Raw genomic sequence first — 55,441 nt, forward strand, 5'->3', positions numbered from 1 at the left:
ACCGGAACCGAGGAGGTGACCGACACCATCCTCGAACTCAGCGCCTAACCTCTCACACCGAAGGACCGCGCTACACCACTACCCGGGACTTGACCACAGGTCGCGTTAGAGTCGCCGCACGAACGACGATGTTTCACGTGAAACATCACTCCCCAAACGCGCCTCCCTGCTGAGGGGTGAATGTCGCACACTCGAACAGGCAAGGGCGTCAGAGATGCCGAGCGAACGAGCATCGTGGTGCCCGCGAAGCGGGCGGCTCCTTGTTCTGCGAGAGAGTCAGCGTACCGGGAGTCGGCAACGCAGACAGTGGACGGGCTAGCCCCGAACAGTAGCCCTGACGACCCGAGTCGTCTCATCGAGCACACCTTCACCCAGCACCTCGACGCGCACGTCGCTGAGTCGGTACTTCTTGATCTGCTTGGCTGCAGCTTCGATCTCCGCCGGAGCGTTCACACCCTTGAGCAGAGCAATCTCTCCCCCATCTCGCAGCAAAGGCGCGGTGAACGGGATGAGAGTGCGCAGCGCGCTGACAGCACGAGCTGTGACGAAGTCGAACTTCCCGGTGGCACGCACGTCCTCCGCGCGTGAGCGCAGTACTTCGACATTGCCCAAACCGAGTTCCGTCACCTGTTCGCTGAGCCAGTTGACGCGGCGCTCCATCGGCTCGATCAGCGTCCAAATCACGTCGGGGCGTGCAATGGCGAGCACCAGACCCGGGAGCCCAGCGCCGGATCCGATGTCGGCCGCCGTGCCCTGAAAGATGGGAGCGGCGATCGCACTGTTGAGCACGTGGCGTGTCCACAGACGAGGGAGCTCGAGAGGACCGATCAGGCCACGCTCTTCACCTTGGTCCGCGAGTGCGGCCGTGAACCGACGAGCGAGATCGATGCGATCACCGAAAATCGATGCCGCAACCGCCGGCTCGATCTCGACCGAAGTCATACCCGATCCCTTCGATGTTTCACGTGAAACATCAACGCCGGCGAATCACCGTGTGGCGATCAGCCCCGTCGCCGTAGGACTCGGAAACGAGATCCCGATCGGCGACGATGTCATGTACAAGCTTGCGCTCATAGCTCGACATCGAAGGCAGCGACGCCTGCGAGGCGCCTTCGTCGAGTTTCACGACAGCCGCATCCACGAGCGTCTCGAGCTGACGACGACGCGCATCACGTGATCCACCGACATCCAGAATGAGCCGCGAGAAAGAACCAGTCTTGCTCTGCACAGCGAGACGAGTGATCTCCTGCAACGCCTGCACGGTGTCAGGATCGGCGAGAACGGAGATGTCCTCTCCCTCCGCGTCGACCGAGACATAGGCACGGCCCTGACGCACGTCGAGGTTCAGGTCACCGTCGATGTCGGCGATGTCGAGGAGCTCTTCGAGGAAGTCTGCGGCGACATCTCCCTCATGCTCGAGCTGCTCAACAGTGGGCTCAGAACGATCCGCAGTGCGCTCGACGACGTTTTCACCGGTCATGAGCTGGGGCCCTTCTTCTTGGCTCGCTTCTTACCCACAGGCTGCTGGCGCTTCGGGGCGTTCTGCTTGGCCTTCTCAGCCTCCTCGAGAAGACGCTGCTGCTGTGCCTCGTACACCGACATCGGCACGACCTTGCCCGAAGAGTCGATCGCCTTGCCCTTGCGTGCCAGACGCTCCTCACGAGCCTTCGCTGCTTCCGAACCAGGAGTCGGCATCTCGCGGATGACCAGGAACTGCTGCGCCATGGTCCAGAGGTTCGAGATGAACCAGTAGACGACCACACCGAGCGGGAAGAAGACACCCGAGAAGATGAAGCCCAGCGGAAGCACGTAGAGCATGATCTTCTGCATCTGGTACGCCTGGCCGGTCTTGGCCTCAGGTGACAGGTTCTTCGAGATGATCTGCAGCTGCGTGAAGAACTGCGAAACGATCATCAGCACCACGAGGATGACCAACAGGACGATAGCGACCGTGTTCTGCGTCTCGATTGCGTTGCCGAGCGTACCGTGCAGAGACACATTGCCGAAGATGGTCGCGTCGTAGAACTGCTGCGTGAGGTCGTTGCTGAGCAGGCCGACACCGCTGAAGTCGGGGTTGTCCCGCACCTTCTGCACGTCGTTGAGCACACTGAACAAGGCGAAGAAGATCGGCATCTGCACGATCAACGGCAGACAGCTCGACATCGGCGAGGTGCCGTGCTTCTTGTACAGCCCCATCGTCTCGCGGCTCATCGCCTCACGAGAGAGCTGGTCCTTCTTGCCCTTGTACTTCTCCTGGATCTTCTTCATCTCAGGAGCGATTTCCATCATCTTGCGCTGGCTCTTGATTTGCCGCACGAACAGGGGAAATACCGATGCGCGAACGACGATGACAAGGCCGACGATCGACAGGATCCAAGTGATTCCGGATGCTTCCGGGAGCCCGACGCTGGTGAACAGCCAGTGCCACGCGACGAGGATGAGCTCGACGGCCCACTTGAGCGGCCAGAGGATCGTGCCAAGCAGATCGAAACCGCCGCCGCCGGAGTCCGGGGTGGGTGTCGCAGAGGCGAGCAGAAGGTCAAGACCCACTGTTCAGTCCTTTCGAGAAGGTACGACGAAACCTTGAGCGGTCAGGTCGTATCGGAAATGGTCGTGAGGGCGGACGTCGTCGACGCCGCCTTTGCTCCAGGGGTTGCAGCGCAGGATGCGCCATGCAGAGAGCACGGCGCCTTTGACTGCACCGTGCTGCTGCACTGCACCTACAGCGTAAGCCGAGCACGATGGGTAATACGCGCACACGTCGCCGTAGAGAGGCGAGATCACGGCACGGTACCCGGTGAGGAAACCTAGGACGAGATTTCGGGGAACCAGCGGGATGCTGCGCACGAGGTCGCTCCCATGAAGATGCCCTTTGCCCATGGCATAGGACGGCAACGCGCTCATGCCGTCACCCGGCCATGGCTCAGACGCGCGAGACACCTGGTCACATCCGCATCGAGATCAGCGAAGGTGGCGGACGCAGATGCAGGAAGGGCACGGATGACGACATCCGTGCCCTCGGGAACATCTGCGATCGCCCCCGCACAGACGGCTTTGAGCCGCCGGCGCACGGTGTTGCGGATCACAGCGTTGCCCACCTGCTTGCTGATGATGAACCCGAATCTCGGCTCACGTGCCTCACCCGTCGTCAGCATGGAAGTGACGACACGGACGCCCCCGCACCGGACACCGCGACGGACTACCGACCTGTAGTCGGTGCCTCGCGTCAGTCGGAACGGACGGGCGAGCACGAGGCTTACGCCGAGAGCTCGGTGCGGCCCTTCGCGCGACGAGCCGAGAGGATTCCACGGCCGGCGCGGGTGCGCATGCGGGCGCGGAAACCGTGCTTCTTGGCGCGGCGGCGGTTGTTGGGCTGGAACGTACGCTTGGTCATGGGATCACTCCGGGAACGCTGTCACCGGATGTGTACGACCGGAGACATAGGGATCTGCCCGATTTCGGACATAAGTCAACCGATTAAGGGTACGTCTTACCGGCGCAGAGGGCAAATCTCCGCGCCACGATCGATTCGAGCATCAACACTCCGCACAGCAATTATCCACAACCTCGACACTCGCGGGCTGCGCAACACACCCGCGGTTTTCCACAGGCAGGTTGCCGTTCACAGCGCGGGTGACTACCGTGGCATCCGAAGTTATCCACAGGGGGGAAGGCCGTTCCGGTCCGCCCTCCGCGAGCCCTTGCCCGGAGCACCATGTCCTCTCCTGCCCAGCCCGACGTTCCGATCTGGGCGCAGGTGGCGGATCTCCTCGATCACGACGACCGTGTGACCCCTCAGCTGCAGGGGTTCCTGAGTCTCGTGGTTCCCGCGGGAGTCATGGGCGCGACGCTCTATCTCGACGTGCCGAACGACCTCACCGCTGCGCAGATCAACAAGCGTCTGAGGATGCCGATCATGGAGGCGCTGACGCAGCTCGGTGACGAGGTGACCACGTTCCGCGTCGTCGTGAATCACGAACTCGCCGAGCAGCCGACCGCACCGATCGTCGTTGCCGACTTCACGCGCAACGAGGTGCCTCGCAGCGAGTCGCCGATGGAGCAGCCGACACCGCTGCGGCACGAATCGCGCCTCAACCCCAAGTACACGTTCGACAACTTCGTCATCGGCCAGTCCAACCGCTTCTCCCACGCGGCCGCGGTCGCGGTCGCCGAGGCGCCAGCGAAGGCATACAACCCGCTGTTCATCTACGGCGATTCCGGACTCGGTAAGACACACCTGCTCCACGCCATCGGCGACTACGCACAGTCTCTGTACACAGGAGTGAAGGTTCGCTACGTCTCCAGCGAGGAGTTCACGAACGACTTCATCAACTCCATCGCGAACAACCGCGGCTCTGCCTTCCAGGCTCGCTACCGCGACGTCGACATCCTCCTCATCGACGACATCCAGTTCCTGCAGGGTCGCGCGGAGACGCAGGAGGCCTTCTTCCACACGTTCAACACGCTGCACGACCACAACAAGCAGGTCGTCATCACGAGCGATGTGGCACCGAAACACCTCACCGGCTTCGAGGACCGGATGCGAAGCCGCTTCGAGTGGGGTCTCATCACCGACGTGCAGGCGCCCGACCTGGAGACGCGCATCGCGATCCTGCGCAAGAAGGCGCAGAGCGAAGCACTGCACATTCCCGACGAAGTCCTCGAGTACATCGCCACGGTCGTCTCGTCCAACATCCGCGAACTCGAAGGCGCCCTGATCCGCGTCTCGGCCTTCGCGAGCCTCAATCGCTCGTCCCTCGACATCTCCCTCGCCCAGACCGTGCTGCGAGACATCATCGATACGGCAGAAGACAACATCATCTCGCCGACCGACATCATCACGGCGACCGCGCAGTACTTCAAGCTCACGGTCGACGACCTGTATGGATCGAGCCGTTCGCAGCAGATCGCGACCTCGCGCCAGATCGCGATGTATTTGTGCCGCGAGCGCACCAACCTGTCTCTCCCCAAGATCGGGCAGTTGTTCGGCAACCGCGACCATACGACGGTGATGTACGCGTACAAGAAGATCAGCGAGCTCATGAAAGAGCGTCGCTCCATCTACAACCAGGTGACGGAGATCACCACGCAGCTCGGCCGACGCTGACAAACGCCCTTTCGACGGCTTGACAGCTCCCGGGAGCGTCAGATAAATGCCGCTTTGCACATGTGGATAACTTGTGGATGGATTCATGCAGAGTTCGGGACGAATGTGTGCCGATGACGGCATCCTGTGGATAACTCCGAATCACACCTTTGTTGTTCCGACCCCGTATTGATGCGGATTCCTCAGGGATTCCACATCTCACACGTGTGTAGTTCCCTACTCGCGATTGATATCCACCGACTTATCCACAGTTTCCACAGCGGTTAACACTGTTAAGGAGTTAACCCTTTGAGAGTGCGATCCGATCACCTCAAGGGTGGAGAAGCCGTCGTATGGCGCATCCTTGCTGTGGGGATACGATGGGAACCCCTGACGTGGGTCCACCCCCGACAGGTCTTGTAATTACGACGAGGGAGCGCCCGTGAGGTTCCAGGTCAACCGCGATGTATTCAGCGAAGCTGTGTCTTTCGTCGTCAAGCTGCTGCCCCAGCGAAACCCGCAGCCGATCCTCGCCGGAGTCCTGATCGAAGCAGGCGAGCAGGGGCTCACGCTCTCGGCGTTCGACTACGAGGCATCTGCACGTACGACGATCGAGGCCACGGTCGAAACTCCTGGCACGATCCTCGTGCACGGCCGGCTGCTCTCCGACATCGCCAGCCGCCTCCCGAACGCACCGATCGAGATCGCTGTCGAGGAAGACGGCGGAATCGCGGTCACCTGCGGCTCTGCTCGATTCACCCTCGCAGCCATGCCCGTCGAGGAATATCCATCGATCCCTGAGGTCTCCGGCTCTTCCGGTGTCGTACCGGCTGACGATTTCGGAACCGCGATCGCCCAGGTCGGGTTCGCCGCCTCTCGCGACGACGTGACTCCGGTGCTCACCGGTGTGCAGCTCGAAGTCTCAGGTCACAATCTGAGCCTGGTCGCCACTGACCGTTACCGCGTATCGCTGCGCGATGTGCCGTGGGACGGCGACGCCCCTGAGCAGACGGCACTCGTTCCGGCTCGCACGCTGACCGAGGTCGGCAAGACGTTCGGTCACGCAGGTACCATTCAGATCGCCTTCTCCGGTGAGGGCGACCGCGAGATCATCGCCTTCACGGCGGGCAACAAGACCGTCACGTCGCTTCTGATCAAGGGCAACTTCCCGCCGGTTCGCCGACTGTTCCCCGAGCAGACCGAGCACTACGCGGTCGTCAGCACCGCAGATTTGATCGAGGCCGTCCGCCGTGTGGCACTCGTGCTCGATCGTGCTGCTCCACTGCGATTCACGTTCACATCCGACAGCGTGACGATGGATGCGTCCGGCAGTGAGCACGCCAGAGCATCCGAGTCGGTGGATGCGCACCTCTCGGGCGGCGACGACGTGACACTCGGGCTCAACCCGCAGTACCTGACGGAAGCACTCAGCGCGGTCAAGAGCGAGTTCGTGCGCGTGACCTTCACCTCAAGTGACAACGCGAACAAGCTCAGCCCGGTTCTGATCACCAGCCAGACCTCCGTCGAGCAGGCCGGCAACGACTCGTTCAAGTACCTCCTCCAGCCCAACCTTCTCCTCCGCTGATCTCTCTCCGCGGCCCGGAATCATGTCCGTGGCAAAAGGTAGGGTGAACCCGTGATTGTGGAGCATCTGAGCCTGGTGGACTTTCGCAATTACGCGACCGCCGAACTCGCGCTGCTCCCAGGGCCGAACGTGCTGGTCGGCCGAAACGGTCAGGGCAAGACGAATCTCGCGGAAGCAGTGGTCTTCCTTGCGACTCTGGGCTCGCATCGGGTGTCTTCGGATGCGCCGATGGTCAAAGACGGGCAGGAATACGCCGTGATCCGTGCGCGACTCTCTGTCGGAGAGCGCAAAGTGCTCGCCGAGGTGCAGATCAACAGGCAGGGTTCGAACAAGGCGCGCATCAACGGATCGCCGTCGAAGACGAATGAGCTCCCCAGGTATGCGCACGTCGTGCTGTTCGCACCGGAAGACCTGCAGATCGTCCGCGGCGATCCGTCGTCGCGGCGGCGTTTCGCGGATCAACTGCTGATCCAGCGAACTCCGCGCATGGCTGCCGTCCTCGGTGACTACGACCGCGTCCTCAAGCAGCGCACTGCGCTGCTGAAATCTGCTCGTGCCCGCGGCATCCGCGGCGAAGCGCTCGCCACTCTCGATGTCTGGAACGACAAGCTCGTCGCGCTCGGATCCGAGATCATCGACGCGCGACTGCGCCTCGCGACCGACCTGCAGCAGCCCTTGGCCGCCGCATACACTGCGATCGCCGGCGCAGATCACACTCCCGAGATCGAATGGGCGCTCTCGGTGCGGGGCGGCGACCCGGAAGAAGGCGAAGAGGGATCGTCCGAGTCTCGCGGCGAGATCGCCGAGATGTTCCGCGCAGCACTCGACGCGAAGCGCACGCAAGAACTCGATCGAGGTCTCACCCTCGTCGGCCCGCACCGCGACGACCTGCTGCTGCGCGTGCGCGGACTGCCGGTGAAGGGGTACGCGTCGCACGGCGAATCCTGGTCGGTCGCGCTGGCGCTGCGACTGGCATCCGCCGAACTGCTCCGGGCGGAATCTCCCGCTGGCGATCCCGTGCTGATCCTCGACGACGTGTTCGCCGAGCTCGATGCCGATCGACGGCAGCGACTGGCCGGCCTCACCGTCGGTTACGAGCAGGTGGTGGTGACGGCTGCGGTAGAGGAGGATATTCCCGAGGAGCTGCACCGTCATGTCGTTCGCATCGACGCAGGCACGATCACGGACGACCGAGCCGTCTCCGCCGCCGCCGACGCCGACGACAGCACCGAATCCGAGGCGAGTACTACCGGCAGCGGCCCTGAGACCGACCCCGACAGCACAGCGGAGGAAGACGATGAGTGACGCGGCATCCGACATCCCCGAGACCGTTGCGACCTATCTGCGTCTTCGGGGTCTGAAGCCGAGTTCGAAATCATGGAAGCGCAAGCGGCGCATCCGCGACGATGACGACAACGCGCCGTTCACGCCCGGCCGCGATCCCGGCGCTCTCGGGGCCGTGCTCGACACGCTCAGCCGGGAGTCCGGATGGGAGATCACCCTGGCGCGGGAGGATCTGGTTCGACAGTGGGCCGACCTCGCCGGGTCCGACACGGCGAAGCACTCCGAACCGGTCTCTCTGGAGAACGGGATGCTGACGGTCAAATGCGACTCGACGGCCTGGGCGAAGAACCTTCAGTTCATGCGCGCGACCATCCTCACCGAGATCGGCAGACGCTACCCGCAGGCGGGTGTGAACAACCTTCGTTTCATCGGGCCGGACGTTCCCTCTTGGAAATGGGGGCCGAGAGCCGTCCCAGGGCGCGGTCCACGCGATACCTACGGGTAGGGCACCAACGAAGCCATCTCGATCGATCTCAGGGCCACACAAGGCCGTATAGCCACATCTTCGCGGTCCGGACACGCTAGACTGGGCATTCGAGATATCGATGTGGAGAATCACCTCTGATGACGACTGAAACCCCCGCTGACGAGCCTGAATCGACAACCGGGGGCATCCCCGACACCGAGTCCTCCGTAACCCCCAAGCAGAAGCAGCAGGGCGAGTACGGAGCCAATGAGATCCAGGTCCTCGAGGGTCTCGAGGCTGTGCGCAAGCGGCCCGGCATGTACATCGGTTCGACCGGACCGCGCGGTCTGCACCACCTTGTGCAGGAGATCGTCGATAACTCCGTCGATGAGGCGATGGCCGGCCACGCCGACACGATCCTTGTGACGTTGCTGGCCGACGGAGGCGTGCGGGTCGTCGACAACGGCCGTGGCATCCCTGTCGATCCGCACTCGTCGGACCCGACCAAATCGACTGTCGAGGTCGTGCTGACGATCCTGCACGCCGGCGGAAAGTTCGGCGGCGGCGGCTATGCGGTCTCGGGTGGTCTGCACGGTGTCGGCTCTTCCGTCGTGAATGCCCTCTCCACACGTTTCGACGTCGAGATCAAACGGCAGGGCCGTGTGTGGAACCACAGTTTCTCGAACGGCGGCGTGCCCCAGGAACAAGGGCTCATAGAAGGTGCCGAGACAGACGAGACCGGCACCAACATCACCTTCTGGCCCGATGCCGCGATCTTCACCGAAGGCGTCGAGTTCGATTACGAGACCCTGCGCACGCGGTTCCAGCAGATGGCGTTCCTGAACAAGGGGCTGCGCATCGAACTGCAGGACGAGCGTGAGGGCTCGGCATACGAGGTCGAAGAAGACGGCGCCACCGTCACGAAGCAGCGCGGTGATGTGTTCCTCTACGAGCGCGGCCTCGTCGACTACGTCGAGTACCTGAACCGGGTGCGTCATGCCGAGGTCGTCAACGACGAGATCATCGATTTCGAGTCGGAGGACGCCGAGCGCAAGATCTCGCTCGAGGTCGCGATGCAGTGGACGACCGGATACACCGAGAACGTCTTCACGTACGCCAACACCATCAACACCCATGAGGGCGGCACGCACGAAGAGGGCTTCCGTGCCGCGCTGACGACGCTGGTCAACAAGTACGCCCGCGCGAACAACCTGCTGAAGGAGAAGGACGACAACCTCTCCGGCGATGATGTGCGCGAAGGTCTGACGGCCGTCATCTCGATCAAGCTCGGCGAGCCGCAGTTCGAGGGACAGACCAAGACGAAGCTCGGCAACACCGAGGCGAAGGCGTTCGTCCAGAAGGTCGTCGGCGATCAGCTCGGTGACTGGCTGGAGCGAAACCCGACTCAGGCGAAGAACGTGATCCGCAAGTCGATCGATGCGGCGACCGCACGCATGGCCGCCCGCAAGGCGCGCGAGACCGCTCGTCGCAAGAGCGTCTTCGAGTCGGCCGCGATGCCGGACAAGCTCAAGGACTGCACGAGCAAGGACCCGTCGATCAGCGAGATCTTCCTCGTCGAGGGTGATTCGGCAGGCGGTTCCGCCGTGCAGGGTCGCGATCCGCACACCCAGGCGATCCTGGCTCTTCGCGGCAAGATCCTCAACGTCGAACGAGCGCGTCTCGACAAGGCACTGGGCAACAAAGAGGTTCAGGCGATGATCCAGGCCTTCGGCACTGGCATCGGCGAGGACTTCGACATCGAGAAGGCCCGATACCACAAGATCGTGCTGATGGCGGATGCTGATGTGGACGGGCAGCACATCACGACACTGTTGCTGACGCTGCTGTTCCGTTACATGCGCGGACTCATCGAGGCCGGCTTCGTCTACCTCGCGATGCCGCCGCTGTATCGCCTGAAGTGGACGAACCAGCCGCATGAGTACGTGTACTCGGATGCTGAGCGCGATGCGCTGATGGAGCACGGTCTCGCAAACGGCAAGCGTCTTCCGAAGGATTCCGGTGTGCAGCGCTACAAGGGCCTCGGCGAGATGAACGCCAAGGAACTGTGGGAGACCACCATGGATCACAACACACGAACCCTCCGTCAGGTGACCATCGAAGACGCCGCTTCGGCGGATGAGATCTTCAGTGTGTTGATGGGTGAGGACGTCGAGTCCCGCCGCGGATTCATCCAGCGCAATGCCAAGGACGTCCGCTTCCTCGATATCTGACGCTCAGGCATTCACGGCGACCGGAACTGAAAGAAACACATGACTGACGAAGAACGCCCCGACGCGACTCCCCTGCACGAGCACGGAAAGATCGACCAGGTCGATCTGAAGTTCGAGATGGAGCGCAGCTACCTCGACTACGCCATGGCGGTCATCGTCGGCCGTGCGCTGCCTGATGTACGCGATGGCCTGAAGCCGGTGCACCGTCGCGTGATCTACGGCATGTACGACGGCGGGTTCCGTCCGGACAAGTCGTTCTCGAAGTGCGCCCGCGTCGTCGGCGAGGTCATGGGTCAGTACCACCCGCACGGTGACTCGGCGATCTACGACGCGCTCGTCCGCCTCGTGCAGCCGTGGTCGATGCGGTACCCCCTCGCGCAGGGTCAGGGAAACTTCGGTTCTCCGGGAAACATGGGAGCTGCTGCCCCGCGTTACACCGAGACGAAGATGGCCCAGCTCGCGCTCGAGATGGTGCGCGACATCGAAGAGGAGACCGTCGACTTCACGGACAACTACGACGGTCAGACCCAGGAGCCGACGGTTCTGCCGGCGCGATTCCCGAACCTGCTCGTCAACGGTTCCGTCGGCATCGCGGTCGGCATGGCCACCAACATCCCGCCGCACAACCTGCGCGAGATCTCGAATGCGGCGCTCTGGGCGCTCGACAACCCTGACCTTCCGCGTGAAGAGCTCCTTGAAGGGCTGATCAAGCGCGTCCCCGGTCCGGATTTCCCCACCGGTGCGCAGATTCTCGGATCCAAGGGCATCCACGAGGCATATCGCACGGGTCGCGGCTCCATCACGATGCGGGCCGTCGTCAACGTGGAAGAGATCCAGGGTCGTACCTGCCTCGTGATCACAGAGTTGCCGTACCAGGTCAACCCCGACAATGTCGCGGTGAAGATCGGCGACCTCGCCCGTGACGGCAAGATCACCGGCATCGCCGACATCCGCGACGAGACCAGCGACCGCACCGGTCAGCGTCTCGTCGTCGTCCTCAAGAGGGATGCCGTCGCCAAGGTCGTCCTCAACAACCTCTACAAGCACACGCAGCTGCAGGACAACTTCGGCGCGAACATGCTGGCGATCGTCGACGGCGTGCCGCGCACGCTTGCGCTCGACGGTTTCATCACGCACTGGATCTCCCATCAGATCGCCGTCATCGTTCGTCGCACGATCTTCCGTCTGCGCAAGGCCGAAGAGCGCATGCACATTCTGCGCGCCTACCTCAAGGCGCTCGACGCGCTCGACGAGGTCATCGCGCTGATCCGTCGCTCTCCCACCCCGCAGGAGGCGAACGAGGGGCTGCAGAAGCTGCTCGACATCGACGAGATTCAGGCAGACGCCATTCTGCAGATGCAGCTGCGCCGCCTCGCCGCTCTCGAACGACAGAAGATCGTCGATGAGGCGACGGAACTCGAAGCGAAGATCGCAGATTTCAAGGCGATCCTCGCTGACGAGATGCGCCAGCGCGCCATCATCCGCGAAGAGCTGGAAGGCATCGTCGAGCGCTTCGGCGACGAGCGTCGCACGCACATCCTCCAGGGCTTCGACGGTGATGTGTCGATGGAAGACCTCATCGCCGAGGAGGAGATGGTCGTCACCGTCACCCGCGACGGATACCTCAAGCGCACGCGCAGCGACAACTATCGTTCGCAGCATCGCGGCGGTAAGGGTGTCAAGGGCGCGCAGCTTCGTGCGGATGATGTCGTCGAGCACTTCTTCGTGACGACGACTCATCACTGGCTGCTGTTCTTCACCGACAAGGGTCGTGTCTATCGGGCGAAGACCTACGAAGCGCCGGAGGCCGGTCGGGATGCGAAGGGCACGCACGTCGCGAATCTGCTGGCACTGCAGCCGGACGAGAGCATCGCGCAGATCCTCGCGATGCGCGACTACAACGTCGCCGACTATCTGGTGCTCGCCACTCGGGGCGGCGTCGTCAAGAAGACGCGCCTCAGCGATTACGACACGAACCGCCAGGGTGGTGTCATCGCGATCCGTCTTCGTGAAGAGGACGAACTCGTCAGCGCACTGCTCGTCGATGCCTCTGACGACATCCTGCTGATCAGCCGTCATGGCATGTCGCTGCGGTTCAACGCCACCGACCAGGCGCTGCGTCCGATGGGGCGCGCGACCGAGGGCGTCAAGGGCATGAGCTTCCGCGGAGACGATGATCTTCTGTCGGCATCCGTCGCCGGTGACGACGGTTTCGTCTTCGTCGTCACCGACGGTGGCTATGCGAAGCGTACGTCGATCTCGGAGTACCGCGTTCAGGGACGCGGCGGAATCGGCATCAAGGTCGCCAAACTCAACGACGATCGGGGCACTCTCGCGGGTGGTCTGATCGTGTCGGAGGACGACGAGGTCTTGGTGGTTCTGTCCAGCGGCAAGGTGGTACGCTCTGCCGTGGCCGAGGTGCCCGCCAAGGGCCGCGACACCATGGGAGTGGTGTTCGCCCGGACGTCCGAGAAGGACCGGATCCTCGCCATCGCACGTAACGGAGAACGCCGAATCGTCGAAGAACTGGACGAGGCGGACTCCGACACCGAGACCCCCGAGGAAAGCACAGACGTATGAGCACAGTAGCCGACAAGTTGGCGAAGAAATCGACGCGTAAGACCGGCGGCAAGCAGGTCCGCCTGCGCTTGGTCTACGTCGATTTCTGGTCGGCCGTGAAGCTCTCGTTCCTGGCGGCGGTCGCGCTCGCGATCGTGACCATGGTCTCGTTCTTCCTGATCTTCCTCGTGCTGCAGGCGACGGGGATCATGTCGCAGACAGATGAGTTCGTCGGCAACATCACTGACGGATCGGTGTCACTCGCGTCGCTCATGGGTCTGCCTCAGGTCATGGCGTTCGCCGCTGTCGTGTCGATCCTGAATCTGATCGTCGTCACCGTGCTGGGTGCCGTCGGCGCCGGGATCTACAACCTGGCCGTCAAAGTCACCGGCGGGCTGCTCGTCGGCTTCACGTCGAACTGATCCTGTTTCCAGAAGAGGGCGGATGCTGCGGCATCCGCCCTCTCTGCGTTTCCGGGGGCCCGCCGTCGCCGACAGCTCAGATTCCCAGTTCCATACCGGTGAGCTCCTCGAGCTGCGACCACACCCGCCGTGCCACGTCGTGACCCGGCTGCGCGGTGCGCGGACTCGGCGGTATGGCGACAGGTGCGCGCCCTTGACCCCGCCCGCGGGCGCGAAGTAGTCGCCGCCCGGCGCTTCCGGATCGATCGCGGCGCGCACCGCGGACCATGCCGCGGTGTCCTTTCCCTGCGCCCACGGGGTGTTCGGGTTGCGCTGGTACGGCGTGGTCACATCGCGGATGCCGGCGCGGTGCGGCGTCTTGGCATCGACGCCCACACCGGCCGGGTCACGATCGATGCGACCGGCAGACGTGCGGCACGGAGCCGTCGATCCAATTCGAACGCGAAGATCTCCGTCACGGTCTTCGCCTTGGTGTAGGCGGCGATCCCGATGCGCGGAACGCGGCGGATGTCGCCGACGGGGCGGCCGAATCTCTCGACGTACCCCGTCGACGTGTGCACGATCCGCGGGGTGGTGCCATGCCGTTCCGCGCTCGCGACGAGTGTGGGAAGCAGCTGTGCGATGAGCACGACGTTGGCGATCACATGGGTTCCGAGCAGCATGGGCAGTCCGTCTGCAGTGGTGGCGGACGACGAGAATGCCATCGCTCCGCCGTTGAGGACGATGCCGTCGATGCGCGGCAGCGTCGAGAGCTCCTCGGCCGCGCGCGCGACAGAAGCCAGCGAACTCAGATCCATGAGCGTCGATGCGAGCGATGCCGCAGGATGCTGCTCGCGGATGGATGCCTGCGCGGACTGGGGCTTCGCGGCGGATCGGGCGGCGATGACCACGTGCGCGCCGGTACCGGCCAGCTGTTCGGAGGCGAAGTAGCCGATTCCGGCCGTCGTACCTGTGACGACGAAGGTGCGCTCCTGCGCACGAGGGAGGCTCTCAGGGTTCCAGGGCATGTCGTACTCCTTCTATTCGGATGATGTGTCCACTTAAGCCAACACGAGTGGATGACCTATCCGGTTGTGTACCATGGACGACATGAATGCCCTCCGTGCAGACGCCGCACGATCGCGAGAGTCGATACTCGAGATCGCGCGCACACGCGATCCGCGTGATCTGCGCCTGAACGAGATCGCGCGTGACGCCGGTGTCGGCGTCGGCACCGTATATCGACATTTCCCGACCGTGCATGCACTCGTCGAGGCGCTCAGTCTCGAAACATTGCAGCGGCTCGACACGCAGGTACGCGAGGCGATCGATCAACCGGATCCCGCACGTTCTCTCGGCGACTTCCTCCGTGCGGCGCTCGAGCTCCAACTCGAGGACGGCGGCCTGCAGGAAGTGCTCGTCTCTCCCGATGACGAATCAGGGGCCGTGCGCGAACTGAAGCATCGACTCCTCAGCACGTTCGAAATGCTGCTCTCGCGGGCGAAGGAGGCCGGTGTCGTCCGTGCCGATCTCACGGTCGCGCAGCTGCAGCACCTCGTCTGCGGAATCGAGCACGCGGTTCGTCTGGGCGGTTCGGCCGATCAACGACCCTTCGTCGACATCCTCCTCGCCGGCATCGCGCCCGCACCGGCGGCACGGATCTGAAGAGCCGTGCGGGCATCGCCGTGCGAGCAGGTAGGGAAAACCCGAAGCCAGGTGTCGGGATGACGCGGTGTCGCACGGGTGCGCCCGCGGCCTAGCCTCGAGGTATGACGACACAGACTGCCACTTCACCCGCAGAGGCGCCGACCAAAGCGCCACCGCTGCGGCTGTTCTTCACGATCCTGCATCTGGCCGCACTCGGCGTGCTCGGCGGCGGGATCATCGGGATCCTGGCCGCCACGTTCGGAACCGGCGTGGTTCTGCTGTTCGTCCTCGGGATCGGACTGCTGTTCCTGGTCGGCTTCGTCTACGCGCTGTTCGGGCTCGGATGGTTCGAGATCGTGCGTGTGAGAGGGCTGTACGCTCTCGACATCGCCGACCTCCAGCCTCGTCGCCGCCAGCGGCCAGGGTTCGGGGGATGGCTCCGCTCGCTCGGACGTCAGAGCATCGACGGACGCATGTGGCGTGCAGTGGCGAGCTTCGTCATCGCCTGCATCTTCGGTGCGCTGGTGCTCAGGCTCTTCTGGGCCCTGGTCTTCTCGGCGATCAGCATCTTCGCGCCGCTCGGCGCCGCCGAGACGGTCTCGATTCCACTCGCCTTCGGCGTCGGCCAAGTTGGCGTCGAGTGGGCTGTGCTTGCAGGTGTCCTCGGTGCTCTCGCCGCAGCGGCGGGCATCATCGGTCTCGCCCTGCTGCATCGCACCATCTCGTGTGCGCTGGTCGTGCCCAACCGCGAGGCCGAGCTCACCGAGCAGGTGCGCACCACGAGCGCGCAGCGCGAAGGTGCGGTGCGCGCAGCAGACGTCGAGCGCACGCGCATCGAACGCGATCTGCACGATGGCGTTCAGCCCCGTCTGGTCTCGGTCGGGATGACTCTGGGCCTCGCGCATCAGAAGATCGATGACGACCCCGCGCAGGCGAAGGATCTGATCTCGGAGGCGCACACCTCCACGAAGGCGGCGATCACCGAGCTGCGACAGCTCGCCCGCGGCATCCATGCCTCGGTTCTCGATGATCGCGGACTGGATGCTGCGCTTTCAGCCCTTGCCAGCAGGTCGCACATCCCGGTGCATCTCGACGTGCGCATGGACGGTCGCTGCAGCCGCGACGCCGAGGCTGCCGTGTACTTCTCGATCGCGGAGTCTCTCACCAATGCCGCCAAGCACTCCCGTGCCAGCGAGTGCCGGGTGATCGTACGACTGCGCGAGGGCGGCGTGCTGTGGGCCCGTGTCGAAGACAACGGCATGGGCGGTGCGCAGGTGCAGCCGGGTGGCGGACTCGACGGCATCTCGAACCGCGTGCTCGCGGCCGGCGGCACGTTCCGTCTCGACAGTCCGCAGGGCGGGCCGACATCGCTGGAGGTGAGCGTGCCATGCGCATCCTGATCTGTGAAGACTCCGTGCTGCTGCGCGAGGGGCTGGTGCGACTGCTCGAAGACTCGGGTCACGAGGTCGTCGCAGCTCTTCCCGACACGGATGGACTCACCGACGCCGTGCGGACGACGGATCCTGAGCTGTGCATCCTCGATGTGCGCCTTCCTCCGACATTCACCGACGAGGGCATCCGCGCCGCTCTCGGGCTGCGGAAGACGCATCCGTCGCTCCCCCTCCTCGTGCTGTCGCAGTATGTCGAGGAGCGCTATGCCAGCGATCTGATCGCCGCGCAGGGTGGCCCGCTGGGCTATCTGCTGAAGGACCGCGTCGCCGATGTCTCCGAGTTCGTCGCATCGGTCGAGCGGATCGCTGAAGGAGCTTCCGTTCTCGATCCCGAGGTCGTCGCGCAGCTGCTCACGCGGCGCAATCGGGATGATCGGATGCTGCAGCTCACCGAGCGCGAGCGCACCGTGCTCTCGCTCATCGCTGAGGGCAAATCGAATCAGACGATCGCAGGTCTGCTGTTCCTCTCCGAGGGCAGCGTGGAGAAGTACATCACGTCCATCTTCCAAAAGCTCGGCCTCGAACCCGAAGCCGGCAACCGCCGAGTGCTCGCAGCGCTCGCCCACATCGAGAACACCGGCAGCGGCACGGGTCCGCTCGGAACCCCGCCACCCGGAACCCCGCCATTCGGGAATCAGTCACAGACAGGAGCGGCACGATGAACGCCGAATCACAGAACAACCAGGGTGGGCACGACGTGCCGCTCAGCCCGCCGCCGGCAGCAGACTCGGGGGCTGCGGCTTCGAGTGCTCCAGCTCAGGGTGCGCCGGCCCCGGGTGCAACGGCACCGGGACCGGCGGGACCGCGCGGGTCGGGTGCGCGTGCGGGTGCCATCGCGATCGCGGTCTTCGGGGGCGTCGCTCTGCTGGCGACCGGCGGCACGGCGGCGATCGCCGCCGTCAATGATGTGACCACGTCGGTCGATGAGTCGCGGCAGCAGATCGATGCCTCCGGCGTCACCGGCATGGATCTGGAACTCGGTGGCGTGAACATGCGCGTCGAGTTCGGTGACGTGGAGGACGCACAGCTCGATGTCTCGGGAAGCGGCAACAACCGGTGGGTGCTCACTCGCGATGACGACGAACTCGTCGTGAACAGCCCCGAGATGAAGTTCGGCTGGTGGTTCGGCGACTGGTTCAACGACGAGCAGCGTGTGGTGTTGACTCTGCCGGAGGAGCTGCGCGGCACAGGACTCGACGCTGACATCTCGCTCGGCGCCGGGAGCCTGGACGTGGAGGGCGACTTCGGTGAGGTTGATGTCGAGATGGGCGCCGGCGCGCTGTTCATCACCGGATCGGCCGAGACGATCGATCTGGACCTGGGGGCGGGTCGCGCGGAACTCGACTTGGCGGACGTGTCGGAGGCCGACTTCACCATCTCGGCGGGGCGGATGGTCGCGGAGCTCACAGGGACGGCACCGAGTGAGGTGCGGTTCGATGTGAGTGCCGGATCGCTCGAGCTGACGCTGCCGGATGAGGAGTACAACCTGAATCAGGATGTGAGTGCCGGATCGCTCGACAACGGGCTGCAGACCTCGTCGAACGCGCGGAATTCGATCGTGGCCGGCGTCTCTGCAGGCAGTGCGATTCTGCGGCCAGGGGATTGACCGGCTCCGATTCGGATTTTCCGTCGATCTCCGGTAAAGTCTTGGAGGTTGACGGGGCTATAGCTCAGTTGGTTAGAGCGCTTCACTGATAATGAAGAGGTCCCAGGTTCAAATCCTGGTAGCCCCACTTTTCACCTCAACTAAACACCCTCGCGGGGCCTTAGCTCAGTTGGTAGAGCGCCTGCTTTGCAAGCAGGATGTCAGGAGTTCGAATCTCCTAGGCTCCACAGAAACAAGAAGCGCCGCCCACAAGGGCGGCGCTTCTCCCGTTGATCAAGCTGACCAATTCGAGCCGGTCCCGCTCGCCACCGCATCAGCTCGCGTGGAGGTGTGTCTCGGCTGGCGCGCCGAGATCCGAGAGCAACTCGAGCAGGTGCGTCGAGGGTGCCGCGATGTGATCATGCGCGGCAGAGACGGCCGATACCTTCCATGACAGACCCGCGGTCTGAGGGAGCGCGACCATGCGCAGACCGACCGCCTGCGGCTTGGCCGCGACGTGGCGGGGCACGATCGCGACGCCCAGGCCGCGGGTGACGAGGTCCAGAAGTGTGTGCACGTCGTTGACGGTGCACCGCACCCGCCGGTGGATGCCGTGCGCTGCGAGGATATCGTCGTTCAACTCGCGGATGCCCCATGTGCCGGTGAACTCAATGAAATCTTCACCTTCGAGCGCGTGCCAGGCGATCTCCGGGCGCAGGTCGGCGCGTGCAGCGATCGGGTGGTCAGGGGCCGCTAGCAGGACGAGCGGCTCCTCGCCTAGGATTCGGTTCGGCAGTGCGCCGAGGTGCTTGGTCGCCGCCACGAATGCCACGTCGATCTCACCTGCCCGCGTCAGCGCGACGAGCTCCTGCGAGCCGGCTTGCGTGAAGTGAGTCTCGACGCGCGGGTGGCGCCGGTGGAAGCGCTCAAGGAGATCTGCCACGTCGACGAAGCCCAGGCATTGTTCGGCGCCGATGCGGAGGAAGCCTGTCACCTCCTGGCTCGCCTTGATCACTGCATCGCGCGCCTGCGTGGCATTTGCCAGCATCTGCCGCGCATAAGGCAGCAGCGCCAAGCCCGCTTCGGTCAGCTCCACGCGGCGCGTCGTACGATCGAACAGCGGGGTGCCCAGTTCCTGTTCGAGGTTGCGAATCGCTGAGGAGAGGCCGGACTGCGAGATGCCCGCGAGCTCGGCCGCGCGGGTGAAGTGGCGTTCCTCGGCGACTGCGAGGAGGTACTCCATCTGACGCAGATCCATTCACACCTCCTGCTTCTGAATTTCAGAACTATCAACTGTTGGACTTCTAGATTAGCCAATCCTAGGGTGAAGGAGTGGCGCCGAACGGAGTCACCGCAACTCTACGAAGGAGCTCACGAATGCTGCAGCGCACCATCGGTGACCGATCCGTGTCGGCGATCGGCCTCGGCGGCATGCCGATGTCGATCGAGGGGCGACCTGAAGTCGATCGCTCGATCGCCACCATCCACGCCGCCCTCGATGCCGGCGTCACACTCATCGACACCGCGGACGCGTACCACGTGGGCGCGGACGAGGTCGGCCACAACGAGGAGCTCATCGGTCGCGCCCTGCGCGAGTACGGCTCAGGCGCGGCCGACGTACTCGTCGCCACCAAGGGAGGTCATTTTCGTCCTGGCGACGGCACCTGGATGCGCAACGGCGACCCGGACTATCTCAAGCGCGCCGCAAAGGAATCCGCGCGCCGCCTCGGCCTCGACGCCATCGGTCTGTACCAGTTACACCGCCCGGATCCTCAGGTGCCCTATGCGGACTCGGTGGGCGCGATCCGGGATCTGCTCGATGAGGGCGTGATCTTGATGGGCGGTATCTCCAACGCCGACGTCGCCCAGATCGACGAGGCCCGCGACGTTCTCGGCGGGCGTCTGGTGTCCGTCCAGAATCAGTTCTCTCCTGCTTTCCGCTCCAGCCAGGGCGAGCTCGAGCACTGCGCCGAGCTCGGCATCGCGTTTCTGCCGTGGAGTCCGCTCGGAGGCATAAAGTCGGCGAAGGACCTCGCAGACCGCCACGGCGCGTTCCAGGAGGTGGCGGATGAGTTGGACACGAGCGTCCACCAAGTCGCGCTCGCGTGGGAACTCGCTCTCGCTCCTATTGTGATTCCTATACCCGGCGCCTCGCGCCCCGAGAGCATCCGTGACTCCGCAGCGGCGACGGATCTGACGCTCACCATCGAGCAGGTCGCTCGCTTGTCCGCCTGACCCGTATCCTCGGCTTCATTCACCCCCCGACCTAACGAAAGCGACCCATGAAGACCTTCACCCTTCCCCACACCGATCTGGTGGTGCCCAACGTCGTCCTGGGCCTGATGCGCATCCAGGACAAGACCGACGAGGAAGTGCGCACGCTCGTGAGCACCGCGCGTGATGCCGGTATCACCTTCCTCGACCATGCGGACGTGTACGGTTCAAGCAAGCACGGCTGCGAGCGTCGTTTTTCCGAGGCACTGCGGCTCACGTCCTCCGAGCGCGAGCAGTTCGTGATCCAGTCGAAAGCCGGTATCGTGCGCGAAGGCCCGTACTTCGACTTCTCGTACGAGCACATCATCGAGTCCGTGGACGGCTCGCTCGAGGCGCTCGGTACTGACTACCTCGACATCCTGCTCCTGCACCGTCCCGACGCGCTCGTGGAACCGGAAGAGGTGGCCCGGGCGTTCGACGATCTATCGGCCTCCGGCAAGGTACGTGCCTTCGGCGTCTCGAACCAGACGCCTCGCCAGATCGATCTGCTGCGCAAGTACGTCACGCAACCGATCGTCGCCAACCAGCTTCAGCTGTCGATCACGCACGCGCCGATGATCGCGCAAGGCGTGTCGGCCAACATGCAGCACCTGGATCAGTCCGTCGTGCGCGACGACGGAATCATCGACTACTGCCGTCTGAATGACATCACGATCCAGGCGTGGTCGCCGTTCCAGGCCGGCTTCTTCGACGGACCCTTCGTCGGTTCGGACCGCTACCCCGAGCTGAACGCAGTGCTCGACCGCCTCGCCGACGAATACGGCGTCGCGCCAGAGGCCATCGCGGTGGCCTGGATCACCCGGCACCCCGCACGGATGCAGGTCGTGCTCGGGACCACGACCCCAGAACGCGTCGCGGCAGCGGCCCAGGGCTCGGAGATTTCGCTCACTCGCGCCGAGTGGTACGAACTGTTCCGCGCAGCCGGCTACCTCGTACCGTGATGTGAGTGCGGAACACGGCTGGCGGCTCTGGAGGCGTACCGCGACTGAGTAGCCGTTGCAGGATTCCGGCCGACGCGGTCGGACGACGCACAGGATGCAGCACGAGAAGCCCCGGCGTCGACCGGGGCTCTCTCGTGTTCCGACGTAGGATCGAAGGGTGCTGATCGGTCTGATGCGTCCCGTGGAAACCCGTTCCGTCGACGTCGAGGCCGCAGACCTTGCCGGCGTCCAGACGCAACTGGCCACGCAACGCCCGGAGGGCTTCGACCTCGTCTCCGCCCCGGTCGTGATGATCAAGGGTGCAGCGATCCTCAAGGCCAAAGGAACCTTCCAGAGCCGCGACCGCATCGAGCAGATCGAGGCAGACGACATGGACGCCCTGCACGCCAAGGTGCCAGAGGGCTGGCAGCTCCTCAGCGTTCGCGCCACCTGACGCGCCCAGCATCCTTCTACTCGAGCTCGATGGGAGATTCTCGCACGCTCACGGCGCTCGAAACGTGCGAAAACCTCCCGTCGACGCCGCGCTCGGCTCGCTCACGCGCGGCGTCGACGCACGCCGTCCGCGAGCTGCGCGAGGGCTGCCTCCGTGGCATCCCACCCCATGCAGGCATCCGTCACGCTCTGCCCGTAAGTGAGCCGGGTGCGGCCGGCCGAGACATCCAGTTTCTGCGCACCCGCGACGAGGTTGCTCTCCAGCATCACACCGGCGATCGCCGTACCATCCGTCGCGATCTGCGAACCCAGCTCTGCCGCCACCGCAGCCTGGCGCACGTGATCCTTGCCGCTGTTGCCGTGGCTCGCGTCGACGACCACGCGTGGCGCGAGCATTGCCGCATCCAGTCGGCGAGCTGCCTCCGCCACGTGAATGGCGTCGTAGTTCGGGCCGTCGGTGCCGCCGCGCAGGATCACACCCGTGTCGGGATTGCCCGTGGTCGCCACCAGACTCGCGCGACCATCCGACCCGATGCCGAGGAACGCCTGCGGGGCGGATGCTGCAGCCGCGGCATCCAGCGCCACCTGAAGCCCGCCGTCCATGCCGTTCTTGAAGCCGATCGGCATCGACAGGCCGGAGGCCAGCTGCCGGTGGATCTGGCTCTCCGTGGTCCGCGCGCCGATCGCGCCCCACGTGATGAGGTCGGCGGTGTACTGCGGGCTGATCGGCTCGAGGAACTCCGTGGCACACGGCATCCCGAGCGCGGTGACATCGCGCAGGAAACCGCGTGCGAGGCGCAGCCCTTCTTCGATGTCGTGGCTGCCGTCGAGGTGGGGATCGTTGATCAGACCCTTCCAGCCGATGGTGGTGCGCGGCTTCTCGAAGTACGTGCGCATCACGATCAGCAGGTCGTCCCGATGCTGCTCGGCCTCCCGCACCAGTCGTCCGGCGTACTCGAGTCCTGCAGCGGGGTCGTGGATCGAGCAAGGGCCGGCTATGACGAGCAGTCGGTCGTCCTCACCAGACATGATCGCGCGCACCTCGTCGCGCGTGCGCGAGACCAGCGCCGAGCGCTCCTCTCCGACCGGCAGCTCGGCGGCGATGTCGCCGGGGGCGGGAAGAGTCGTGAACTGCGAGACGTGCAGATCGGCTGTCGCATCGAGAGTGTTCATTGGTCCTGTCCTGTAGTCAGGCGGACCCGGGATGCAGAGCCCGCCGATGAAACGGCGAAAGCCAGAGCAAATGCTCTGGCTTGTCGGCTCTGAAGGTGTCGGTATGCGCTAGATCAGCGCCGGCCCCTCCAGAGCCGACTCGAAATACGCATACCAACGGGTTGTCATGCGAAAGACACTACCCCATGTCGGTGCGTGCTCGGTCCGAATCCCAGACGATCGACCTCCGCAGCGGCGCGGCGCAGTGGTGACGCACCGTCCGAATGCGTGACCGTCTGGGATTCGGCACCACCGCCGGTCAGCCCAGCGGCGTGAAGTCGCGGTTCGCGATGTGCGTCGGACGCGGTGACTTCGCCGCGAACGGATCGACGAGCGCGTTCTCGACGCTGTTGAACACCATGAACACGTTCGAGCGGGCGTACGGGGTGATGTTGTTGCCCGATCCGTGCATGATGTTCGAGTCGAACCACAGCGCAGACCCGGCAGCGCCGGTGAACTGGTCGATGCCGTACTTGTCCGCCAGCGCCGTGATGGCCGCGTGACTCGGCACGCCGGCTTCCTGCGCCTGCAGCGACTGCTCGTGATTGTTGTCGGGCGTCTCGCCCACCGCCGGCACAAAAGTGCGGTGCGAGCCCGGCATCACCATGAGTCCGCCGTTGAACGGATAGTTGTCGGTCAGCGCGATCGACAGGCTCACCGACCGCGGGATCGGCATACCGTCCTCCGCGTGCCAGGTCTCGAAGTCCGAGTGCCAGTAGAACCCGGTGCCGGTGAAGCTCGGCATGTAGTTGATCCGCGTCTGGTGAAGGTACACCTCCGACCCGACGATCTGCCGCGCCCGGTCGAGCACCTTCGGGTCGCGGGCGAGGGCGTGGAGCACCGAGCTCAGCTTCTCGACCTCGAAGACCGAGCGCGCGGTGCCGGTCGTGCGCTCGGTGATGAGCCGATCGTCGCCTTGCAGTGCGGTGTCGGATGCGAGTCGGTCGAGCTCACCGGAGTACAGCGCGACGTCATCGGCCGAGATGAAGTCCTCGAGGATCGTGAACCCGCGCTGCTCGTGTGCCTGCAGTTCTGCCTCGGAGAAGGGGCCGTCGTCGGCCGATCCCCACACCGCAGGCTGGGTCCGGGTGATGAAGTCGGAGGGCTGCGTCAGCCGGGTCGGGAACAGGTCCTCTGCGGTGGTCGTGGTGGTCATGCGTCGTTCTCCTGTCTCGTGCGGAATTTGCGGAATTTGCGGATGTGCGGATGCTGCGGATGTGCGGATGCTGCGCACGTACCGGTCACGCGTCTTCGGTGACCAGCGGATAGACGCCGTTCTCGTCATGCACCTCTCGGCCGGTGACGGGCGGGTTGAACACGCACACGACACGCATCTCGGTGCGCGGCCGCACCTCGTGCTTGTCGTGGTCGTTCAGCAGGTACAGCGAGCCGGGGGAGAGCTGGTGCGTCTCGCCCGTGCCGAGATCGGTGATCTCTCCCTCACCGGCCACGACGAACACGGCCTCGATGTGGTTCGCGTACCAGAAGCGGCTCACCGTGCCGGCGTAGAGGGTGGTCTCGTGCACCGAGAAGCCCACCTTCTCCTTCGCGAGCACGATGCGCTTGCTGCGCCAGTTCTCGGTCTTGATGTCGGCGTCGGTGTCGGTGATCTCGTCGAGGGTGCGGACGATCATGCGGGGGTGTGCTCCTTGCTCTCTGCGTTGTGGTCGGCGCGACCTGCGTCTTGGTGGACCGTGTGATCCGCAGCGTGCGGGTCCGGCTCGCCGAGCACGGCGCGGATGGACTCGTCGATGATCCGCAGTCCACGCTCGAGCTCGATGTCGGTGATGGTCAGGGCGGGGAGGATCTTCATGACCTCGCCCTCGGGACCGGACGTCTCCATGAGCAGGCCGCGTTCGAATGCTGCCTGGCACACGGCATCCGCCAGCTCGCCGGAGGGGAACTGCAGACCGCGTGCGAGTCCGCGGCCCTTGGCGATGAGCTCATGCTGCGGATAGCGGGCGACGAACGTGTTGAACCATCCCTCGACCCGTGCGCCCTTCGTGATCGTCGAGTCGCGCAGTTCGTCATCCGACCAGTAGCGACGGATGGCCGCTGCGGCCGTCGCGAATGCCGGGCTGATCCCGCGGAACGTGCCGTTGTGCTCCCCCGGCTGCCAGACGTCGAGTTCGGGCTTGATCAGGGTCAGCGCCATCGGGATGCCGTAGCCGGAGATCGACTTCGACAGGCAGACGATGTCGGGCACGATTCCGGCCTCTTCGAAGCTGAAGAAGTCGCCCGTACGACCGCAGCCCATCTGGATGTCGTCGACGATCAGCAGGATCTCGTGCTGCTTGCAGAGGGCCGCGAGCTGACGCAGCCATTCGGCGCGCGCCGCATTGATGCCGCCCTCGCCCTGAACCGTCTCCACGATCACCGCCGCCGGGATGTTGAGTCCGCTGCCGGAGTCTTCCAGCAACCGCTCGAAGTAGAAGAAGTCGGGGTAGTCGCCATCGAAGTAGTCGTCGTACGGCATGGGGGTCGCGTGTACGAGCGGAATGCCTGCGCCGCCGCGCTTGAGCGAGTTGCCGGTGACGGAGAGCGCGCCGAGGGTCATGCCGTGGAAGGCGTTGGTGAAGTTGACCACGGATTCGCGTCCGGTCACCTTGCGCGCCAGCTTCAAGGCCGCCTCTACGGCGTTCGCACCGCCGGGGCCGGGGAAGACGACCTTGTAGTCCAGGTCGCGGGGCTTCAGGATCACCTCGTTGAAGGTCTCGAGGAAATCGCGCCTTGCGGAGGTGAACATGTCGAGCGAGTGCACGATGCGATCATCGGCCAGGTAGTCGAGCAGCACGCGCTTGAGCTCGGGGTTGTTGTGCCCGTAGTTCAGCGCACCGGCTCCGGTGAAGAAGTCCAGGTACTCCTTGCCGTCTTCGTCGTACATCGCGCTGCCCACGGCACGATCGAACACGACGGGCCATGCGCGGGAGTAGCTGCGGACTTCGGATTCCAGCTGCGTGAAGATATTCATTGAGTGGTGGTTCTCCTCCTTGATAGATCACGTGCGGGGAGTGCACGCCGCCCCGGGTGGGCGGATGGACGGCTACATCGGGGGTCCGATCTCGTACAGCCGTTCGGGTTCGTGGTGCGCGGTATCCGACGAGTGGGTCAGATGCGCGCTCTCGAAGAGCGGGGTGACGACCATGGGCGCATCGTCCCAGCGACGGGCGAGACTGCGGAAGGTCTGCTGCGAGGCGAGATTGTCGTCGGTGATGGTGGTCTGCAGCGTGTGCACCGGTGGGGCGATCGCCTTGTCGTGGAGCAGATCGTCCAGCATCCGGCCGGCGAGACCGAGCCCGCGGAAGCGCTCGTCGACAGCGACCTGCCAGATGAACAGGCAGGACGGATCCTCAGGACGCCGGTAGCCGATCACGAAGCCGGCCGGTGAGCCATCGACCAGCGCGATGCGGCAGGTCGAGGCGAAGTCGCGGGCGTAGAGGACGTACGCGTACGAGGAGTTCAGATCGAGCGTTCGTGAGTCGCGGGCGATGCGCCACAGCTCGATTCCCTCATCGATGCGAGGCGGCCGAATCAGGCTCGTTCCACCCGACCGCGCATCGGTATGCGTGGCCTGTGCTGACGTGCTCGGCCCGTGAGAGCCGGGGGAAGTCAGAGCGTGTCACCGTCCCGGATCGGGGTGTGCAGCTCGCAAGAATTGGTGTCCATGAGGTGTGATCTCCACTGGTGAAACAGCTTCGGCCCGTCTTCCACTCTGTCATGCACCGTGTGCGACCTCAAATCCGTGTCGACGTGACCGACCCGGCCAGGATGCCCTGTGGGATGCTGGGCGCATGAGCCTTCCGCACGCCGATGTCGACCCAGATGGCCTCCTGGAATACTCGGTGGTCTTCACCGATCGATCCCTCAACCACTTGTCTGCGCGCTTCATCTCGGTGCTGCAGCAGACCTTCGAGATCCTCGGCGATGCGTACAACGCGCACACGGTGGCTATCGTCCCCGGCGGCGGCACCTACGCGATGGAGGCCGTCGCGCGCCAGCTCGCGACCGGTCGCCGCACCCTCGTCGTGCGGAACGGACTGTTCTCCTACCGGTGGTCGCAGATCCTCGAGACCGGCGGCATCAGTGACGATGTCACGGTGCTCGCCGCCCGACCGGACTCCGACGGCGTGCGGGCGTCCTGGGCGCCCGCCCCGATCGACGAGGTTGTGGCTGCGATTCGCGCTCGCCGCCCCGAAGTGGTTTTCGCTCCGCACGTCGAGACCGCTGCCGGAATGATCCTCCCCGATGATTACGTGCGCGCCTTGGCAGACGCCGTGCACGAGGTCGGCGGGCTGCTCGTGCTGGACTGCATCGCCTCCGGCGCCATGTGGATCGACATGAAGTCCCTCGGCGTGGACGTGCTGCTCAGCGCACCGCAGAAGGGATGGAGTGGGTCGCCCTGCGCCGGTTTCGTCATGCTCAGCGAGGCGGGCGAGGATGCTGTGCGCTCCCATGTATCGACGAGCTTCGCCGCCGACCTAGGCAAATGGCTGGCCATCGCCGACGAGTACCGGGTCGGCCGCGCGGCGTATCACGCGACCATGCCCACCGACTCGCTGACCTACAACCTCGCCGCGATGATCGAGACCCGCGACCGCGGTTTCGAGCCGCTGCGTGCTGCGCAGCTCGAACTGGGTCGGCGGGTGCGTGAGCTTCTGGCCGAACGCGGATTGCCGTCGGTCGCGGCATCCGCGTATGCCGCTCCCGGAGTCGTCGTCGTGCACACGGATGATCCTGCAATGAAGTCGGGTGCGGCCTTCAAGGAGCAGGGGCTGCAGATCGCCGCCGGCGTGCCGCTGCACTGCGATGAGCCGGAAGGGTTCTCGACCTTCCGGCTCGGACTGTTCGGCCTCGACAAGCTCGCCGATATCGATGGAACGGTGTCGCGCCTCGCTGCGGCCCTGGACGCGATCTGACGCTCGTACGATTGCCCAGGCGACGTGACGACGTGGTCACGACTGTAGTCCTCAGGTTTGGTTAGGGTATCCTTATCCCTTGTGTCTGAAGCCCCGTGACCGCGGGGCGGTGAAGCGACACCAGGAGATCCGTGATCACTTCCATGCGCGCACTGTCGGCGACGGTCGCCACCGCAATCGTCCTCGTGGGTGTCACCGGCTGCGGCGCCTCCGAAGTGATCGCTTCGCAACCCGAGGCGGCGAGTGGCGACGGACGCACCGCATATCCGCTGACGGTGGAGAACTGCGGCGTCGAGGTCACAGTCGAGGCCGCACCCGCCCGCGTGGTGTCGCTGGATCAGAACTCCACCGAGATCCTTCTCTCGCTCGGACTCGAGGATCGCCTCGTCGGCACCGCGTCATGGACGGATCTGGTGCTCGATTCCCTCGCCGCGGCGAATGAGGACGTACTGCGTCTCGCCGACAACGCACCGAGCTACGAGGTGCTCCTCGGGACGGATCCGGACTTCGTCACCGCGTCATTCGGACGCCACTACAACGACGGGGGCGTCGTGACCCGCGGCCGGCTGGAGGAGACCGGCGTCGGCTCGTACCTCTCGCCGACGGATTGCGATAACGGCCAGAGTGTCAACGGCGGCGGAACCAGGACGACCGCGCTGACTGTCGATGCGCTCTACCAGGAGATCCGCGAACTCGCGGAGATCTTCGATGTTGCCGACCGTGGCGAGCAGCTGATCGCCGAGCTGCAGACGCGCGCGAAGGCCGCGACGGAGGGTGTCGACTTCGAGGGGCGGAGCGTCATGTTCTGGTTCGCCGATACGAAGACCCCGTACGTCGCCGGCGGACTGGGCGCGGCATCCCTGCTCGCATCGATGACGGGCATGACGAACGCGTTCGCCGACGCGAGCGACGACTGGCCGGCCGTCGGCTGGGAGAGCGTGGTCAGCGATTCTCCCGACATCATCGTCCTCGGCGACCTGCAACGTGACCGATTCCCCGGCGACCGACTGGATGAGAAGATCGACTTCCTCCAGCAGGACGCGCTCGTGAGCAGCCTCGACGCCGTTCAGAACGACCGCTTCATCGCGCTGCACGGTGCCGAGATGAATCCATCCATCCGCTTCGTCGACGGTCTGGAGAAGATCCAGGCATGGTGGACCGCGAACAGGGCAGTCCTCTGATCGCGCTGCCGTCGCTCGCCGCGGTTTCGGACACCCGGCGGCTATGGTCGCGTCGCACACTGGCGATCGCGCTCGTCCTCGGCGGTCTCGTCGCCGTGGTCCTGTCCGTCGGCGTGGCCGTGACCCTGGGGCCGGCCGATGTGTCCCTCGTGAACGTCCGGGACATCCTCCTCAATCATCTCGGTCTGGCCGAGATCCCCGTGCGGGTCTCGGATGACGCCATCGTGTGGCAGGAGCGACTGCCTCGCGCGCTTGTCGCGGCGGCCTGTGGAGCGGGGCTCGGGTTGTGCGGAGCGATCCTGCAGTCACTCCTGCGCAACCCGCTCGCCGATCCGTTCGTGCTCGGTGTCTCATCCGGAGCATCGACGGGCGCCGTCGCGATCGGTGTGCTGGGCATCGGTGGAAGTGCGGTCGGGCTCTCCGGTGGTGCGTTCATCGGTGCTCTCGTCGCCTTCGGTCTCGTCCTCCTGCTGGCGCGCTTCACGAGCGCCGGCACCGCCGGCGTCATCCTCGCCGGTGTGGCGAGCACCCAGTTGTTCTCCGCACTCACGTCGCTCGTCGTGTTCGCCTTCGCCGACTCCGACGAGACACGTGGAGTGATGTTCTGGCTACTCGGCTCCCTCGAAGGCATGCGGTGGGACGATGTCGGACTCAGCACTGTGGTCGTCGGCATCGGCGCCGTCATCTGCCTGGCCTCCGCCCGCGCGCTGGACGCCTTCGCCTTCGGCGAGGATGTCGCGGCGTCTCTCGGCATCCATGTGGCGCGCACGCGCATCCTGCTGCTGATCCTCACCGCCCTGCTCACGGCCACGCTGGTGAGCATCGCCGGAGCCATCGGGTTCGTGGGTCTCGTCCTCCCCCATGCGGCACGGCTGCTGTTCGGTCAGCGTCATTCCCGGGTGATCCCGGCGACCATCATCCTCGGTGCGGTCTTCATGGTGTGGGTGGATGCCGGCTCACGGGTCGCCTTCGCTCCCACGCCGCTGCCGGTCGGCGTGGGGACGGCTCTCGTTGGCGTTCCGGTCTTCGTGCTGTTGCTGCTGCGCAGAAGGAGACGCGCATGACTCTTGAGGCTCGCCGTGTCTCCTGGCGGCGCGGGGGCGCCCTGGTCCTCGACGATGTGACGCTCCGACCTGAGCCCGGCTCGACGGTCGGACTGCTGGGTCCTAACGGTTCGGGGAAGTCATCCCTTCTGAGGCTGCTGCAGGGAATCGCGAGGCCCGACACCGGCGTGGTCACCCTCGATGACACCGATCTGTCGCGTCTGCGGCGGCGTGAGATCGCTCGGGCAGTGGCCAGCGTCACCCAGCACGCAGACACCGATGCAGAGATCGTGGTGCGCGATGTGGTGCGGCTGGGCCGTACTCCGCACCGATTGGCATTCGGTGGAGACCTGTCACGGGATGAACGCGTCATCTCCGATGCGCTCGCGCACGTCGGCCTCACCACCAAGGCCGACCACCTCTGGCACACGCTCTCCGGCGGGGAACGTCAGCGTGCGCACATCGCCAGGGCTCTGGCGCAGGAACCGAGGGAGCTTCTCCTCGACGAGCCGACGAATCATCTCGACATCCGCCACCAGCTCGAAGTGCTGGAACTGGTGGCCGCGCTGCCTGTGACCGCGATCATCGCCCTGCACGACCTCAACCTGGCGGCGATGTTCTGCGACACGGTCGTCGTCCTCCAGCATGGGCGGGTGATCGCCGCCGGTGCGCCAGACGAGATCCTCACCCCCGAACTCATCGCGGACGTCTACGGCGTCAGGGCACGCGTGACGCGCGATGATCTTTCGGGGCGTCCGACGGTGAACTTCCAACCGGGGCCGCCGGTGCTCAGCCGAGTGGGCGTCGACACGGCGTGAGCACATCGACCCCGGCGGTACCGGTGCGATCGACGGGACGCTATCCGTCAACCAGGGTCAGCTCGTGCGGAGCGACGTTGAGGCGTTCGCAGCCATCGGCCGTGACCACCACGATGTCCTCTATGCGGGCTCCCCATTCGCCCGAGAAGTAGATGCCGGGCTCGATGCTGAACGCCATGCCCTCGCGCAGCACCAGGTCGTTGCCGGGGGCGATGTACGGTTCCTCGTGCACCGAGACTCCGATGCCGTGCCCCGTGCGGTGCAGGAATGCATCGCCCAGGCCGGAGGCAGCCAGTACGTTTCGGGCGGCAGCATCCACCTCAGATGCCGTCGCGCCCGGTCGCGAGGCATCCACGGCTGCCTGCTGGGCGCGCACGAGCACAGCGATGCGCTCCGCCACGGCGGGGTCGGGGTCGCCGACGACGTACGTCCGGGTGCTGTCCGAGTTGTAGCCGCTGGGCACCGCGCCGCCGATGTCGACCACGACGATGTCACCGTTGTGGATCATGCGATCTGAAACCTCGTGATGCGGGTCCGCGCCGTTCGGGCCGGAGCCGACGATCACGAACTCCACAGTGCGGTGTCCCTCGGCCACGATCGCCGACGCGATGTCGGCGGCGACCTCGCGTTCGGTGCGGCCGGCGCGCAGCCACTCCGGAACACGGCGGTGCACGGCGTCGATCGCCTCGCCGGCACGGCGCAGCTCGGCGATCTCGGTGGCGTCCTTGATCATGCGGCCCTCGCGGAGCACCGGTGTCGCGAGCTCGAGCCGCACGCCGAGTCGTTCGCCGATCGGGAGGAGGTGCAGAGCCGGGAGCGCATCCGAAACGCCGACACGGGTGGTCGAGGCGAGCGCACCGCTCACCAGCGCGTAGGGGTCTTCACCGTCCACCCAGTCGAGCACGGCGAGACCGAGCTCGCCCACCGCGGTGGATCGCACCTTCGCGAGCTCCATCCGCGGCACGACGATCGTCGGCGAGAGCGACGGACCGATCAGCAGGACGGTCAGCCGTTCGATCGTGTCACCCTCCACGCCGACGAGGTACTGCAGGTCTGGACCCGGTCCGACGACGATCGCATCGAAACCACCGTCGGCAGCGAGGGCCGCGGCACGTTCGAGTCGGCTGGCGTACACGGAGGCGGGGAAGGGCAGAGTGCTCATCCCCGACACGCTACTCCGGGCTGCGGCTCGACTCGTGAACGACTTCATCCGTTCACCTCGACTCTCCGGTTCGCGGCTCTGCCAGACTGACGCCATGACGACGACGCTCTTCACCGGCCGCATCCGCCCGCTCGGCGGAGACACAGAGGCCGGCATCGAGACCGAGGTCGAGGCGCTCGCCGTCGAGGATGGGCGGATCGTCGCGCTCGGCACTGCCGACGCGCTGAAGGCGCAGCATCCGGATGCCGACACCGTCGCGCTGGACGGCTGGGTCATGCCCGGCCTCATCGAGCCGCATGGGCATCCCGCGTACTCGTCGATCCTGCTTTCGGACCTCGTGGTCGACATCCGGCCGGTCACGATCCCGGATGCCGTGGGCGTGCTCGCCGCGCTGAAGCAGGCCGTCGCGGATGCCGACGGGCAGGCCGTGTTCGCGAACGGGTGGGATGCGCTGCTGCAGCGCGGGCTCCCCGACCCCGACATGCACTGGCTCGACGAGTTCGCCGGCGACGTTCCCCTCGTCGTGATCCACAACTCCGGCCACTCGGCGTACTTCAACGCCGCTGCCGCTCGCGCCGCCGGCGTGGACCGCGACACCCCTGATCCCGCAGGCGCCCGCTTCGCTCGTGACGCGAACGGTGACCTGGCCGGCGTCGCGTTCGAAGAGGCAGCCGTCGAGCAGGTCGTCGCCCCCATGCTCGCTCGTGCGAAGCAGCACCTGCCGGAACTGCTCGTCGCGCACCTGCGTGATCTGTCGCGGCGCGGCATAACGACCGTCTCCGACCTGTCGTGGAACCCCGATCTGAACCTGCTCATCCAGGCGCTGCACGCACATGGTCAACTGCCGGTGCGTCTGCGCTGGTACGAGATGTCACGTCCCGGTGGCGCGGCAGTACCGCGCGGCGGTGACGACCCGATGTTCCGCCAGACGGGCGTGAAGACCTGGTCGGACGGCTCGCCGTGGATCGGCAACATCGCCACGTCCTTCCCGTATCTCGACACCGAGGCGACGCGAGACCTCGGTCTCGAACCGCACCACATCGGCACCGCGAACTACACCACCGAGCAGCTGCTCGCGATCGCCGAGCCCTATGCGGCGGGCGGATGGCAGCTCGCCTGTCATGCGCACGGCGACCGTGCGATCGACTCGACACTCGACGTGTACGAGCAGATCATCACCGCGCACGCGCTCACCGATCACCGGTTCCGTCTTGAGCACTGCGGCGCGATGACGCCCGCGCAGTTCACGCGCGCAGCATCCCTCGGCGTCACGGTCAGCCTGTTCGTCGACCACATCACCTACTGGGGGGAGGTGCTCGTCGACGCTCTGTTCGGGCCACAGCACGGCGGTGCATGGGCGGATGCCGGAGCCGCCTTCGCCGCTGGGCACCGCGCCACGTTCCACAACGACGGCTGGGTCACACCGAACGAGCCGTTCCGCAACATGGCGGTCGCCGAGACGCGCACCACGCGTTCAGGATTCCGGATGCCGGGCGGCACACCCGTCACGCGTGCTCAGGCACTTGCCGGGCAGACGACGAACGCGGCCTGGCAGCTGTTCAGCGAGCATGAGGTCGGCGCACTCGCCCCCGGCCTGTTCGCCGACTTCATCGTGGTCGACCGTGATCCGGTGACGGTCACCGCGGAAGAGATCGCCGAGACGGTGGTGCGGGCGACCTATCTTGGCGGCCTCCGCGTGCATTGATCCTGGGTCAGGCGGAGTGAGACGCTGCGCGTGCCACGGCAGCGGCGCGGTCGTCGTCTTCACTCGCAAGCACGCCGCCGTTCGCGACCAAGTCGGCCGCCACCTCTTCGAACATGATCCGCACGTGCTCGCGTTGTGCACCCAAGGCCTCGACCGCAGCAAGAGTGACTGCCTCGGCGAAGGCGCGGCGCTGGTCAACGGTGCGCCCAGGGAGCAGTTCGACTCTGATGTTCGGCATGGCCACAGCCTAGGACACACGGCGGGACGGGCTTCATCACCCCGAGTAGTGTGATGCCATGGATCTGCGTGTCGCAGCATATGCGGTCGTCACCGATGACGACGACAGGGTGCTGCTGGCGCGATGGACCGAGGGTCGCCGGGTCGCATGGACGATGCCCGGTGGCGGTCTCGAGGCCGGGGAGGACCCGGAAGACGCCGTTCGCCGTGAAGTTCGCGAGGAGACCGGGTACACGGTGCATGTGAAGGAGCTTCTCGGCATCCATTCCCGCGTGATCCCTGCCGGCAGGCGAGTGAGGAAGTCGGGGGAACCGCTGCACACCCTGCGAATCGTCTACCGCGCCAAGATCAGCGGCGGAAAGCTGCGTTTCGAGGAGAACGGCTCCACCGATATGGCGGGGTGGTTCTCACTGCCCGCTCTCGCGGAACTGCAGCGCGTGAAGCTCGTCGACATCGCGCTGCGGATGGCCGAGATCATCTGACTCGCAGAGGTCTGCGGGAGGTCAGTCGCGCGGCTGCTCCGGCACGGTGATATCGGCGACCGTCGCACCATAGGCGGCGATCAGGTCATCAGCGTCGACGAACAGGCTGTACCCGTGCGCGCCCGCGCCCATCGCGACGCGCTGACCGACGATCGACTCGTCGGCGTAGATCGGCCAGTCGGTGGTGCTGCCGATCGGAACGATGGTGCCGCGCTCGTATCCGGTCGCGGCCAGTGCGAGTTCGGCCTCGGGCAGGCGCAGCTTGTTCACGCCGACGATCGCACGCAGCCTCGGCCACGAGATCGATCGGCCACCCGGCACGAGCGCGAAGAGATAGCTGTCATCGGTGCGCTTGACGACCAGCGTCTTGACGATGCCCGACGGATCGATCCCGAGCAGCGCCGCCGCCTCATGCAGGCTGTTCGCGTGAGGGCGCTCACGGATCTCGATGTCCAGACCACGGGCCGCCGCGGCATCCCGCACGCGCGCGTGCTGCTGCTGCTGCATGACATCGACCCCCGAGCCCGTGGAAGGGTCAGGGGTCGAAGCGGCAGAAGCCGACGGGGTCACGCGTCAGGGGCGGCGAGCGGGTCGTCTGCGACCCAGAGCTCGTCATCCGTGCGCAGTGCCTGCCATGCGGCGTAGAGCACGCCGACGGCCGCAGCCGCGCCGAGAACAATCGCGATGACGGAGCCGATGCCTGGCCCCTGCTTCTTCTTCACGATGCGTCCCTTGGAGAACTCGAGGCCCTGGCGCTTGGCGTTCGCCACATCCCACGCGGAGAGGGCGGAACCGACGACGCCGCCAACGAGCGGGACGACCTTGTCGTCCACGACGTGGCGACCGAGCTTCACGCCGCGGTCCACTGTGGGGGCGACCCGGCGGTTGTATGCGTCCTGCACGACAGGAAGCACCTGCTCACGTCCGACGCCTGCGAGCTGACGGCTGGCCTCGCGAGCGATCTCGGCGGCGTGGCCGACGACCTCCTGCTGGGATTCCCAGAGCTCGGTGGCGTTATCGCGCAGACGGCGCAGTTCTTTCTTCCGCTTGCGGGTGAGGCTCACGATGTTCTCCTGTCGACTTGGAGTACGGGTTCCCCATCTTGCCAGACGAGACTGGATGCTGGCAGTGATTGTGCCGACCCTTGTCCTCCGGAGCCGCGCGCGCTACCGTAACGACGCTTCCGGCCGGCACACTGCTGGCTCTGCGACAATGGAGGCATGGCTCAGCACTCTCACGTCGCAACCCTGCACACCAACCACGGCGATATCGTCGTCAACCTCTTCGGCGACCACGCCCCGAAGACGGTCAAGAACTTCGTCGGCCTGTCCGACGGCACTCAGGAGTGGACCGACCCCGCAACGGGCAAGCCCGGCGAGGGCGCCCTCTACAAGGACGTCATCTTCCACCGCATCATCCCGAACTTCATGATCCAGGGCGGCGACCCGCTCGGCCAGGGCGTGGGCGGCCCCGGCTACAACTTCGATGACGAGATCAACATGGAGCTCAACTTCAACGAGCCCTACATCCTCGCCATGGCCAACGCGGGCCTGCGTCGCAACGCGATCACCGGCAAGGCCGAGGGCACGAACGGCTCGCAGTTCTTCATCACGACCGACCCGACCCCGTGGCTGCAGGGCAAGCACACGATCTTCGGCGAGGTCGCGGATGACGCCTCCAAGAAGGTCGTCGACGCCATCGCCGCGGTCCCCACCGCCGCCGGTGACAAGCCGCTCGAGGACGTCGTCCTGCAGTCGGTCGACATCGCCGCCGTCTGAGTTCAGACTTCTCAGGCCGATCCGGATGACGACACCCGAGTTCACGACCAATCGTGACAACTTCTGCTACCGCCATCCGGATCGGCAGAGCTTCGTGCTCTGTCAGCGCTGCATGCGCACCATCTGCCCCGAGTGCCAGACGCAGGCCGCCGTCGGCGTCATCTGCCCGGAGTGCATGAAGGCCGAGCGCAGCAACCGCACTCCCGCACAGAAACGCGCACAGCGGCAGTGGGGTCGTGGCGGCAGCGCCCGCGGCTCACTGACGGCCGTGCAATCGGGCCGTCCGATGATGACCTACGGGATCATCGCGGTGACGGCCTTCGTCGGTCTTCTGCAGCTGGTGCCGGGCCTGGGTATCACCGGACTCTTCGAGTTCTGGATCGGCTACCTCTTCCCCGAGCTCTCCGGAGCGCCGTTCCAGCCCTGGCGCCTGCTCACGGCAGCCCTGGTGCACAGCGGCATCTGGCACATCGGTCTCAACATGCTCGCGCTCTGGTTGATCGGCCGGAGCCTCGAGCCCATGCTCGGGCGCTGGCGCTTCCTCGCGCTCTACGTGCTCGGCGCTCTCGGCGGATCGGTCGCGGTCGGGATCATCTCGCCGACCACGGCGACCGTCGGCGCATCCGGCGCGGTGTTCTCGCTGTTCGGCGCCCTGCTCGTGATCGGCCTGCACCTGGGGGCCAACATGACCGGTCTGTTCGTGCTGCTCGGCATCAACCTCGTGATCGGATTCATCCCCGGCTTCAACATCGCGTGGCAGGCGCACGTGGGCGGTGCGGCCGTCGGCGCCCTGGTCGGTCTGATCGTGCTGCGCACCCGCAAGCGGCAGCAGCGCGTCTGGCAGATCCTGCTCCTCATCGCGCTCGCCGCACTCCTGCTCGCCGCGGTCTTCATAGTCCCGCCACTCCTCATCGGCGTCTGAGGTCCTACCCGGACGGACGCCTCCGATCCCGGTCAGCAGTTGTTAACACCGTTCTCCACCCCTGTGAATAACACCGGTGTAATTCTCCCCACCCTGTGCACAACCCTGTGGATAACTCCGGGCTGACCTGCCGCGTGAACCGCACTCCCGCAGCATCCCCCGCGGGTACGGCGAAAGGCCCCTCGCGAACGAGGGGCCTTTCGAAAGACAGCGAATGCGCGGCGTCAGCGCCAGCGCGTCGTCATGAGGAATCCGATCATCGCGATGCCGAGACCGATGGCGAGGTTCCACGATCCGATGCCCGGAACCGGGAACTGCATGCCCGAGATGTAGAAGACCAGGATCCACACGAGGCCCAGCAGCATGAAGCCGAGCATCACCGGCTTGAACCACACGGCGTTCGGGGCGGCCTCGCCCTCAGCGCGCTCGACAGCGGGTTCTTCGCTCTTACGGTCTCGTGCCATGGGGTCAGTCTACCCAAGACAGCGATGCGTGCCTGCTTCGATCGCAGGCGTACACCCTGGCGAGATAAGATCGCCGCTATGAGTGCACCTGGGGCGTCGATCAACGCGCGCACTCGGCGTCCTCGCCGGCGTTCGCGGGCGACGTTCACGAGCGTGCTCGGTGAACTGCTGCTGACCGCCGGCGTGCTCGTGATGCTGTTCGTCGCATGGCAGATGTGGATCGGCGACATCATCATCAGCGCCCAGAGCAACAGTGCGGGCAGCGCGGTCTCCGAGACCTGGGAGCAGCAACCCGCCCCCGTACCACCGCCGATCGTCGAGAACGATGACGGCGACACCTGGTTCGAACCACCGGTGCTGCCGCATCCGGCAGGGGGGGAGACCTTCGCGCAGATGCGGATCCCGCGGTTCGGCGACGACTACAACGTCGCGATCGCCGGGGGGACCTCGCGACCGGTCACCCTCGACAACGGATGGATCGGCGTGTACGCCCAGTCCGTCATGCCAGGAGAAGTGGGCAATTTCTCCGTCGCCGGTCACCGCACCACCTGGGGTGCTCCGCTGAACCGGATGGACAAGCTGCGCATCGACGATGCGATCGTCGTCGAGACTCAGGAGGGCTGGTACACCTATCGATTCCGCACCCTCGAGTACGTGCAGCCGGATCAGGTCGACGTGCTCCTCGACGTGCCGCAGGTGCCGGGTGCCGTCACCGGAGAGCGCTACCTTACGCTGACCGCCTGTTCCCCGCTGTACTCGCTTGCCGAGCGCATCATCGGCTATGCCGTCTTCGAGGGGTTTCAGCCCCGCGTCGAGGGCGAACCCGAGTCGCTGACCGCCGTCGCCGACGTCGCACCCCCATCCATCTGAGGAAGATCTGATGTACGCAGCAATCTGGCGCATCCTGCCCGGGCCGTGGTGGTTGCGGCTGTTCATCCTGCTGGTCGTCGTCGCGGCGATCCTCTACGGGCTGTTCTTCTACGTGTTCCCCTGGGTGAGCCCGCTCATCACGCCGGGTGAGGTCGATCTGGAGTGAGCGTGCGAGTGCTGGTCGTCGACAATCACGACAGCTTCGTGCACACGCTCGTCGGGTACCTGCGAGAGCTCGGTGCGGCCTGCGAGATGATCGAGGCGGATGCTGTGGACGCGGCGGGCTTCGCCCGCCTCCTGCCCGACTTCGACGCCGTGCTGCTCTCGCCGGGCCCCGGCCGGCCGCGGGACGCGGGCGCATCCGTCGAGATCGTTGCGCTCGCCGCCGAGCGCCGGATGCCGTTGCTCGGTGTCTGTCTCGGGCATCAGGCGATCGGAGCCGCGTTCGGTACCGAGGTCTCCGAGGCGCCGGAGCTGATGCACGGGATGGTGTCCACGGTCGCGCATGACGGCTCGCCGCTGTTCCACGGCATCCCGTCGCCCTTCGATGTCGGGCGCTACCACTCACTTGCGCTCGCCGAGCCGGAGCTGCCGGCAGAACTGCGTGTCACGGCACGCACGGCATCCGGAACCGTGATGGCGATCGCGCACCGCGAGCTGCCGGTCCAAGGAGTGCAGTTCCACCCGGAGAGCGTGCTCACGTCCTACGGCTACCGCCTGCTGGCGAACTGGTTGGCGCAGCTCGGTGATCCGAACGCCGTCGAGGTGTCGACGCGGCTCCATCCGTTCGCGCGCTGACGGCCGCGCAGGATCGAGCACCTATCGGTGGTGCCGCGTCATTCTGCGACAGCGGTGCAGTGACGCAACTGCACTTCGGAGTGCACCGGGACGTCACCAGGGGCGGCGGACATCGAGGCGACGGTCGCCGGGTCGGTGGCAGGGCAATCCGCCATCTCGGTAGGGATCGCGGTGAGTCCGAGTTCCTCGAGTTTCGCGGTCGCCGCATCCAGCGTCCACCCTGAGACATCGGGCAGCGTGACATGGCCACTGGCGACGACGAGGTTGACGACCGTCTTGGGGGCGACCTCGGCACCCGCTTCCACGCTCGACTCCAGCACCGTGTCGGCAGCGCTGTCGGGATCGTTGCGCTGAATGACGTTGCCGAGCTCGAGGCCCGCCTTGCTCAGCGCCTCCTTCGCCGCTGTCTGCGAGAGCCCGACGAGCGCTGGGGCCTCAACCGTCTCGGTGCCCGAGGAGACGTAGATCGTCACGCTCTGCCCTGCTTCGACTGACTGTCCAGCCTCAGGGTCTGTGCGGATGACGTTGTTCTCGGTGATCGAAGGACTCGTCTCGTACACGAGCGTGGATTGGAGGTCGAGTTCTTCGAGGTCTTGCTGCGCGCGTTCGTACGACACATCGATCAGGTCGGGAACCGTGCGGGACGACGTGGGGATCTGCTCGCCGCGCGGCATCGTGAGCACCCACACGAGCACCGAGATCAGCAGCACGGCAAGCAGCGCGACGCCCGCCCAGATCCACACCACTGGTGGTCCGGACTGCGTGCGTGTCATCGTGGTGTCGCTGCTGAGCTGCCGCAGAGACCGCGCGGTCTCCTGCGCCTGGCGAGGGCTCGGGCCGTACAGCTCGCTGGTGAGAGCACTGAGCTGCTTCTTGCTCGGAGCCTTGCCCGCGACTGCATCGTCGAGCGCGGCGCGGAAGTGCGCAGCATCCGGATACCGCTGATACGGATCCTTCGCGAGCGCGCGCAGCACGATGGGATCGAGTGCACCGGGGGAATCCTCATTCACCTCGGTCGGAGGCAGCGGGGTCTCGCTCACGTGCTGATAGGCGACCGCGACGGGCGATTCGCCGCGGAACGGCTGACGCCCGGTGAGCAGCTCGTACAGCACGATGCCGGTCGAGTAGAGATCGGCACGCGCATCGACCGGCTCGCCCTTGGCCTGCTCCGGCGAGAAGTACGCGGCAGTGCCGATGATCTGCGTGGTCTCGGCGACCGTCGACGACGAGTCCGAAACCGCGCGGGCGATGCCGAAATCCATGACCTTCACCTGGCCGGACGGCGTGACCATGACGTTGCCCGGTTTGATGTCGCGATGCACGACGCCGGCGCGGTGGGAGTAGTCCAGCGCCTCGAGGATGCCGTCGACGTAGCGCACCGCGTCCTCGACGGGAACCGGACCCTCGGCGATGATCTCCTTCAGCTGGCGGCCCTGAACCAGCTCCATGACGATGTACGGCTCACTGCCCGCTGTGCCCACAGCGGGAGCGCCCTGCGGCGCCGACGTCGGGTCACCCGCGTCGAAGACGCGCACGATCGACGCGTGCGACATGCGGGACGCCGCCTGCGCCTCCAGGCGGAAGCGCGTGCGGAACGCCGTGTCGCGTGCGAGCTCGGGGTCGAGGATCTTAATGGCGACCTCGCGCCCGAGGGTGATGTCGTAGCCGCGATAGACCTTGGCCATGCCGCCGTGACCGATGAGTTCATCCACGCGGTATCGCTCAGCGATGATGCGCGGCTCTGCGGTCACTGGTGACTCCCCCTGGTACGACAACGGCATGGACTTCCTAAGGTTACCCCTCAGCTCTCCTGAGATGACTCTCAGCCTTCGGGGAGTTCGCCTTCATCGCCCGGGAGGATGCTCGCAGGCTGGATCGTCACGGAGAGCGGCGGGGACGACGGCGTCACGCGCTCGTCGCCACTGGCGCACGTCGCCGTGTAGGTCGCGATCATCTGCTGACCTTCAGCATCGGCGACCACGACCTCGGCGCTGCGCTGCGTCGGCGGGAAGTTCGGACCCCCCGACACGAAGGAGCCGTTGGAGAGCTGCACCGTGTAGCGGGTGAGGTTAGTGCCGCTGGGGCACACGAAGTCGCTGCCCCACGACAGCGTCACGGTTCCGCCGGCAGTGGGCTCGCCGGAGATCGCGGGAGCATCCGTCGGCGCCGGAAGTGCGGCGCGCTCGCCGTAGGTGGTCAGCGTCATCGCCTGATCGACGGAGACGTTGCCGAGCGGCTCGACCTTGTACACCTTGCCGACTTGATCGTCGGATCCGGCAGGATCGCCGGTGACGCAGGTGACGTCGGAGAAGCCGTTGTCCGTCAGGGTCGTGGTCGCAGCGGAGCAGTCGAGGCCGACCAGGTTCAGTGACGCCACATCGACGCGATCCGGCTCCGGAGGGGGCTCTGGTGTAGGCGTCGTGGGCTTGGGCGTCGGAGTGTTCGCCGCGGAGGTGGTGTTCGTGGGGTCGGGTTCGGGGTCGCCCTGATTCAACAGCGCGAACACGGTGCCGGCGAGCACGATGGCGATGAGCGCGATCAGTGCGATCAGCGGCCACGTCCACGGGCTGCGTTTCTTCTTCTTGCCCTCTGCCTCTGCTTCTGCGCCGTCGGCGGGGAGAGCCGCGGTGGTCGGCAGGATGCGCGTCGTACCGTCGTCGCCGCTGGCGGTGAGGATGCGGGTGGCATCATCGCCGGCGACACCGCCGGTGGCGATGGCGGGCACCGCGATCGCCGCGGAGTTCAGGTCGCCGCGGCGCAGCGCCTGCGCGGCGCGTGCGACAGTGGCGGATGAAGACGGCCGGTCCGCCGGCTTCTTCGCGATCATCGCCATCACGAGGTTCTGCACCGGGATCGGCACGGTCGGCGGCAGCGGCGGCGGCTGCTCGTTGATCTGCGCCATTGCGATCGCGACCTGCGACTCACCGGTGAACGGGCGCTTGCCCGCCAGCGACTCGTAGGCGACGATTCCCAGTGAGTACGTGTCAGTCGCAGGGGATGCCGGGTGACCGGAGGCCTGCTCTGGCGACAGGTACTGCACGGTGCCCATGACCTGGCCGGTCGCGGTCAGCGGCACCTGGTCGGCGATGCGTGCGATGCCGAAGTCGGTGATCTTGACCCGACCGTCCGGAGTGATCAGCAGGTTTCCCGGCTTGATGTCGCGGTGCACGAGACCCGCGGCGTGCGCAGCCTGAAGAGCGGATGCCGTCTGGGCGACGATGTCGAGCGTCTTGTCGGCGCTCAGCGCGCCGTCGCGCTCGAGCAACGTGGATAGCGCTTCACCGGGGACGAGTTCCATGACGAGGAACGCGCTGCCGTTCTCCTCGCCGTAGTCGAAGACACTGGCGATGCCCTCGTGATTGACGAGTGCGGCATGACGGGCTTCGGCGCGGAAGCGCTCGAGGAAGCCCGGATCCCCCATGTACTCGTCCTTGAGGATCTTGATGGCGACGGTCCGTCCGATGACGTGGTCCGTGGCTTCCCAGACCTCGCCCATGCCACCGATCGCAATACGCGACTGAAGCTCGTATCGACCACCGAACGACACACCCTGCGTCGGCCTCATCTGTTAAGCACCGCCTCAATGACCTTCTTCGCGATCGGGGCGGCGAGCGTGTCACCGGATCCCGACTGTCCCATTCCGCCGCCGTCTTCGACGACGACCGCCACAGCTACCTGTGGATTGTCCGCCGGTGCAAAACCGGTGAACCACAACGTGTACGGCTCGTCGCCATCGTTCTCGGCCGTCCCCGTCTTACCGGCAACGTCGATGCCGTCTATTCTTGCACCCGTCGCCGCACCGTCTGCGACGCTCGCCGTCATGGCGTCGGTGACGGCGTTCGCGACCTCGGCCTCGGTCGCTCGACCGAACTCCGTGTTCTCGTACTGGCGGACCACCGAGAGATCGTTTCCGATCACGGCATCCACGAGCCGAGGATTCATCACGACCCCGTCGTTGGCCAGTCCGGCAGAGACCATCGCCATCTGCAGCGGGGTGGCCGTGACCTGACCCTGACCGAATCCGGTGAGCGCGGTCTGCGCGTCGTCGAGTCCGCGGGGATAACGGGAAGCCGTCGACTCCAGCGGCGTGGAGAACCTCTGGTTGAAGCCGAACTTCTCTGCCATCTCGAGGATCTTCGCGTCGCCGAGCTCGACCGCGAGCTCAGCCATCGGGATGTTGCAACTGAGACGGACAGCATCCGCGATCGTCACGGTCGCGCCCGAGCCGCACGTGCCGCCCGTCGCGTTCGAGACCTGAGATGAGGAGCCAGGGAGCGTGTAGCGAGCGGGGTTCGGGAGTGTCGAGTCGGGTGACCACTCCCCTGTCGCATAGGCGGCAGCGGCGACGAGTACCTTGAACGTGGAGCCAGGGGGGTTCAGATTGCCCGCAATGGCGCGGTTCTGCAGCGGGTTGGGCCTCAGCGCGTCGAGTTCGTCATAAGCGGCTTCGGCCTGTGAACCGCTGTGCACGGCGATAGCGTTGGCGTCGTAACCCGGGGTCGAGACCATCGCGAGGATCCGTCCCGTCGACGGCTCGATGGCGACAACGGCGCCCTGCAGATCCCCCATCGCCTCGTAGGCTGCCTGCTGAGCCGCAGCATCCAGAGTCAGCTCGGCGCTGAACCCGGTCTGCGCCTGGCCCGACACGATCCGTTCGATCTCCGCCAGGAACGCACTTGCGCCGGTTCCGGAGAGATCGGCGTTGAGTGCGTTCTCGATGCCGGTCGACGACTGCAATGCCGGATTGAAGAATCCGGTCACGCTCGACCACATCGGTGAATCGGCATACACGCGCTGGTACTGGAACTCGTCGTCACTGGCGACGGAGTGCGCGATCTGCACCCCATCGGCGATGATCGATCCGCGCTCGATCTCGTAGCTGTCGCGGAGCGAGCGCTGGTTGTTCGGGTTCTGAGCGAGGCTGTCGGCGTCGACGACCTGGATCCAACTCGCCGCCGCGAACAGGGCGATGAACATGAACAGCATCACGACGCTGAGCCTGCGGAGTTCCCTGGTCATCCGATCACCACCCTTGGCTGGCGGCGCACGCCGTCGGAGATGCGCAGCAGCAACGCCACGATGAGCCAGTTCGCGACCAGTGACGATCCGCCGGCCGCGAGGAACGGGGTGGTCAGGCCCGTCAGCGGGATGACACGTGTCACACCGCCGACCATGATGAACACCTGCAGCGCGATCGTGAACGACAGGCCGGTCGCGAGCAGCTTGCCGAAGTCGTCCTGCCCGGCGATGCCGATCCGCATCCCCCTGCTGACGAACACCATGTACAGAGCGAGGATCGCGAACAGGCCGATCAGCCCGAGCTCTTCACCGAGGCTGGGGATGATGTAGTCGCTGTGCGCGAGCGGGGTGATCGTCGGGCGGCCCTGACCGAGGCCGGTGCCCAGCAGACCACCGTGCGCGAGGCCGAAGATGCCCTGCTGCAACTGGTAGCCCGCACCCTTGGGGTCGACGATCTCTGGATCGAATGCGTACAGCCAGTTCGTGAAGCGCCCGTGGACGTAGGCGAGCACCTGCGTGGCGATGAAGACGCCGACGGCCACCATGGTGAGCCCGATCAGCACCCAACTGGTCTTGCCCGTGGCGACGTAGAGCATCGCGATGAACATGCCGAAGATGAGCATGCCGGTGCCGAGGTCGCGCTGCACCACGATGATGCCGAGCGAGATCAGCCACACGACGATCACGGGACCCAGCTCGCGCATCCGAGGCCAGGTGATGCCGAGGAACACCTTGCCGACGGAAGTGAGGCTCTCTCGTGTGCGCACCAGGTAGCCGGCGAAGAAGATCGCCAGACAGATCTTGGCGAGCTCGCCGGGCTGGAAGGCGAAGATGCCGCCGATGGTGACCCACACGTCGGCATTCGCCCCGGATGCACCGAGCCCGGGCACGAACGGCAGCAGCAGCAGCACGATTCCGGCGAGACCGAACATGTACGTGTAGCGGAACAGCACCCGGTAGTTGTGCAGGAGGATGACGATCGCGATGGCGCCCGCGAGCGAGATGCCGGTCCAGGCCAACTGCTTGGTGGAGTACGCCTCCCACCCTGTGTTGTGCAGCGCGATGTCGATCCGGTAGATCATCGCGATGCCGAGGCCGGTGAGCAGCGTCGCGATGGGCAGGACGAACGGGTCGGCATCGGATGCGACGATGCGCAGTACGACGTGCAGGGCGAACGCCAGCACGGCGAGTCCGCCGCCGATGAACAGGATGAAGGGGTCGATCAGTCCGAGCGCACCGAGCTGCACGAGGCACAGGGCGGCGCCGCTGATCGCGCAGGCGAACAGCAGCAGCCAGAACTCTCGGTTTCGCTGCGTCTGCGGCAGCCGCATCCGTTTCAGCGCCTTGATGACCGCGGTGTCGGCGGAGACGTCGGTGCTCATCATCCGGCATCGCCTCCTTCGGTGGCCGTCGGAACGGGAGTCGGAGCGGGAGTCGGCGGCGGAGTGGGCGTCGGCGTCGGCGCGGGCGTCTCGCCGGTGACGGCCTCGGAGCCGGCCCGCAGGCGATCCACGATCGCCATGGCGTCGGACAGCGACCGGGCGTTGATCGTGCGCTCCACGGAGGCGCGCTGGTACGGCGGAAGATCGGCGAGCAGGATGCCGGTGTCTTCGATCTCGGTGGACAGCGAGATCGGACCGATGCTCTGCTGCACGCCCTGGAAGATCACGACGCTGTTATCGTCTGCGCCGATGAAATACCGCGTCTGGGTCCAGTTGTAAGCGAGCATTCCCGCACCGGTGAGGGCGAGCAGCACGACGAGAAGTGCCGCGATCCATCCGACCCGGCGACGTTTCGCGCGCCGGCGATCCTCCTCGATGAGTTCCTCGAGGTAGTCGGCGGCCGGCTCGAAGTGCGAGGGTTCGTTCGCGGCCTGGCGCACCGGGTGCAGCCAGTTCGTGCGCCCTGCGCGGGCGGCCGGGATCAGCACACCGGACGGGTTGGATGCGGCGCCGACGATCGTCGCCGTGCCGGAGGAGACGGGATGCACGCCGCCGACCTCGACGAGTACGACCGTGACGTTGTCGGGCGCACCGCCGTCGAGTGCCTGCTTGAGCAGGTTGTCGGCGGTGCGTCCCGGCGGAAGGCCGAGTCGCATGGCCTTGAGGATGTGCGGTTCGTCGACGACACCCGAGAGGCCGTCGGAGCAGAGCAGCCAGCGATCGCCGGGGAGCGTCGGCATGACGAACATGTCCAGCTCGGGGTCGTGGTCCATGTCGCTGAGCACGCGCATCAGCACGGAACGGCGCGGGTGGTAGCGCGCCTCCTCGGGGGTGATGCGGCCCGAGTCGACCAGTCGCTGTACGAACGTGTGATCGGCGGTGATCTGGGTCAGCTCATCGTCGCGGTAGAGATAGATGCGCGAGTCGCCGATGTGGCCGATGACGGCGTGATCGTCGACCATAATGATCGCGCTGACGGTCGTGCCGAGTCCGGCGAGCTCCGGACGCTCCTTCGCGGCACGGATGAGGTCTCCCGCGGCGGTGGTGACGGCTGCCTGCAACGAGGCTTGGGCTTCGTCCACCTCAGGAAACGTCTGGTCCAGTCGCTCGAGCCGCTGGATCGCGATGCTGGAGGCGACATCGCCGCCTGCGTGACCGCCCATGCCGTCGGCGACGGCGAACAGGTTGGCGCCGGCATACCCGGAGTCCTGGTTGTTGGAGCGCACCTTCCCGGTATGGGAGATCGCCGCGCTCGACCCTTCGAAGACCATGCCGGCGTCAGGCTCGCAGCTCGAAGGTCGTGGCGCCGACCTTGACGGCGTCGCCGATGTTGATCGGGACCGGTGCTCCGGAGACGCGCTTCGCGCCGAGGAAGGTGCCGTTGGTGGAATCGAGATCCTGGATCGCCCAGGTATCGCCGCGCAGCAGCAGGCGCGCGTGGTGGCTGGACGTGTAGTCATCGCGGATGACGAGACCGGACTCGCTGGAGCGGCCGATGGTCATCGGCTCCGTGCCGAGAGGAAGCTCGAGTCCTGCCTTGGGGCCGGAGGTGATGACGAGCTTGGAGACGCTGTTGATGCGCGCGGCACCCCCTGCGCGCGGTGATGGCGCGGCCTTCGGCTTGGCTGCCGGAGCAGCGGCGGCGACCGGAGCGCCGGCGGCGGCCTCGGCCGGGAGCTTTCGCACCTTCACGCCGAACAGGTCGGCGCGCAGCGAGTACACGACTCCGAACACGAAGAACCACAGCAGCACCAGGAAGCCGATGCGCAGCAGGAGGAGGACGAGTTCACTCATCGATTCGCCCTCCCGGTTCCTGAGCCGGTCGAAGGGCGGTCGGCTGCCACGGGAACGACGCGGAAGATCAGGTCGGTGCGCCCGATCGTGATGGTCGTGTCGGTGGGCAGCGGGGCCTCGCGCACCTTCTCGCCGTTGATCTTGGTGCCGTTCGTGGACCCGAGATCGCGCATCATGGCACGCTCGCCGTCCCAGAGGATCTCGACGTGCTTGCGGCTGGAACCGGCATCCGCGATCGTGATGTCGGCGTCGCTGCCGCGTCCGATCACGCTGCGTGCCTTGGTGATCGAGTGACGGTGCCCGTCGACGTCGACGACGGCCTGCCAGCTGACGCGTCCTTCGACCGTGCCCGAGTTCACGCGCACCGTGCCGGTGGCGACTCTTTCGTCGGCTTCGAGGGCGATCGAGAGCGGGCCGGCGAAACTGTAGCCCTGCGCCTTGGCGTGCGTGTTCATCAGTGCGTGCAGCTCGTCGGTGAGTGCGCCGCCGAGTCCCTGCATCCGCTCGAGGTCGTCGGCGCTGAGACGCACGACGTAACTGTTCGGCGCGATGATGCGGTCGCGGCTGACGACGGCGGCCTTGATGTCGGCCTCGCGGCGGATCGCCGATGCGATCTCCACCGGCTGAATGCCGCTGCGGAAGGTCTTGGCGAACGCACCGTTGACGGCGCGCTCAAGACCCTTCTCAAAGCTGTCAAGTAGTCCCACTGGGCTCCTCTGGCATGGCGGCGGTAGCAACATCGTAGCCACGTGAACTGTATATGTGCCTCCCGGGCGTCATCTCCGGGGGTGGCCTCGGCTCGTTTCGCTGTACTGCAGCGCGGATGCGAAGTCCGGCACGGGTTCGGCGCACGCGAAAGTGCGTGATATCCTCGGGAAGTTGAGTTCTTCGGAACGAGACGCTCGCGCGAGTGGCGGAATGGTAGACGCGCTGGCTTCAGGTGCCAGTGTCCTTACGGGCGTGGGGGTTCAAGTCCCCCCTCGCGCACAGCGAGTCAGAACAGGCCCTCACCAGGCATTCATTGCCGGTGAGGGCCCTTCTCTTTTCTCAGAGTCTTTCTCAGAGCCCGAGCCGGTCGAACGGGATGCCCCGCACCACGCGCCGCCATGGGTGCTCGCCCAGCGACCACAGCATCCGCCCCTCGGGGTCGAGCGCGAGATCCTCGCAGCCGATCGGCAGTGGCACGTCGCTGCGTTGGGGCGTGGCGCCATCGCCATCCCATAGCGCCCCCGGCTGCAGCCCCCGCGACTGCGAGATGAATCGGCGGTCACCCCACTGCACGGCACCCTGCATGCGGGCGATCTGCGGAGAGCTCTGGTCGACAGAGACGAACGAGCCCTCGACATGGCCGGGAATCGTGAACTCGCCGATGCGCCCGAGCTTGTCGCCGCGGTACTCGCCGATGAGCACACGAGGCAGCGAGGTGCCGTGCGTGTCGAACATCCGACCCAGGAACGAGCACCTCAACGGCACAGGATGCACCCGCGTGCGCACCACCGCGAGCGCCACCGCACCGAATCCTCGTCCTCGCGCTCCGACCATGCGCCGCGCCGCCGCTCCCCGTATCCGCCGCGACTCGCTCATGTCGAACTCCCATATCCCCTGCCCCGTGGCGGCGACGAAGAGCCGATCGCCGAACCAGGCGAGGCCGCCGGCATGGATCTGGGCGGGGGCGAGCTCGCCGTCGTCTCCCTCGATCGTGAGGGCGACATCCAGGTGCCGTGAACGCTCCAGATCGATGAACGTCACGCGCGATGCGAGGTGCTGACCCGTCTTGTCTCTGCGGAACCAGCTCACCGCGAGCGTTCGCCGCCCCTGCCACGTGCCGAAGTCGATGCCCTGCGGGTACCACTTCGTCGTGTACGTGCGGGCACTGAGCCATTTCAGTTCGACGACACCGCGACGTCGGTGACGCAACGGGCGCCACATCGATCCGAAGAGCCCGAACACCGCGGTCAGTCTCCCATCGCAGCAGCGAGCGCGGCGTCGACGTGAAGCGAGGTCGTGGGATAGATCGGTACAGCGGCATCGCCCTCACCGATGAGCAGTTCGATCTCGGTGCATCCCAGGATGATGCCTTCCGCACCGCGATCGACGAGACCGTCCATGATGCGCTGGTAGCGCTGCCGCGACTCCTCGCTCACCACGCCGTGGACGAGCTCGTCGTAGATCACTTCGTGCACCACCCGTCGCTCTTCTGCGTCGGGAACGATCGTATGGATGCCGTGCGCCGCCAGGCGTTCGGCGTAGAACGGGCGCTCCATGGTGAAGGCCGTACCCAGCAGCCCGACCGTGCGCACCCGGGAGGGGCGGATGGCCTCGGCCGTGACGTCGACGATGTGCAGGAATGGGATGCTGACGGCATCCTGTATCTGCTCGGCGACCAGATGCATCGTGTTGGTGCACAGCACCAGCAGTTCGGCTCCGGCCCTTTCGAGCGCGAGCGCGCGTCCGGCGAGCAGGTTGCCGGCGGCATCCCAGTCGTCTTGTGCCTGCATCGCCTCGATCTCGGCGAAGTCGAGCGAATCCAGCAGGATGCGTGCCGAATGGTGGCCACCCAGGCGATCCCTGACGCGCTCGTTGGCGAGGCGGTACCACTCGAGTGATGATTCCCAGCTCATCCCGCCGAGTACCCCGATCGTCTTCATGGCATCACCTTTCACGTCAGATCCAGCCGCGTTCCTCCGCGACCAGCACCGCCTGCTGCCGGGTGGTGACATGGAGTTTTCCGAGGACGGTCGAGACGTGGTTGCGCACGGTTCCCGGCGCCAGAGCCAGCGTCCGCGCGATCTGCCCTGTGGTCTCTCCGCGCCGCCCCGCTCGCAGCACGTCGAGTTCGCGATCGGTCAGCGGACTGCGCTCGTCGCTCAGGGCGTCGGCCGCGATCTCGGGATCGACGTAGCGCGCACCGGCCGCGACGCGCCTGATGACCTCCGCGACCTCGTTCGCCCCGCGGGACTTGGGCAGGAAGCCGGCCACTCCCGATGCCAGCGCTCGCCGCAGCACACCGGGCCGCGCGTGCCGCGTCACGACCACACAGCGGATCGTGGTGCTGCGACGCAGCCGCTCGGCGACCTCGACGCCGTCGAGCCCCGGCATCTCCAGATCGAGTAGGCAGACGTCCGGCGTCAGCCGGATGGCCTCGGCGAGGGCTTCCGCTCCGTCGGCGCACTCCGCAACGACGTCGATGTCGTCCTCCAGTCGCAGCAGGGCGGCCAGCGCCGAGCGGATCATCGCCTCGTCGTCGGCGAGCAGTACCCGGATCATCGCGCTTCCTCCCCCGGCACACCGGCCGGAACGGTCACAACGACCGCGAACTCCTGTTTCCCCCGTCGCACTTCCAGGGTTCCTCCCGCTTCCGAGGCGCGGCGGGCGACGCCCTCGAGCCCTGAGCCGTCATCTGACGCCGTCTGGCCTGCGGCCCCGTCATTCACGATCTCGTACCGCCAGGACGCCCCCGCCCTTTTCAATGAGAGATGTGCCCACTTGCCCCCACCGTGTCGCAGCACGTTCGTCGTCGTCTCGCGGATGACGGGACCCAGAACGGATGCCGGAGCACGATCCGCGCCTGCATCGACGGTCGCCTCCGCCGATGTTCCGGCCGCGCGCAGCAGATCGACAGCGTTGGCGATCTCGTCGCTCAACGGCACCGAGCGGAATCGCAGCGCGAGGTCGCGGGTGCCCTGTTGTGCTTCGGCCACACTTCCTCGTGCCGCACGCAGCTGATCGAGCGCAGCATCCGGATCCTTCGTGATGAGGCGCTCGGCGAGCTCGAGCTGGAGAGCGATGACCTGCAGATGGTGGCCCTGCAGATCGTGCACGTCGGTCGCGACCCTGAGGCGCTCCTGCGTTGCGGCCAGGCGACTCTCCGACGCGCGTGCCCGATCGAGCCGCACCAATACGTCCCACCACCACAACGACACCACTGTCATGCCCGGGAGGATCATGGAGAAGGAGGACACGACCCCCCAGACCCTGAGCGCCTCTGCGTCTCCGGTGCGCTGAGCGTCGATCGCGACGAGTCCCACCAGCACCACGGTCGCAGCGAGCACAACTCTCAGACGTACCCCTGACTGCCAGTTGAGCAGCATGAGCGACTGCAGCAGCGGTAGGGCGCCGACGACCCACAGGCCGGAGATGGCTCCGGCAGTGAGTCCGTACGCAACGGTGACCAGCACCGGCAGTAGCTGCCTTCGCCACTGGATCAGCGGAGTGGCATCCGTGCGGTGTCGATAGTCGATCAGCAGGGCGATCGTCGACGCCACCCACAGCATGCCTCCGAGGCCGACGGCGATCACCGTCGCGGGAAGCCCGCTTCCGCCCTGAAGCACGGCCTGGACCGTGGTGAGGACGATGACGACCTCGAAGACGACCACCGCCGCGACCGTGTACCACCACGTGGCCGTGACGCCTCGCGCCAGTCTCCTCGCCCCGCGCTCGGCGGTCGCGGCGCCGTCTGGCTCGAGGGCGGACGCAGTGCTCATGTCGTCCACATTACGGCCATGACACATGTCACCCATGTGGCATGTGAACAGCCCGAAAGCCAGTGACAGCGCGGCACTTCTGCGCGACGGGCCGAACCGATGGACTGGAGTCACCGCCGGGGAGATTCCCAGGCCGTCGCAAGGACAGGAACATCCCATGAACCTCATCGAGACCTTCCAGAACCTGGTCGCCCAGGTGCCGGAGCTGGTGCAGCCGCTCATCGTCGCCCTGGCCGGCGCCGTGCCCTTCATCGAGGGTGAGGGTGCGGCCAGTATCGGCATCATCGGCGGCATCCATCCGGTGATCGCTGCGATCGCGGGGATCACCGGCAACTTCCTCTGCGTGCTGGTGCTCGTGCTGCTCAGCTCGGGCGCGCGCAACGCGGTGGTCACCCGCAATCAGGAGCGCAAGGCGCGACTGGCAGCGGCCGACGGTGCGAGCGTCACCGTGGTCGAGGCGGAGACCGACTCCGAGAGCGGCCGCAGCGCGGCCCGCAAGGCGAAGTTCCGCCGGGCACTCGACCGCTACGGCGTGCCGGGAGTCAGCCTGCTCGGCCCGCTCCTGCTGCCCACGCAGTTCACCGCGACCATGCTCGCAGCGACCGGTGTCAGCAAGGCGCGCGTCCTGCTCTGGCAGGCCGTCGCGATCATCGGCTGGACCACGATCCTCTCGGTCTTCGTCGGCAGTGTCGTCCACGCCGTGAGCTGAGCGGAAGGTCCTCTTCGTGAGGCTCACTGAGGGTGGTCGTGGGGGCGGAATGGCCGCTCACGCGGCCGCCGGCTGCGGGGTGCTGACGAGTGCACGAAGCCCGGCGATGCCGGAATCGCGATGTGCGGCACGCTGGCGCTCTGCGCCGTTCCCATCGCGGAGCACTCGTGCGAGGTGCTCGTTCACGAGCGCCAGATCGCCGCTCTCCTCGAGCGCCGGTGCGGTCGTTCGACGTAGCAGGTCGATCGCCGATCGGGCCGGGATCGGTTCGCCGGACACGGGGTGCATGAGCGTCGCGTCCATCCCCCACCGCGCCGCCGCCCACAGCGAGGTCTGAACGGCATCCGTCTCGTGCACGCTGCCCTCAGCCGGCGCCGTGAACACCAGGGCTCTGCAGAGCGCCGCCAGCAGCAGAGTGTCATCTGCGCAGAGCTGGGCGTCGAAGACCCGCAACTCGAGAGTCGGGTAGCGGGCAGAGATGCGGGCCGCCCATGACACGGATGCCGCATCCGGGATCACATGTGCGCGAACGAGTCGATCCACGGTGGCGTGGTAATGATCCACGTCGATGAATCGTGGCGGCGACCCGAACAGGGGCAGGCGGCGCATGATGATGCTGCGCCAACTGGCGTGGCCGGTGTCGCGGGCGTCAGCGAAGGCCGAATTGGCCGAGAGCGCGAGCAGTAGCGGAAGCCAGGGACGAACCGCGTTCAGCGCGCGGACCCTCGCCTCGGCATCCGGGATCTCGACGTGCACATGAAGGCCGTTCACGTGATGGGTGTCGCTGATCAGACCCAGCCATCGCGCGATCTTGCCATAGCGGTCGGATGCCGTCACCGTTCCCGCCGGGCCGACGCCGAACGGAGTGCCCATCCCGACCGCCACGGCGCGGTGCGCGCGTGCGAAGTCGGTGAGGGCGCTGCGGCACATCCGCAACTGCGATTCCGCCTCGGCGAGCGCCTGCACGGGAGAGGTAGCGAACTCGACCTGCGAGGTCAGGAACTCCTTCTTGACCGTGCCGGCGCCACCGGGGGGAAACGTACCCGTGCCACCGGTCAGCGCATCGATAGCTGCGCCACCCAGCGGCACGGGTACGAGCGTCTCCTCGTCGAGGAGGGCGAACTCCTCTTCGATGCCGAAACGCGTCATGTCAGTGGCTTCGGAAGAGGGAGAAGGGCCGCCTCAGTTCTCGAAGGCGTCCTTCGTCTTGTCGCCGGCCTTCTTCAGATCGGCCTTCACCTGGTCGGCCTTGCCTTCGGCTTCGAGCTCCTCGTTGTCCGTGGCCTTGCCGACACCTTCCTTGAAGTGACCGGCGACGTCTTCAGCGGTGTGCTTAGCCTTGTCTCCAATGCCCATTGATCCATTCCTTTCGTCGGGGATCGGGTGATCCGTGTGAACGACTCTCACACCGACATGGAGATTCGGCGACGGGGTTGACGAGCGCGGCGACGGCGGTTAGGGGCCGGCGCACGTGGCAGCCACCGCGGCGCGACCCCGCGGTTTCGGGAGGATGAGATGCCGGAGCGAACTCCGTGCTGTGCATCCCATCTCGTCCCGAAACCTGCGATCCACGCGGGATCATTTTCCCCGAACCTTCACCGGCCTCTTGTCCCGGTTCCTCCTGGACGAGGTCGTTCTTCGTCCCCTAATGTGAAGGTGCATGCGCACGGGGTTTCATCGCCACCGTCGTCCCCAACAGACGGAAAGTGGCTTCCCCAGAGCCGGCGATCCGCGCATGCTATGGGCCCTCTCGAGTAGTTCAGTCCCCCAATGAACTATTCGAGGGGGCCCTATAGGCCGATCATCGCACGTTTTTTAAGATTTGTCCCCCAAATGGGGGACAAGATCGTGGGTTTGGGGTTAGGGTGTTTCATGACGCACCCTCCGGTCGTCTTTGGCCCTCACCGCTCCCCCCGCGGTGAGGGCCGCACTCTTTTCCGGCTGATTCGGTCTGTCGGTGGCCGGTGTGACGCTCGTGCAACATTTGGATTACCTTCTGCTCCGGGCTATTCCGCTCCAGCGCTGCACAGATATTGTGGGCTTCGTCGGGGCACCCTGCGTCGACGACATTCCAGCAGAACGGCAGTACATGAGTACCCAAGGCACGGTCAAGTGGTTCAACTCGGAGAAGGGCTTCGGCTTCATCTCCCCCGATGACGGCGGCGCTGACGTCTTCGCGCACTACTCCGCCATTGAAGCAAGCGGCTACCGCTCACTCGACGAGAACCAGCGCGTCGAGTTCGAGGTTGCACAGGGCCCCAAGGGCCTGCAGGCCGAGAACATCCGCCCCATCTGAGGCGATAACACCGCACTCCCCGCGCCGGCGCGCATCAACAGCGTGCGCCGGCGGGGAGTGTTGTGCTTTCTACGGCAGAAGCAGCGCTCGCAGCGCGTCGGCATCGGCGACGCGGTATGCGGCGGCATCGCCCTCCGAGGGATCGCCGAAACCCCATTCCGCGAAGA

The 55,441-nt window shown here is 65.8% G+C and carries 59 protein-coding genes and 3 tRNA genes (1 of these 62 cut by a window edge); 30 read left to right on the forward strand and 32 right to left on the reverse strand.

Annotation, left to right across the window (positions count from 1 at the left end; translation table 11 throughout):
• Window positions 1-315 precede the first annotated feature (315 nt).
• From rsmG to rpmH, 6 genes are read right to left on the reverse strand one after another with little or no spacing between them, the layout of a single operon-like run.
• Complete coding sequence (rsmG, locus tag HDC95_RS15770; protein WP_259064599.1) at window positions 316-942, reverse strand: 16S rRNA (guanine(527)-N(7))-methyltransferase RsmG; 627 nt, start codon at window positions 940-942, stop codon at window positions 316-318.
• A 31-nt stretch (window positions 943-973) separates the two neighbouring features.
• The gene (locus HDC95_RS15775) at window positions 974-1,480 is read right to left on the reverse strand and encodes a R3H domain-containing nucleic acid-binding protein (RefSeq protein ID WP_259064600.1); all 507 of its coding nucleotides are present in this window, start codon (window positions 1,478-1,480) and stop codon (window positions 974-976) included.
• The gene (gene yidC / locus HDC95_RS15780; RefSeq protein ID WP_259064601.1) at window positions 1,477-2,550 is read right to left on the reverse strand and encodes a membrane protein insertase YidC; all 1,074 of its coding nucleotides are present in this window, start codon (window positions 2,548-2,550) and stop codon (window positions 1,477-1,479) included. The genes HDC95_RS15775 and yidC overlap by 4 nt, the downstream gene beginning before the upstream one ends.
• A gap of 3 nt (window positions 2,551-2,553) precedes the next feature.
• Window positions 2,554-2,904, reverse strand: coding sequence for a membrane protein insertion efficiency factor YidD (gene yidD, locus HDC95_RS15785; protein WP_259064602.1), 351 nt, complete (start codon window positions 2,902-2,904; stop codon window positions 2,554-2,556).
• On the reverse strand, window positions 2,901-3,251 hold the full coding sequence (gene rnpA / locus HDC95_RS15790) for a ribonuclease P protein component (protein WP_259064603.1): 351 nt from the start codon (window positions 3,249-3,251) through the stop codon (window positions 2,901-2,903). The genes yidD and rnpA overlap by 4 nt, the downstream gene beginning before the upstream one ends.
• 5 nt (window positions 3,252-3,256) lie before the next feature.
• Window positions 3,257-3,394 carry a 50S ribosomal protein L34 gene (gene rpmH, locus HDC95_RS15795; RefSeq protein WP_033105593.1) on the reverse strand — a complete coding sequence of 46 codons (138 nt, stop codon included), beginning with the start codon at window positions 3,392-3,394 and terminating at the stop codon, window positions 3,257-3,259.
• Between the two features lie 444 nt (window positions 3,395-3,838).
• On the opposite strand from rpmH, the gene dnaA reads away from it, so the two are divergent.
• The 7 genes from dnaA (at window position 3,839) to HDC95_RS15830 (ending at window position 13,633) form a co-directional block, all read left to right on the forward strand.
• On the forward strand, window positions 3,839-5,107 hold the full coding sequence (dnaA, locus tag HDC95_RS15800; RefSeq protein WP_396652724.1) for a chromosomal replication initiator protein DnaA: 1,269 nt from the start codon (window positions 3,839-3,841) through the stop codon (window positions 5,105-5,107).
• Window positions 5,108-5,528: 421 nt separating this feature from the next.
• Window positions 5,529-6,671 carry a DNA polymerase III subunit beta gene (gene dnaN, locus HDC95_RS15805; RefSeq protein WP_259064605.1) on the forward strand — a complete coding sequence of 381 codons (1,143 nt, stop codon included), beginning with the start codon at window positions 5,529-5,531 and terminating at the stop codon, window positions 6,669-6,671.
• 51 nt (window positions 6,672-6,722) lie between these two features.
• Window positions 6,723-7,976 carry a DNA replication/repair protein RecF gene (recF, locus tag HDC95_RS15810; protein WP_259064607.1) on the forward strand — a complete coding sequence of 418 codons (1,254 nt, stop codon included), beginning with the start codon at window positions 6,723-6,725 and terminating at the stop codon, window positions 7,974-7,976.
• Window positions 7,969-8,460, forward strand: a complete 492-nt coding sequence (locus tag HDC95_RS15815) for a DUF721 domain-containing protein (protein WP_259064608.1) — start codon at window positions 7,969-7,971, stop codon at window positions 8,458-8,460. The genes recF and HDC95_RS15815 overlap by 8 nt, the downstream gene beginning before the upstream one ends.
• 119 nt (window positions 8,461-8,579) lie before the next feature.
• Entirely contained in the window at window positions 8,580-10,652 is a 2,073-nt protein-coding gene (gene gyrB, locus HDC95_RS15820) for a DNA topoisomerase (ATP-hydrolyzing) subunit B (protein WP_259064609.1), read from the forward strand.
• 39 nt (window positions 10,653-10,691) lie between these two features.
• The gene (gene gyrA, locus HDC95_RS15825; protein WP_259064611.1) at window positions 10,692-13,232 is read left to right on the forward strand and encodes a DNA gyrase subunit A; all 2,541 of its coding nucleotides are present in this window, start codon (window positions 10,692-10,694) and stop codon (window positions 13,230-13,232) included.
• Complete coding sequence (locus HDC95_RS15830) at window positions 13,229-13,633, forward strand: DUF3566 domain-containing protein (protein WP_033105587.1); 405 nt, start codon at window positions 13,229-13,231, stop codon at window positions 13,631-13,633. The genes gyrA and HDC95_RS15830 overlap by 4 nt, the downstream gene beginning before the upstream one ends.
• Window positions 13,634-13,959: 326 nt before the next feature.
• On the opposite strand, the gene HDC95_RS15835 is transcribed toward HDC95_RS15830, so the two are convergent.
• A complete protein-coding gene (locus HDC95_RS15835) occupies window positions 13,960-14,640 on the reverse strand; it encodes an SDR family NAD(P)-dependent oxidoreductase (protein WP_259064613.1) in 681 nt (226 codons plus the stop codon).
• 82 nt (window positions 14,641-14,722) lie between these two features.
• Between HDC95_RS15835 and HDC95_RS15840 the strand changes: the two genes are divergently transcribed.
• The 6 genes from HDC95_RS15840 to HDC95_RS15865 all read left to right on the forward strand — a co-directional run bounded on the left by HDC95_RS15840 (window position 14,723) and on the right by HDC95_RS15865 (window position 18,543).
• Complete coding sequence (locus HDC95_RS15840; RefSeq protein ID WP_259064614.1) at window positions 14,723-15,277, forward strand: TetR/AcrR family transcriptional regulator; 555 nt, start codon at window positions 14,723-14,725, stop codon at window positions 15,275-15,277.
• Between the two features lie 104 nt (window positions 15,278-15,381).
• Entirely contained in the window at window positions 15,382-16,659 is a 1,278-nt protein-coding gene (locus HDC95_RS15845) for a histidine kinase (RefSeq protein ID WP_259064616.1), read from the forward strand.
• Complete coding sequence (locus tag HDC95_RS15850; RefSeq protein ID WP_259064618.1) at window positions 16,647-17,372, forward strand: response regulator transcription factor; 726 nt, start codon at window positions 16,647-16,649, stop codon at window positions 17,370-17,372. The genes HDC95_RS15845 and HDC95_RS15850 overlap by 13 nt, the downstream gene beginning before the upstream one ends.
• A complete protein-coding gene (locus HDC95_RS15855; RefSeq protein WP_259064620.1) occupies window positions 17,369-18,316 on the forward strand; it encodes a DUF4097 domain-containing protein in 948 nt (315 codons plus the stop codon). Before HDC95_RS15850 ends, HDC95_RS15855 begins: the two co-directional genes overlap by 4 nt.
• A gap of 53 nt (window positions 18,317-18,369) precedes the next feature.
• Window positions 18,370-18,443, forward strand: a tRNA-Ile gene (locus HDC95_RS15860).
• 27 nt (window positions 18,444-18,470) lie between these two features.
• Window positions 18,471-18,543 (forward strand) — tRNA-Ala (locus HDC95_RS15865).
• A gap of 86 nt (window positions 18,544-18,629) precedes the next feature.
• Here the strand turns inward: HDC95_RS15865 and HDC95_RS15870 are convergent.
• Window positions 18,630-19,553, reverse strand: coding sequence for a LysR family transcriptional regulator (locus HDC95_RS15870; protein ID WP_259064621.1), 924 nt, complete (start codon window positions 19,551-19,553; stop codon window positions 18,630-18,632).
• Between the two features lie 119 nt (window positions 19,554-19,672).
• On the opposite strand from HDC95_RS15870, the gene HDC95_RS15875 reads away from it, so the two are divergent.
• The 3 genes from HDC95_RS15875 to HDC95_RS15885 all read left to right on the forward strand — a co-directional run bounded on the left by HDC95_RS15875 (window position 19,673) and on the right by HDC95_RS15885 (window position 21,943).
• Window positions 19,673-20,530 carry an aldo/keto reductase gene (locus HDC95_RS15875; protein WP_259064623.1) on the forward strand — a complete coding sequence of 286 codons (858 nt, stop codon included), beginning with the start codon at window positions 19,673-19,675 and terminating at the stop codon, window positions 20,528-20,530.
• Between the two features lie 47 nt (window positions 20,531-20,577).
• The gene (locus HDC95_RS15880) at window positions 20,578-21,510 is read left to right on the forward strand and encodes an aldo/keto reductase family oxidoreductase (protein ID WP_259064625.1); all 933 of its coding nucleotides are present in this window, start codon (window positions 20,578-20,580) and stop codon (window positions 21,508-21,510) included.
• Window positions 21,511-21,667: 157 nt separating this feature from the next.
• Window positions 21,668-21,943 carry a hypothetical protein gene (locus HDC95_RS15885; protein ID WP_259064626.1) on the forward strand — a complete coding sequence of 92 codons (276 nt, stop codon included), beginning with the start codon at window positions 21,668-21,670 and terminating at the stop codon, window positions 21,941-21,943.
• A 101-nt stretch (window positions 21,944-22,044) separates the two neighbouring features.
• Here HDC95_RS15885 and HDC95_RS15890 read toward each other — a convergent pair whose 3' ends face one another.
• The 5 genes from HDC95_RS15890 to ectA form a co-directional block, all read right to left on the reverse strand.
• Entirely contained in the window at window positions 22,045-23,115 is a 1,071-nt protein-coding gene (locus HDC95_RS15890) for a 3-deoxy-7-phosphoheptulonate synthase (protein ID WP_259064627.1), read from the reverse strand.
• Window positions 23,116-23,413: 298 nt separating this feature from the next.
• Window positions 23,414-24,310, reverse strand: a complete 897-nt coding sequence (gene thpD, locus HDC95_RS15895) for an ectoine hydroxylase (protein ID WP_259064628.1) — start codon at window positions 24,308-24,310, stop codon at window positions 23,414-23,416.
• Between the two features lie 85 nt (window positions 24,311-24,395).
• The gene (locus HDC95_RS15900; RefSeq protein ID WP_259064629.1) at window positions 24,396-24,788 is read right to left on the reverse strand and encodes an ectoine synthase; all 393 of its coding nucleotides are present in this window, start codon (window positions 24,786-24,788) and stop codon (window positions 24,396-24,398) included.
• Window positions 24,785-26,125: a diaminobutyrate--2-oxoglutarate transaminase gene (gene ectB, locus HDC95_RS15905; RefSeq protein WP_259064630.1), complete on the reverse strand. Its 1,341-nt coding sequence runs from the start codon at window positions 26,123-26,125 to the stop codon at window positions 24,785-24,787. The genes HDC95_RS15900 and ectB overlap by 4 nt, the downstream gene beginning before the upstream one ends.
• 72 nt (window positions 26,126-26,197) lie before the next feature.
• Complete coding sequence (ectA, locus tag HDC95_RS15910; RefSeq protein WP_310503273.1) at window positions 26,198-26,767, reverse strand: diaminobutyrate acetyltransferase; 570 nt, start codon at window positions 26,765-26,767, stop codon at window positions 26,198-26,200.
• Window positions 26,768-26,945: 178 nt separating this feature from the next.
• Between ectA and HDC95_RS15915 the strand changes: the two genes are divergently transcribed.
• From HDC95_RS15915 to HDC95_RS15930, 4 genes are all read left to right on the forward strand, one after another.
• Window positions 26,946-28,070, forward strand: a complete 1,125-nt coding sequence (locus tag HDC95_RS15915; RefSeq protein ID WP_259064631.1) for an aminotransferase class V-fold PLP-dependent enzyme — start codon at window positions 26,946-26,948, stop codon at window positions 28,068-28,070.
• Window positions 28,071-28,201: 131 nt separating this feature from the next.
• Window positions 28,202-29,251, forward strand: coding sequence for an ABC transporter substrate-binding protein (locus HDC95_RS15920; RefSeq protein ID WP_396652720.1), 1,050 nt, complete (start codon window positions 28,202-28,204; stop codon window positions 29,249-29,251).
• Entirely contained in the window at window positions 29,221-30,315 is a 1,095-nt protein-coding gene (locus tag HDC95_RS15925) for an iron ABC transporter permease (protein WP_259064632.1), read from the forward strand. Before HDC95_RS15920 ends, HDC95_RS15925 begins: the two co-directional genes overlap by 31 nt.
• Window positions 30,312-31,112: an ABC transporter ATP-binding protein gene (locus tag HDC95_RS15930; RefSeq protein ID WP_259064633.1), complete on the forward strand. Its 801-nt coding sequence runs from the start codon at window positions 30,312-30,314 to the stop codon at window positions 31,110-31,112. Before HDC95_RS15925 ends, HDC95_RS15930 begins: the two co-directional genes overlap by 4 nt.
• A gap of 40 nt (window positions 31,113-31,152) precedes the next feature.
• Here the strand turns inward: HDC95_RS15930 and HDC95_RS15935 are convergent, their stop codons facing one another.
• Entirely contained in the window at window positions 31,153-32,274 is a 1,122-nt protein-coding gene (locus HDC95_RS15935; protein ID WP_259064634.1) for a Xaa-Pro peptidase family protein, read from the reverse strand.
• A gap of 94 nt (window positions 32,275-32,368) precedes the next feature.
• Here HDC95_RS15935 and HDC95_RS15940 point away from each other — a divergent pair, with 94 nt between their 5' ends.
• Entirely contained in the window at window positions 32,369-33,979 is a 1,611-nt protein-coding gene (locus tag HDC95_RS15940; protein ID WP_259064635.1) for an amidohydrolase, read from the forward strand.
• Between the two features lie 7 nt (window positions 33,980-33,986).
• On the opposite strand, the gene HDC95_RS15945 is transcribed toward HDC95_RS15940, so the two are convergent.
• On the reverse strand, window positions 33,987-34,217 hold the full coding sequence (locus tag HDC95_RS15945; protein WP_259064636.1) for a tautomerase family protein: 231 nt from the start codon (window positions 34,215-34,217) through the stop codon (window positions 33,987-33,989).
• A 58-nt stretch (window positions 34,218-34,275) separates the two neighbouring features.
• On the opposite strand from HDC95_RS15945, the gene HDC95_RS15950 reads away from it, so the two are divergent.
• Window positions 34,276-34,698, forward strand: coding sequence for an NUDIX hydrolase (locus HDC95_RS15950; protein WP_259064637.1), 423 nt, complete (start codon window positions 34,276-34,278; stop codon window positions 34,696-34,698).
• Window positions 34,699-34,719: 21 nt separating this feature from the next.
• On the opposite strand, the gene HDC95_RS15955 is transcribed toward HDC95_RS15950, so the two are convergent.
• Window positions 34,720-35,205 carry an aminoacyl-tRNA deacylase gene (locus HDC95_RS15955; protein ID WP_259064638.1) on the reverse strand — a complete coding sequence of 162 codons (486 nt, stop codon included), beginning with the start codon at window positions 35,203-35,205 and terminating at the stop codon, window positions 34,720-34,722.
• 59 nt (window positions 35,206-35,264) lie between these two features.
• Entirely contained in the window at window positions 35,265-35,762 is a 498-nt protein-coding gene (locus HDC95_RS15960; protein WP_259064639.1) for a DNA helicase, read from the reverse strand.
• A 156-nt stretch (window positions 35,763-35,918) separates the two neighbouring features.
• Here HDC95_RS15960 and HDC95_RS15965 point away from each other — a divergent pair, with 156 nt between their 5' ends.
• Window positions 35,919-36,476, forward strand: a complete 558-nt coding sequence (locus HDC95_RS15965; protein ID WP_259064640.1) for a peptidylprolyl isomerase — start codon at window positions 35,919-35,921, stop codon at window positions 36,474-36,476.
• Between the two features lie 25 nt (window positions 36,477-36,501).
• A complete protein-coding gene (locus tag HDC95_RS15970; protein WP_259064641.1) occupies window positions 36,502-37,398 on the forward strand; it encodes a rhomboid family intramembrane serine protease in 897 nt (298 codons plus the stop codon).
• Between the two features lie 224 nt (window positions 37,399-37,622).
• Here the strand turns inward: HDC95_RS15970 and HDC95_RS15975 are convergent, their stop codons facing one another.
• Complete coding sequence (locus HDC95_RS15975) at window positions 37,623-37,862, reverse strand: cell division protein CrgA (RefSeq protein WP_259064642.1); 240 nt, start codon at window positions 37,860-37,862, stop codon at window positions 37,623-37,625.
• 78 nt (window positions 37,863-37,940) lie between these two features.
• Here HDC95_RS15975 and HDC95_RS15980 point away from each other — a divergent pair, with 78 nt between their 5' ends.
• From HDC95_RS15980 to HDC95_RS15990, 3 genes are read left to right on the forward strand one after another with little or no spacing between them, the layout of a single operon-like run.
• Entirely contained in the window at window positions 37,941-38,732 is a 792-nt protein-coding gene (locus tag HDC95_RS15980) for a class E sortase (RefSeq protein ID WP_259064643.1), read from the forward strand.
• Window positions 38,733-38,742: 10 nt separating this feature from the next.
• Entirely contained in the window at window positions 38,743-38,898 is a 156-nt protein-coding gene (locus tag HDC95_RS15985; RefSeq protein ID WP_259064644.1) for a hypothetical protein, read from the forward strand.
• Window positions 38,895-39,530: an aminodeoxychorismate/anthranilate synthase component II gene (locus HDC95_RS15990; RefSeq protein WP_259064645.1), complete on the forward strand. Its 636-nt coding sequence runs from the start codon at window positions 38,895-38,897 to the stop codon at window positions 39,528-39,530. Before HDC95_RS15985 ends, HDC95_RS15990 begins: the two co-directional genes overlap by 4 nt.
• Before the next feature lie 38 nt (window positions 39,531-39,568).
• Here HDC95_RS15990 and pknB read toward each other — a convergent pair whose 3' ends face one another.
• Genes pknB through HDC95_RS16025 form a run of 7 tightly spaced genes read right to left on the reverse strand, consistent with a single transcriptional unit; the run spans window position 39,569 to window position 48,492 of the window.
• Complete coding sequence (pknB, locus tag HDC95_RS15995; protein WP_259064646.1) at window positions 39,569-41,311, reverse strand: Stk1 family PASTA domain-containing Ser/Thr kinase; 1,743 nt, start codon at window positions 41,309-41,311, stop codon at window positions 39,569-39,571.
• 41 nt (window positions 41,312-41,352) lie between these two features.
• Window positions 41,353-43,095: a serine/threonine-protein kinase gene (locus HDC95_RS16000; RefSeq protein ID WP_259064648.1), complete on the reverse strand. Its 1,743-nt coding sequence runs from the start codon at window positions 43,093-43,095 to the stop codon at window positions 41,353-41,355.
• On the reverse strand, window positions 43,092-44,549 hold the full coding sequence (locus HDC95_RS16005) for a penicillin-binding protein 2 (RefSeq protein WP_259064649.1): 1,458 nt from the start codon (window positions 44,547-44,549) through the stop codon (window positions 43,092-43,094). Before HDC95_RS16005 ends, HDC95_RS16000 begins: the two co-directional genes overlap by 4 nt.
• On the reverse strand, window positions 44,546-45,931 hold the full coding sequence (locus tag HDC95_RS16010; protein WP_259064731.1) for an FtsW/RodA/SpoVE family cell cycle protein: 1,386 nt from the start codon (window positions 45,929-45,931) through the stop codon (window positions 44,546-44,548). The genes HDC95_RS16005 and HDC95_RS16010 overlap by 4 nt, the downstream gene beginning before the upstream one ends.
• Window positions 45,931-47,262 carry a PP2C family serine/threonine-protein phosphatase gene (locus tag HDC95_RS16015; protein WP_259064650.1) on the reverse strand — a complete coding sequence of 444 codons (1,332 nt, stop codon included), beginning with the start codon at window positions 47,260-47,262 and terminating at the stop codon, window positions 45,931-45,933. Before HDC95_RS16015 ends, HDC95_RS16010 begins: the two co-directional genes overlap by 1 nt.
• A 7-nt stretch (window positions 47,263-47,269) precedes the next feature.
• Window positions 47,270-47,785, reverse strand: coding sequence for an FHA domain-containing protein (locus tag HDC95_RS16020; RefSeq protein ID WP_259064652.1), 516 nt, complete (start codon window positions 47,783-47,785; stop codon window positions 47,270-47,272).
• A complete protein-coding gene (locus tag HDC95_RS16025; RefSeq protein WP_259064654.1) occupies window positions 47,782-48,492 on the reverse strand; it encodes a DUF3662 and FHA domain-containing protein in 711 nt (236 codons plus the stop codon). The genes HDC95_RS16020 and HDC95_RS16025 overlap by 4 nt, the downstream gene beginning before the upstream one ends.
• A 197-nt stretch (window positions 48,493-48,689) precedes the next feature.
• Here HDC95_RS16025 and HDC95_RS16030 point away from each other — a divergent pair.
• Window positions 48,690-48,772 (forward strand) — tRNA-Leu (locus tag HDC95_RS16030).
• A 72-nt stretch (window positions 48,773-48,844) separates the two neighbouring features.
• Here HDC95_RS16030 and HDC95_RS16035 read toward each other — a convergent pair.
• Genes HDC95_RS16035 through HDC95_RS16050 form a run of 4 tightly spaced genes read right to left on the reverse strand, consistent with a single transcriptional unit; the run spans window position 48,845 to window position 52,269 of the window.
• Window positions 48,845-49,735 carry a hypothetical protein gene (locus HDC95_RS16035; protein ID WP_259064655.1) on the reverse strand — a complete coding sequence of 297 codons (891 nt, stop codon included), beginning with the start codon at window positions 49,733-49,735 and terminating at the stop codon, window positions 48,845-48,847.
• Between the two features lie 5 nt (window positions 49,736-49,740).
• Window positions 49,741-50,433 carry an aspartate/glutamate racemase family protein gene (locus HDC95_RS16040; RefSeq protein ID WP_259064657.1) on the reverse strand — a complete coding sequence of 231 codons (693 nt, stop codon included), beginning with the start codon at window positions 50,431-50,433 and terminating at the stop codon, window positions 49,741-49,743.
• Between the two features lie 16 nt (window positions 50,434-50,449).
• Complete coding sequence (locus tag HDC95_RS16045; protein WP_259064658.1) at window positions 50,450-51,052, reverse strand: response regulator transcription factor; 603 nt, start codon at window positions 51,050-51,052, stop codon at window positions 50,450-50,452.
• Complete coding sequence (locus HDC95_RS16050; protein ID WP_259064659.1) at window positions 51,049-52,269, reverse strand: sensor histidine kinase; 1,221 nt, start codon at window positions 52,267-52,269, stop codon at window positions 51,049-51,051. Before HDC95_RS16050 ends, HDC95_RS16045 begins: the two co-directional genes overlap by 4 nt.
• Before the next feature lie 157 nt (window positions 52,270-52,426).
• Between HDC95_RS16050 and HDC95_RS16055 the strand changes: the two genes are divergently transcribed.
• The gene (locus HDC95_RS16055; protein WP_259064661.1) at window positions 52,427-52,978 is read left to right on the forward strand and encodes a small multidrug efflux protein; all 552 of its coding nucleotides are present in this window, start codon (window positions 52,427-52,429) and stop codon (window positions 52,976-52,978) included.
• 57 nt (window positions 52,979-53,035) lie between these two features.
• Here HDC95_RS16055 and HDC95_RS16060 read toward each other — a convergent pair whose 3' ends face one another.
• The gene (locus HDC95_RS16060) at window positions 53,036-54,127 is read right to left on the reverse strand and encodes a YbdK family carboxylate-amine ligase (protein WP_259064662.1); all 1,092 of its coding nucleotides are present in this window, start codon (window positions 54,125-54,127) and stop codon (window positions 53,036-53,038) included.
• Window positions 54,128-54,160: 33 nt separating this feature from the next.
• Window positions 54,161-54,334: a CsbD family protein gene (locus tag HDC95_RS16065; RefSeq protein WP_259064663.1), complete on the reverse strand. Its 174-nt coding sequence runs from the start codon at window positions 54,332-54,334 to the stop codon at window positions 54,161-54,163.
• Between the two features lie 733 nt (window positions 54,335-55,067).
• Between HDC95_RS16065 and HDC95_RS16070 the strand changes: the two genes are divergently transcribed.
• Complete coding sequence (locus HDC95_RS16070; protein WP_033105552.1) at window positions 55,068-55,274, forward strand: cold-shock protein; 207 nt, start codon at window positions 55,068-55,070, stop codon at window positions 55,272-55,274.
• Window positions 55,275-55,343: 69 nt separating this feature from the next.
• On the opposite strand, the gene HDC95_RS16075 is transcribed toward HDC95_RS16070, so the two are convergent.
• Window positions 55,344-55,441, reverse strand: partial view of an HAD hydrolase-like protein gene (locus tag HDC95_RS16075; RefSeq protein ID WP_259064664.1) — the 3' end only. Its footprint extends 571 nt past the window's final position; only the last 98 of its 669 coding nucleotides appear in the window; its start codon lies beyond the right edge, outside the window; the stop codon is at window positions 55,344-55,346.

It is taken from the genome of Microbacterium sp. AK031, assembly GCF_024807145.1.
Lineage (GTDB): Bacteria > Actinomycetota > Actinomycetes > Actinomycetales > Microbacteriaceae > Microbacterium.

Coding starts and splice junctions, on each gene's coding strand:
- yidD (WP_259064602.1), bottom strand. CDS start 2,904: ATGAGCGCGTTGCCGTCCTATGCCATGGGCAAAGGGCATCTTCATGGG.
- HDC95_RS15855 (WP_259064620.1), top strand. CDS start 17,369: ATGAACGCCGAATCACAGAACAACCAGGGTGGGCACGACGTGCCGCTC.
- HDC95_RS15890 (WP_259064627.1), bottom strand. CDS start 23,115: ATGAACACTCTCGATGCGACAGCCGATCTGCACGTCTCGCAGTTCACG.
- HDC95_RS15925 (WP_259064632.1), top strand. CDS start 29,221: ATGGTGGACCGCGAACAGGGCAGTCCTCTGATCGCGCTGCCGTCGCTC.
- gyrA (WP_259064611.1), top strand. CDS start 10,692: ATGACTGACGAAGAACGCCCCGACGCGACTCCCCTGCACGAGCACGGA.
- HDC95_RS16045 (WP_259064658.1), bottom strand. CDS start 51,052: ATGATCCGGGTACTGCTCGCCGACGACGAGGCGATGATCCGCTCGGCG.
- HDC95_RS15940 (WP_259064635.1), top strand. CDS start 32,369: ATGACGACGACGCTCTTCACCGGCCGCATCCGCCCGCTCGGCGGAGAC.
- HDC95_RS16010 (WP_259064731.1), bottom strand. CDS start 45,931: ATGAGCACCGACGTCTCCGCCGACACCGCGGTCATCAAGGCGCTGAAA.
- HDC95_RS15930 (WP_259064633.1), top strand. CDS start 30,312: ATGACTCTTGAGGCTCGCCGTGTCTCCTGGCGGCGCGGGGGCGCCCTG.
- thpD (WP_259064628.1), bottom strand. CDS start 24,310: ATGACCACCACGACCACCGCAGAGGACCTGTTCCCGACCCGGCTGACG.
- HDC95_RS15875 (WP_259064623.1), top strand. CDS start 19,673: ATGCTGCAGCGCACCATCGGTGACCGATCCGTGTCGGCGATCGGCCTC.
- HDC95_RS15980 (WP_259064643.1), top strand. CDS start 37,941: ATGAGTGCACCTGGGGCGTCGATCAACGCGCGCACTCGGCGTCCTCGC.
- HDC95_RS16005 (WP_259064649.1), bottom strand. CDS start 44,549: ATGACCAGGGAACTCCGCAGGCTCAGCGTCGTGATGCTGTTCATGTTC.
- HDC95_RS16055 (WP_259064661.1), top strand. CDS start 52,427: ATGAACCTCATCGAGACCTTCCAGAACCTGGTCGCCCAGGTGCCGGAG.
- HDC95_RS16070 (WP_033105552.1), top strand. CDS start 55,068: ATGAGTACCCAAGGCACGGTCAAGTGGTTCAACTCGGAGAAGGGCTTC.
- HDC95_RS15880 (WP_259064625.1), top strand. CDS start 20,578: ATGAAGACCTTCACCCTTCCCCACACCGATCTGGTGGTGCCCAACGTC.
- dnaA (WP_396652724.1), top strand. CDS start 3,839: ATGGGCGCGACGCTCTATCTCGACGTGCCGAACGACCTCACCGCTGCG.
- HDC95_RS15970 (WP_259064641.1), top strand. CDS start 36,502: ATGACGACACCCGAGTTCACGACCAATCGTGACAACTTCTGCTACCGC.
- HDC95_RS15835 (WP_259064613.1), bottom strand. CDS start 14,640: ATGCCCTGGAACCCTGAGAGCCTCCCTCGTGCGCAGGAGCGCACCTTC.
- HDC95_RS15945 (WP_259064636.1), bottom strand. CDS start 34,217: ATGCCGAACATCAGAGTCGAACTGCTCCCTGGGCGCACCGTTGACCAG.
- HDC95_RS15915 (WP_259064631.1), top strand. CDS start 26,946: ATGAGCCTTCCGCACGCCGATGTCGACCCAGATGGCCTCCTGGAATAC.
- HDC95_RS15830 (WP_033105587.1), top strand. CDS start 13,229: ATGAGCACAGTAGCCGACAAGTTGGCGAAGAAATCGACGCGTAAGACC.
- gyrB (WP_259064609.1), top strand. CDS start 8,580: ATGACGACTGAAACCCCCGCTGACGAGCCTGAATCGACAACCGGGGGC.
- HDC95_RS16000 (WP_259064648.1), bottom strand. CDS start 43,095: ATGAGGCCGACGCAGGGTGTGTCGTTCGGTGGTCGATACGAGCTTCAG.
- rpmH (WP_033105593.1), bottom strand. CDS start 3,394: ATGACCAAGCGTACGTTCCAGCCCAACAACCGCCGCCGCGCCAAGAAG.
- HDC95_RS16065 (WP_259064663.1), bottom strand. CDS start 54,334: ATGGGCATTGGAGACAAGGCTAAGCACACCGCTGAAGACGTCGCCGGT.
- HDC95_RS16060 (WP_259064662.1), bottom strand. CDS start 54,127: ATGACGCGTTTCGGCATCGAAGAGGAGTTCGCCCTCCTCGACGAGGAG.
- HDC95_RS16040 (WP_259064657.1), bottom strand. CDS start 50,433: ATGAAGACGATCGGGGTACTCGGCGGGATGAGCTGGGAATCATCACTC.
- HDC95_RS15965 (WP_259064640.1), top strand. CDS start 35,919: ATGGCTCAGCACTCTCACGTCGCAACCCTGCACACCAACCACGGCGAT.
- HDC95_RS15815 (WP_259064608.1), top strand. CDS start 7,969: ATGAGTGACGCGGCATCCGACATCCCCGAGACCGTTGCGACCTATCTG.
- HDC95_RS16050 (WP_259064659.1), bottom strand. CDS start 52,269: ATGAGCACTGCGTCCGCCCTCGAGCCAGACGGCGCCGCGACCGCCGAG.
- HDC95_RS15775 (WP_259064600.1), bottom strand. CDS start 1,480: ATGACCGGTGAAAACGTCGTCGAGCGCACTGCGGATCGTTCTGAGCCC.
- HDC95_RS16015 (WP_259064650.1), bottom strand. CDS start 47,262: ATGGTCTTCGAAGGGTCGAGCGCGGCGATCTCCCATACCGGGAAGGTG.
- HDC95_RS15975 (WP_259064642.1), bottom strand. CDS start 37,862: ATGGCACGAGACCGTAAGAGCGAAGAACCCGCTGTCGAGCGCGCTGAG.
- pknB (WP_259064646.1), bottom strand. CDS start 41,311: ATGCCGTTGTCGTACCAGGGGGAGTCACCAGTGACCGCAGAGCCGCGC.
- ectB (WP_259064630.1), bottom strand. CDS start 26,125: ATGAATATCTTCACGCAGCTGGAATCCGAAGTCCGCAGCTACTCCCGC.
- HDC95_RS15840 (WP_259064614.1), top strand. CDS start 14,723: ATGAATGCCCTCCGTGCAGACGCCGCACGATCGCGAGAGTCGATACTC.
- HDC95_RS15955 (WP_259064638.1), bottom strand. CDS start 35,205: ATGCAGCAGCAGCAGCACGCGCGCGTGCGGGATGCCGCGGCGGCCCGT.
- HDC95_RS15950 (WP_259064637.1), top strand. CDS start 34,276: ATGGATCTGCGTGTCGCAGCATATGCGGTCGTCACCGATGACGACGAC.
- HDC95_RS15850 (WP_259064618.1), top strand. CDS start 16,647: ATGCGCATCCTGATCTGTGAAGACTCCGTGCTGCTGCGCGAGGGGCTG.
- HDC95_RS15935 (WP_259064634.1), bottom strand. CDS start 32,274: ATGAGCACTCTGCCCTTCCCCGCCTCCGTGTACGCCAGCCGACTCGAA.
- HDC95_RS15845 (WP_259064616.1), top strand. CDS start 15,382: ATGACGACACAGACTGCCACTTCACCCGCAGAGGCGCCGACCAAAGCG.
- HDC95_RS16020 (WP_259064652.1), bottom strand. CDS start 47,785: ATGAGTGAACTCGTCCTCCTCCTGCTGCGCATCGGCTTCCTGGTGCTG.
- HDC95_RS15985 (WP_259064644.1), top strand. CDS start 38,743: ATGTACGCAGCAATCTGGCGCATCCTGCCCGGGCCGTGGTGGTTGCGG.
- HDC95_RS15900 (WP_259064629.1), bottom strand. CDS start 24,788: ATGATCGTCCGCACCCTCGACGAGATCACCGACACCGACGCCGACATC.
- HDC95_RS15870 (WP_259064621.1), bottom strand. CDS start 19,553: ATGGATCTGCGTCAGATGGAGTACCTCCTCGCAGTCGCCGAGGAACGC.
- rsmG (WP_259064599.1), bottom strand. CDS start 942: ATGACTTCGGTCGAGATCGAGCCGGCGGTTGCGGCATCGATTTTCGGT.